Consider the following 49,143-nt stretch of genomic DNA (forward strand, 5'->3'; position numbering starts at 1 on the left):
CTTTTCGCGAGGAACCCAATCGAGGTGGCTGTAGTCAGCACTACGCGACTTCAGACCTTTGCCCTTGGCTTCTGTGACCAGCTGCGTACCCGCAGACTGACCGCTCGAAGAGGTACTCTCCGAGGAAACCGTGCCGTTGGAACTGACCGACGCCGTGTCATGCACGGGGCGCGGAGGCAGATCTACAGCTGCAGTGTTGGATTTCGGCGCACAGTTCCAGGCACCCGAAGCAGAGACTGAGCAGTCATACTGTTCCGCGGCGACCACGAACTGAGTGGCCAGAGGTTGCATCGCCAGCAGACTGCCGGTTACGAGCAACGGAAATTTTTTACGAAACGCGGGGGATTTCAATGCCATCTTATTAGTCCGGGCTTCCTGCGCGCCATCTGCCCGCGGGGGGGCCGCACGCCTCTCGATGGGCTGAAAAAGATTCCGGATAATAAAGCATGACCCGCTTGACGGCTAGCGCCGTCGGAGACCCTTGTAATGTCAGATCAAGATATACGCCTGCAATCCCTGAAAGTTTGGCTCGATGAGCAGTTGCCAGCGCTCTTTGCAGCGCACAATTGGGGCGCCGTTCCCCCGGCCACGTTGACTGCCGCCAGCAGTGACGCAAGTTTCCGCCGTTATTTTCGCTGGGAGGGTGCCGATCGAACTTTTATTGTCATGGATGCGCCTCCACCCCAGGAAAACTGCAAACCGTTTGTAGAAATCGCTCATTTATTGGCCAGGTCGGGCATTAATGTTCCAAAAATATATGCCGAAGACCTGACGCAAGGCTTTTTGCTGCTCAACGATCTGGGTCGCAAGACTTATCTTGATGTGATCAATGATGCCAATGCCGATGCATTCTTCGCCAAAGCCATTGAGGCACTGTTGGCGTTCCAGCAACTGCCGATGGACACGCTGCTGCCGAGTTATGACGAAGCCTTGCTCCGACGCGAGCTGGAGCTGTTTCCGGAGTGGTACGTGAAGCGCCATCTGGGGATCGAGATGGATGAGGAGCAACAGGCTGAGTGGCAGCAGATCAGCGCGCTCCTGATCAACAGTGCGCTGGCGCAGCCCAAGGTACTGGTGCATCGTGATTACATGCCCCGCAACCTGATGGTCAGCGAACCCGGTCCCGGTGTACTGGACTTCCAGGATGCTGTGTATGGCCCGGTGACCTATGACGTGACCTGCCTGTTCAAGGATGCCTTCCTGAGCTGGCCGCAGGAACGTGTCAGCCAATGGCTGAGCACGTACTGGGACAAGGCGCGTGCGCTCGGCATTCCGGTGCAGGAAGATTTTGCGTCATTCGAGCGCGCCAGTGATCTGATGGGCGTGCAGCGTCATTTGAAGGTCATCGGGATCTTCGCGCGAATCTGCCATCGCGACGGCAAGCCTCGTTATCTGGACGATGTCCCGCGCTTCTTCGCCTATATCGAAGCGGTTCTTTCGAAAAGGCCCGAACTGGCGCAATTGGGACAGTTGCTTACCAGCCTGCAACACCCTGTAACTACTTCAGTCTGATCGAACAGATGAACGCCAACTTGAAACAACAGACATTGATTGATTTGAAGAGGACTGCATGAAAGCGATGATTCTCGCTGCCGGAAAGGGCGAGCGTATGCGACCGTTGACCCTGCACACGCCTAAACCGCTGGTGCGTGCCGGGGGAGTGCCTCTGATCGAATACCATTTGAATGCCTTGCGCGAGGCAGGCTTTCACCAGTTGGTCATCAACCATGCCTGGCTGGGCCAGCAGATAGAGGATTATCTGGGGGACGGTCAGCGTTTTGACCTGAGCATCCGTTACTCCCCCGAAGGCATGCCGCTGGAAACAGGCGGGGGCATTCATCGTGCGCTGCCGTTGCTGGGCAGCGAGCCTTTTGTCGTGGTCAACGGTGATGTCTGGACCGACTACGATTTCAACGCTTTGCGCACGCCGATATCTGGCCTGGCCCATCTGGTGCTGATCGACAACCCGGCGCATCACCCGACCGGCGACTTTTCACTGGTCGACGGTCAGGTGCGTGATGACGACTCGGCCGGGCAGAGGCTGACGTACAGCGGCATCGCCATTCTGCATCCGCGTCTTTTTGCCGAGTGCGAACCCGGTGCGTTCAAGCTGGCACCGTTGCTGCGCGAAGCCATGCACCAGGGTCTGGTTACGGGTGAGCACTTCAGGGGCCGTTGGGTGGATGTCGGCACCCATGAGCGTCTGGCCGAAGTCGAGCAGTTGCTTGCGGAGACTCGCTGAATGCTCTGGCCCGGCACACTGGTCGGCGCTGGAGCCGGTTATGCAATTGCCAGCATTCCGGGCGCCATGCTCGGCGCGTTGTTGGGGCAGGCGCTGGACCGGCGGCTGAAGATTCAGAGCTGGGCGCACCTGCGCGAACGTCTGGGCGGGCGTGCGGCGATACCTGGCGACGATCTGTTGTTCGTGCTGCTGGGCCGGCTGGCCAAGAGTGAAGGGCGCGTGGTGGCCAGTCACATCCATCAGGCACGTACCGAGATGCGCCGTCTGAACCTGAACGAGGCCGAGCAATTACGCGCCATCAACGCCTTCAAGCGCGGCAGGGATGGTGCCGATGGTTTGCGCAGCTATTTGCGCGGTTTGCAGGGGCAGGCTGAGCTGACGGAGGCCTTGTTGCGTGCGTGCTGGCGTATGGCCTGGGCGGACGGCAAGGCTTCCCGGGTCGAGCGCGAACTGATCGGCATGTGGGGCATGTGGCTGGGTTGGTCGCAACAGCAGGTCGAGTCTCTGGCTGGCGAGCATGATCCCATGCGGCGTGCGCCGATCAGTACAGGTGATGACTACAAGGGGGCGATGGCCCTGCTCGGTATAAAGCCTGACACCGACCCTTTGAGCATCAAGCGCGCTTATCGGCGCTTGCTCAGTCGGCACCACCCGGACAAGATCGCCGGCTCGGGTGCCGATGCCCAACAGGTGCGTGTGGCCACCGAGAAAACCAGCGCATTGCACAACGCCTATCGGGTCGTGAAAAACCGGCGCGGCTTCACCTGAAGCTGCGCCTGTAACGCGCTGCGTTCGTGGCGTCTACTTTTCCTCTTTGGCCTCTATCCAGCCGCGAACGCGCCTGAACAGCTGATCTTGCTCGGTGCTTTCATTGCCGATGATGTTGATCAGGGCAATTTGGGTAAACCCCGGACCCTTGGCGCGTTTACTGGCCTGCAAGCGCGCCTTGGCGGCCAGGTCCACAGGGTTCTTGTAAACGAAGTCAGCGGTCTTGATTTTAAGCGAGGGCACCATTTCCAGCAGCGTAGGTGCGGGATTGACGGGCTCGCGAGCAGCGATCATCACCAGTTTCTGCACGACAGGCGAGGTCCGCTCATTGAGGAACCTGGCCGCCCAGTAAGCCCCACTGCTATGGCCGACCAGCACTATGCTGTGTGCCTTGTTCTGCTGCGCGAAGCTGATCGCGCTTTCTATGCGGGCAAAAATACGCTCGGCCTGAGCCTTGTTGCGTTCTTCATCGGCTGCGGCCTTGGCGGTTGCAGCGGCGGCCTGAGCTTCAGCCTCAGCCGCCGGGTCTGGCGTTTTCTCCGCTGTATCCTTGGGCGTTTCCTTCGGTTTTTCGGCGTTGGCATCTGCAGCCGCGGTGTCGGGCTCACGCGCTATCAAGGTCGTGTCCTGAGCGTCCGGCAGGGTGATGCTCAGGCTCGACCAGCCGACATCCGGGAACTTGCGTCGCAACGGCCCGACGGCGTCCGGCCAGTCGGGAGACTCGTCGTCGCCCGGGACGATGATGACGGCGCCCTGAGGTGCTTCGCTGTTTGCGGGCTTCCAGAGTGCTAGAAAGCTTTCGTCCCCGGCCTTCAGTTGCTGTTGGTCCTCGCGAGGCAACTGACGCTCCAGCGCCAGTTCGTCTTCCTGAGCGCGACTGGGCAGTGGTGCCCGCTCGACAGGTGCTTCGGCAGCGTCCTTCGCTGGCGTCGGGTCGGCCGCTGTCGCAGGCAGGGCGCAAGGAAGCATCAATGAGAGAAACACTGCGGGAAGCATTGCGCGAAAGGGGTAGGACATCGGATATTCCAAGCCGGTAACTGTCCCGGCAGCCTAATGGGTTGATCGGCTTTTGTCAGGCATGAGCCTGCGCGGCACATGACCGCCATGCGAACACACGAGAGCGACACATTGATCATTCGTCTTCTGCGCACCGGCTTTATCGGCTGCCTGGCTTTGCTCTTGATGGTTGAGATGGCGAGTACCCAGGCTGAAGAGCCTGAAACATCTGCCGCTGCTCAGTTGAGTCCTGCACAGCGTAGCTGGCTTGATCAGCATGGTCCTTTGCGGGTCGGTCTGGTGTTGCGTGCGCCCTATGCTCAGTTCGACCAGCGTTTACAGCAGTTGTCCGGTGCCAATGTCGACCTGATGAATGCACTGGCGGCCACCCTGCCGGCCGAGTTGCTGTGGCGAAACTTTGCCGATCAGGCGTCACTGGAAAAAGCCCTGAGCAATGGTGAAATCGACGTCGCCCCCGGTTTGATGCAAACCCCTGCGGGGCTGCGTCTGTGGGTGTTTTCCGATCCGTATCTGCGGGTGTCGCAGCTGTTGATCGGCGAACGTGATGGCGGTACCGCCGTGGAACTGGAAAAACTCGACAGTCTTTCCAGGGTGGCGGTGCGTATGCCGAGCGCTACTGCCGATTACCTGCGTAGCAATTTTCCGCATTTGAACCTGCAAGGCGTGCCATTGGAGCGTCAGGCGCTGCAATTGCTGCTCAGTCAGCAGGCACGTTACGCGGTGGTGGATGAGGCGCAATTGAGTCGCCTGCTGCGTGAGCCGGAGTTCGGCGGGCTGGCGGTAGTGGGAGATATCGGCCTCCCGCAACTGCTGCGTGTGGCTTCACGGCGCGACGCGCCTGAGCTGGCAGCTATCGTCAGCGAAGCCTTGCGGGCGATTCCTGCCAGGCAGCTGGAACAACTGCATGCTCGCTGGATGCTACTCACCCCGTCGCACCTCAGTGAATCGACAAAACTCTGGAAAAACCTGTGCATCCTGCTGCTGGTGATGCTGCTGGCCTGTTTTGCCATCGTGATCTGGCAACGTCGCCAGCAGCAGGCGCTGGAGCGGGAGGTGCTCGGCGGGCGTGAAGACCTTGCCCGCCATGTCGCCAGTGAAGAGGCGCTGCGCCTGGCGCAATTTTCCATTGATCAGAGCACCGTCGGTATTCTCTGGGTCAACTGGGACAGCCGCGTGCGCTATGCCAACCGGGCGGCGGAGTCCATGCTGGGCTATGCGCCGGGGCATGTGGTTGAGCGTCCGCTGATCGATTTCGATCCCGGTCTGCACATGGATCGCTGGCTTCATCTGTGGAAGAGCGCACGTTCCAGTGAGGGCAGTCCGCAGGTGTTTGAGACCCATTGCCTGCGCGCCGATGGCAGTTTTCTGCCGGTTGACGTCTCGCTGAGCTTCCTGCGTTTTTGTGAAGCCGAATACCTGGTGGTGTTCCTCAGTGATGTCAGCGAACGCCGCCGCGCTCACGATCAGCTACGCGAATTGTCCGCGCACCTGGAAAGCGTGCGCGAGGAGGAAAAAGGCCGTATTGCCAGGGAAGTTCATGACGAGTTGGGCCAGATGTTGACGGTCTTGAAGCTGGAGACGTCAATGTGCGAGCTGGCGTATGCCAGTCTCGACCCTGGCTTGAGTGAGCGGCTGGACAGCATGAAGCGCCTCATTGCCCAGTTGTTTCAGCTGGTGCGTGATGTCGCCACTGCGCTACGGCCGCCGATTCTCGACGCCGGCATTGCCTCGGCGATCGAATGGCAGGCACGCCGTTTCGAGGCGCGTACGCAGATTCCCTGTCTGGTGCAGGTGCCTGACAATCTTCCGTTGCTCAGTGATACCAAGGCTACCGGTATGTTCCGGATTCTTCAGGAGGCGTTGACCAACGTCATGCGTCATGCCGAGGCGCATACGGTGGACATCAGCCTGACGCTGCAAGACCAGATGCTATGCATGACCATCGCCGATGACGGAAAGGGCTTTGTCATCGAGTCGGGCAGGGCGGTTTCATTCGGTCTGGTCGGGATGCGCGAGCGTGTGCTGATGCTCGGCGGCAGACTGGAGCTGGACAGCGAGCCAGGAGAGGGCACAACCTTGCGCGCGTTCATCCCGCTGGACCCCACCGCTCAGGAGCGACAACCGTGATTCGTGTTTTGGTAGCTGAAGATCACACTATCGTGCGTGAAGGGATCAAGCAGCTGATTGGCCTGGCCAGGGATCTGCAAGTGGTGGGTGAGGCCAGCAATGGCGAGCAGTTGCTTGAGACCCTGCGCCATGTGGCCTGTGAAGTGGTATTGCTGGATATTTCCATGCCAGGCGTTAACGGCCTGGAGGCGATTCCGCGGATTCGTGCACTGGCCAATCCGCCAGCGATCCTGGTGTTGTCAATGCACAACGAGGCGCAAATGGCAGCGCGCGCCTTGAAAGTCGGCGCCGCAGGTTATGCAACCAAAGACAGCGACCCTGCACTGCTGCTGACGGCTATTCGCCGGGTCGCGGCAGGCGGACGCTATATCGACCCCGATCTTGCCGACCGCATGGTCTTCGAAGTAGGCCTTACCGATAACCGGCCTTTGCATTCGCTACTGTCGGAGCGCGAGTTTTCGGTGTTCGAGCGTCTGGCTCAGGGCGCCAATGTCAACGACATCGCCCAGCAACTGGCCCTGAGCAGCAAGACCATCAGCACCCACAAGGCGCGGTTGATGCAGAAAATGAAGCTCAACTCGCTGGCCGACCTCGTCAAATACGCGATGGAGCACAAACTGCTCTGAGTCTGAAAACGACACCTCAGCAGAGTGTCGGGCCGATGCTCTGATCATCGCTATGCATGCGCCCTGAAGAGCCTGGAATCTGAGCTTCTGCCCAGAGGGCGTGGGAGCTTCAGGAGGTTACGACGGCTGCGATGGGCTGAGAAGCGGCCCCAAAACCGGCCATCTTGATTAATCTGACCTAGTGAGGTCGCCGGTCTTGCTTCCGGTCCCCGGCAGTTCGCGGACAAGTCCGCTCCCACACTGCCCCCTTAGTGGATAACGATGGTCTCAACTAGCTCAATCGCGCCATCTCTGTAGGGCAATTCCTACGCCTAGCCTTCCAGCTTGCCTGGGTGATTCTCTCTCGGCCCCCGATTTGCGGGGGATGCAGGCTGCTCTAGTCTTGGGCCTACGCAGACAAAACAAAGGTGTGGGTGATGAGCGACGTCGATACAAGCGCTGGGGCAAATGATGTTCTGGTCAGCTTTCGTGGTGTGCAAAAGAGCTACGACGGCGAAGCACTGATCGTCAAAGACCTTAACCTGGACATTCGCAAAGGCGAATTCCTGACCCTGCTTGGCCCGTCCGGCTCTGGCAAGACCACCAGCCTGATGATGCTGGCCGGCTTCGAAACGCCGACGGCGGGCGAAATCCTCCTGGGTGGTCGTGCCATTAACAACGTGCCACCGCACAAGCGCGATATCGGCATGGTGTTTCAGAACTACGCCCTGTTCCCGCACATGACGGTTGCCGAGAACCTCGCGTTCCCGCTGACGGTGCGCGGCATGAGCAAAACGGATGTCGGCGAGAAGGTCAAAAAAGCCTTGGGCATGGTCCAGCTGGACACGTTCGCGCATCGCTACCCTGCGCAGTTGTCCGGTGGTCAGCAGCAGCGTGTGGCTTTGGCGCGTGCGCTGGTGTTCGAACCGCAACTGGTGCTGATGGACGAACCGCTCGGCGCGCTCGACAAGCAACTGCGTGAGCACATGCAGATGGAGATCAAACACCTGCATCAGCGCCTAGGCGTGACCGTGGTCTATGTGACCCACGACCAGGGTGAAGCCCTGACCATGTCAGACCGGGTTGCGGTGTTCCATCAGGGCGAGATCCAGCAGATCGCGCCGCCGCGCAGCCTGTACGAGGAACCGAAAAATACCTTTGTGGCCAACTTCATCGGCGAGAACAACCGGCTCAACGGGCGGCTGGTCAGCCAAGACGGCGACCGTTGCGTGGTCGAGCTGGAGCGCGGTGAGAAAATACACGCGCTGGCAATCAACGTCGGCCAGCCGGGTGGCCCGGTGACGCTGTCCATCAGGCCCGAGCGCATCCATCTCAACGGCCGGAGCGAAAGCTGCGCCAACCGTTTTTCGGGTCGTGTGGCCGAGTTCATTTACCTCGGTGATCACGTTCGTGTGCGTCTGGAAGTAGCAGGCAAGACCGACTTCTTCGTCAAACAGCCTATCGCCGAACTGGACTCGACACTGAACGTGGGCGACGTGGTGCCCATCGGCTGGCAAGTCGAGCATGTGCGTGCGCTCGATCCCTTGCAGCAAGTGCATTGATCTACCGACAAAAGCAATAACAGAGGCGACCTGATCGCCCATCCCAATCGCTTACCAACACTGCTCGTGGAGAAAAGAATCTATGTTGAAGTCTTTGAAGTTCACCGCCATCACGTTGGGCATGATGTGCGCTGCGCAAGCCATGGCCGCGACCGACCTGACCGTCATTTCCTTTGGCGGCGCCAACAAGGCCGCGCAGGAAAAAGCGTTCTACGCGCCTTGGGAGAAGGCCGGTAACGGCAAGATCATCGCCGGTGAGTACAACGGCGAAATGGCCAAGGTCAAAACCATGGTCGACACCAAGAGCGTTTCCTGGGACCTGGTAGAAGTCGAATCTCCAGAACTGGCTCGTGGCTGCGACGAAGACATGTTCGAGGAACTCGACCCGAAACTGCTCGGCAATGCCGCTGATTTCGTTCCCGGCGCCATCACCACCTGTGGCGCAGGCTTCTTCGTCTGGTCCACCGTGCTGGCCTACAACGCCGACAAGGTTGCCAGTGCTCCGAGCGGCTGGGTCGATTTCTGGGACACCAAGAAATTCCCCGGCAAGCGCGGCCTGCGCAAAGGCGCCAAGTACACATTGGAATTCGCACTGATGGCTGATGGCGTTGCACCAAAGGACGTCTACAAAGTACTGGCCAGCAAAGACGGTCAGGACCGCGCGTTCAAGAAACTCGATGAACTCAAGCCGAACATCCAGTGGTGGGAAGCGGGCGCGCAGCCACCGCAGTACCTTGCTTCCGGTGACGTGGTGATGAGTTCGGCCTACAACGGCCGCATCGCTGCCGTGCAAAAAGAAAGCAACCTGAAAGTGGTCTGGACCGGTGGGGTGTATGACTTCGACGCCTGGGCGATTCCAAAGGGTTCGAAAAACGCCGATGCAGCGAAGAAGTTCATCGCCTTCATGCTGAGCCCCGAGCAACAGAAGGTCTACTCGCAGAACATCGCCTACGGCCCGGCAAACACCCAGGCGGTCAAGCTGCTGGACAAAGAGACCCTGCAAAACATGCCGACCACACCTGAGAACATCAAGGATCAGGTGCAGATGGATGTGGCGTTCTGGACCGACAACGGCGAGTCCCTTGAGCAGCGTTTCACTGCCTGGGCTGCCAAGTAACCCTGCTGTGTGAGTCAGATCCGGGCGCTCCTGTTGCCGGGGGCGCCCCCTTGTTGAAAGATTCCGGAGTTCGCTATGGCCATCGCCGTGCCCTTGACTGAAGGCGCCAGCCCCACTTTGAAGCAACGCCTCGCTCGCGCCGAGCGGGTCAACCGCTGGAAGGCTCAGGCATTGATCGCGCCATTGGTGATTTTTCTGTTGTTGGTGTTTCTGGTGCCCATCGCCGCGCTGCTCTACAAGAGTGTCGGCAACCCTGAGGTCGTGACTGCATTGCCGACCACCGTGGTAGAAGTGCAGAAATGGGACGGCAAAGGGCTGCCGCCCGAGTCGGTCTACAAGGCGCTGAGCCTGGAGCTGGCTGAAACGCGCAAGAATTCCACGCTGGGTGACCTGTCCAAGCGTCTGAACATGGAGCTGGCCGGTTATCGCAGCCTGCTCAGCAAGACCGCCCGCGCGCTACCGTTCAAGACCGAACCGGCTTCCTATAAAGAAGCGCTGGAGGCACTGGATGAACGTTGGGGCGACCCCGCCTACTGGCAGGCGGTGCGCCGCAACACCAGCAGCGTCACGCCGTATTACCTGTTGGCGGCGTTGGACCATCGCATCGATGATCTGGGCGAAGTGGCCCCCGCAACCCCGGACCAGGCGATCTATCTGGATATATTCGCCCGCACCTTCTGGATGGGCCTGGTGATCACCGCGATCTGTCTGGTGCTGGCCTATCCGCTGGCGTACCTGCTGGCCAACCTGCCGGCACGGCAAAGCAACCTGCTGATGATCCTGGTGCTGCTGCCGTTCTGGACCTCGATTCTGGTGCGTGTGGCGGCCTGGATCGTGCTGCTGCAATCGAGCGGGCTGATCAACAGCGCGCTGCTGGCGATGGGCATTATCGACAAGCCGCTGGAACTGGTCTTCAACCGGGTCGGCGTTTACATCTCGATGGTGCACATCATGCTGCCGTTCATGATCCTGCCGATCTACAGCGTGATGAAAAACATCTCCCCGACCTACATGCGTGCTGCCATTTCGCTGGGCTGCCATCCGTTTGCCAGCTTCTGGCGCGTGTACTTCCCGCAGACCTACGCGGGGATAGGTGCCGGCTGCCTGCTGGTGTTCATTCTTTCGATCGGCTACTACATCACCCCGGCCTTGCTGGGCAGCCCGAATGACCAGATGGTCAGTTATTTCGTGGCTTTCTACACCAACACCAGCATCAATTGGGGCATGGCGACCGCGCTTGGCGGGTTGCTGTTGTTGGCAACCATCGTGCTTTACCTGATTTATAGCTGGCTGGTCGGCGCCAGCCGCCTGCGATTGAGCTGAGGAGCGCCACCATGTTGAATCCATACACATCGCCGATCGAGCGCATCTGGTATTACGCCTTGCGCATCCTCTGCGCGCTGATCCTGCTCTTTCTCGTGCTGCCGGTGCTGGTCATCGTGCCGCTGTCATTCAACTCAGGCAGCTTTCTGGTCTACCCGCTGCAAGGCTTCTCGTTGCAGTGGTATCAGGATTTCTTCCATTCTGCGGAATGGATGCGCGCCTTGAAAAACAGCATGATCGTCGCCCCGGCGGCGACATTGCTGGCGATGGGCTTCGGCACGCTGGCGGCGATTGGCCTGACACGCGGCAACTTTCCCGGCAAGGCGCTGGTCATGGCCCTAGTGATTTCGCCGATGGTGGTGCCGGTGGTGATCGTCGGTGTCGCCAGTTACCTGTTCTTCGCGCCTCTGGGCCTGGGCAACAGTTACACCTCGCTGATTCTGGTCCATGCCGTATTGGGCGTGCCGTTCGTCATCATTACCGTTTCAGCGACATTGCAGGGCTTCAATCACAACCTGGTGCGCGCCGCTGCGAGCCTTGGCGCATCGCCGCTGACAGCCTTCCGCCGCGTGACCCTGCCATTGATCGCGCCGGGTGTGATCTCCGGTGCGCTGTTTGCTTTCGCCACCTCGTTCGACGAAGTGGTCGTCACGCTGTTTCTGGCCGGGCCGGAGCAGGCAACCTTGCCCCGGCAGATGTTCAGCGGCATCCGCGAAAACCTCAGCCCGACCATCGCTGCCGCAGCGACTCTGCTGATCGGCTTTTCGGTGTTACTGCTGCTGGTGCTGGAGTGGTTGAGGGGGCGTAGCGAAAAGCTGAGAACGGCTCAGTAATCGGGAGGCCGCCAGGCGCGGCAGGTTTCGGGTCGCACGCTGAAGCAAATCCATAGGCATGCAGCTTGAGGCTTACCGCTCCAGGCCCCGGTTGGCATACAATGCGCACCACCGTGATTCTGCTCAAACAGGTGCGTCATGCAGCCCTTCGTTATTGCCCCATCGATCCTTTCCGCTGACTTCGCCCGTCTGGGTGAGGAAGTCGACAACGTGCTGTCCTGCGGCGCTGATTTCGTTCACTTCGATGTCATGGACAATCATTACGTCCCGAACCTCACTATCGGCCCGATGGTGTGCAGCGCGCTGCGCAAATATGGCGTCACTGCACCGATTGACGTGCACCTGATGGTCAGCCCGGTGGATCGCATCATCGGCGATTTCATCGAAGCCGGTGCCACCTACATCACCTTTCACCCGGAAGCGACCCAGCATATCGACCGTTCGCTGCAGTTGATCCACGAAGGCGGCTGCAAGGCCGGTCTGGTGTTTAACCCTGCAACGCCGTTGAACCTGCTGGAGTACGTGATGGACAAGGTCGACATGATCCTGCTCATGAGCGTCAACCCGGGTTTCGGCGGACAGAAGTTCATCCCCGGTACGCTCAACAAGCTGCGCGAAGCACGAGCGCTGATCGATGCGTCGGGCCGCGATATCCGTCTGGAAATCGACGGTGGCGTCAACGTCAATAACATCCGCGAAATCGCGGCGGCAGGTGCCGATACCTTCGTCGCAGGCTCGGCGATTTTCAACGCCCCGGACTATCGCGAAGTGATCGACAAGATGCGCGCAGAACTGGCGTCTGCCCGCGCATGAGCGGCTTTGAAAAGCTGTTTGCAGGCCAACTGCCCAAGCTGATCATGTTCGACCTGGACGGCACTCTGGTGGACTCGGTTCCCGACCTCGCTGTTGCAGTCGACAAAATGCTGGCTGAGCTGGGCCGGCCACCTGCAGGTCTGGAGTCGGTTCGTGGCTGGGTCGGCAACGGTGCGCCAGTGCTGGTGCGCCGTGCGCTTGCCGATAACCTTGAGCACAGCAGTGTCGACGAGGCGCTGGCCGAGCGGGGGCTGGATATCTTCATGCGCGCCTATGCCGAAAAGCACGAGTTCACTGTGGTGTATCCGGGCGTGCGCGAAACCTTGAAGTGGTTGCAGAAGATGGGCGTCGAGATGGCCCTGATCACCAACAAGCCGGAGCGCTTCGTTGCGCCACTGCTGGATGAAATGAAGCTAGGGCGCTTTTTTCGCTGGATCATCGGCGGCGATACCATGCCGCAGAAAAAACCCGACCCTGCCGCGTTGTTTTTCGTGATGAAGATGGCCGGTGTTCCTGCCTCGCAGTCACTGTTTGTAGGCGATTCGCGCAGTGATGTGCTGGCTGCGAAGGGTGCCGGTGTAGCCTGCGTTGCATTGAGCTATGGCTACAACCACGGCAGGCCGATTGCCGAGGAAAACCCGGCGATGGTCATTGATGATCTGCGCAGATTGATTCCCGGTTGCCTGGATCTGGACGCTGAGATACTGTTGCCCGACGTCAAACGTCCCTCCTCAAGAGAATCCATCGTGGTGGTCACTCGCAAACTCTGGATGAAAGTCATCAAGGCCCTGGCCCGCTGGCGTTGGCGCGCCTGACTTGATTCTGGCCGGCCCGCCGGCACGTTTGCCTACCTGACCGTTTTGTCCTCAAACCACGAGGTTGCTCATGAACCGTGAAGAATTCCTGCGTTTGGCTGCCCAAGGCTATAACCGCATCCCGCTTGCCCGCGAAACCCTGGCTGACTTCGACACACCTTTGTCGATCTATCTGAAGCTGGCCGATCAGCCCAACTCCTACTTGCTGGAGTCGGTGCAGGGCGGCGAGAAATGGGGCCGTTATTCGATTATCGGCCTGCCATGCCGTACCGTGATGCGTGTTCATGGCCATCACGTCAGCGTGACTCAGGAAGGTGTCGAGGTCGAAAGCCTCGATGTCGAAGACCCGCTGGACTTCGTCGAGACCTTTAAAGCGCGCTACAACGTGCCCACCATTGCAGGGCTGCCGCGTTTCAATGGCGGGCTGGTCGGCTACTTTGGTTATGACTGCGTACGTTACGTCGAGAAGCGCCTGGCCAATTGTCCAAACCCGGACCCGTTAGGCGTGCCGGATATCCTGTTGATGGTGTCCGATGCTGTAGTGGTGTTCGACAACCTCGCAGGCAAGATGCACGCCATCGTGCTGGCTGATCCTGCGCACCAGGACGCTTATGCCAGTGGCGTTGCGCAGCTTGACGAGCTGATGAACAAATTGCGTCAACCGATCACGCCGCGTCGTGGTCTGGATCTCGACAGGCCGCCAGCGGCCGATCCTGTGTTCCGCTCCAGCTTTACCCAGGATAACTACGAGACCTCGGTCGACACGATCAAGCAGTACATCCTCGCAGGCGACGTCATGCAGGTTGTGCCATCACAACGTATGTCCATCGACTTCACCGCGGCGCCTATCGATCTGTACCGGGCGCTGCGTTGCTTCAACCCGACGCCTTACATGTACTTCTTCAATTTCGGCGACTTCCATGTGGTTGGCAGTTCGCCGGAAGTGCTGGTGCGGGTCGAGGATAATCTGATCACAGTGCGTCCCATCGCCGGAACCCGCCCTCGCGGCGCGACCGAAGAGGAGGATATTGCGCTGGAAGAAGACCTGCTCTCCGACCATAAGGAAATCGCCGAGCACCTGATGCTCATCGATCTGGGGCGCAATGACGTCGGTCGGGTGTCCGAGACAGGCACGGTGAAACTGACCGAGAAGATGGTGATCGAGCGTTACTCCAACGTGATGCACATTGTGTCCAACGTCACCGGCCAGCTGAAAAGTGGACTGACGGCGATGGATGCGTTGCGGGCGATTCTGCCGGCCGGGACGTTGTCCGGCGCGCCGAAAATCCGCGCCATGGAAATCATCGACGAGCTGGAGCCGGTGAAACGTGGCGTCTACGGCGGCGCTGTAGGTTATATGGCGTGGAACGGCAACATGGACACTGCCATCGCGATCCGTACTGCAGTGATCAAGGACGGTGAACTGCATGTGCAAGCCGGCGGCGGCATCGTTGCCGACTCGGTGCCAGCATTGGAATGGGAAGAAACCCTGAACAAACGTCGCGCCATGTTCCGCGCTGTCGCCTTGGCCTCGCAGACTGCCAAGGACTGAGCCGGCTGGATGCACACGCTGGAGCATGGGCACGATAGTTCAAGGATTATCGTTCCTTCACGCTCCAGCGTCTTTTTTAGAAACTCAGACTCAACGCGACATTCACCCCTTGCTGCGTCACGTCGTCGTTCTTGCGCCAGTTGTAGTTGCCGCGCAGTGTCAGGTCCTGGGTGAGTTTCTGGCTCACGCCCAGCGTCGCCCGGTTCAGGTCACGTTGCGGTGTGTAGCCCTCCAGGGTGAAGTCGACTGACTGTACGCTGTTGAGTGACATGGTCACGTTCTGCTGATCGGTCTCGAACTCCCGCTCACGCGCTACTTCTCCCCACACTTGCGTCGTCGGGGTGACTTGGAACTTGCCTTGCAGACCCACGCCTGCGCGTTTGGATTTTCGGGTCTGATCGCTGAAGGTCAGTGCTGTAGAGCGGTCGCCTTTTTCGGAATACCCATCAACATCGATATGCGCGTAATCGGCGCTGACGAACGGCGACAGGTGCCAACGACTGGCAGCACCCGCTATGTCGAAACCGACTCGTCCGCTGACGGCCCACATTTCGCCATCGGTATCGCCTTTTTCCTGGCCTTCGCTGACGCCCAAGGCAAACTTGCGCTCGGCACTCTCGTAGTCAAGCTTGCCGCCCGAGGCTGCCAGATCGCCCCACCAATGGTTGGCCTGATACTGCAGAAACGCAGTGGCAATGTAGCTGTTGAGCTTGTAATCGGAGTCCTTTGGACCGGCTTCCAGACTCTGTCGATACGCCCCTACAACAACCCCCGTGCGCCAGTTTTCGGCAAAACGGTAGCTGCCGCCAATGGTCAGGTTGTAGCCTCGACCGTCAGCGTCGGCCGAGCTGTCCTGTGCATCGAAGTCCATCTTCTGGCCGCCTGCCGAAAGCATGCTCTGCCACTGCCCGACACCTTGCCAGTTACCCCAGTCGCTGAGCCATTGCGCACGAATTTCGTCCTGATGCATGCGCAGCGCCCCATTGGCCATTTCCGGCAGCAAGGTGATTTCCCAAGGGGCCGAGAGCAGCGAATAGGCGTAGTCGGCCAGCAACCGCTGACCTGCTTCGGTAGGGTGGACGCGGTCATTGAAAAACACCCGGTTTGGGTTCGGCGTCGCGCTGGACCTGCCGTTGGTCGCACTTTCTCTGCAACTGTCGCCGTTGAAGCATGTGGCAATCAGATTCTCATTGGGATCGAAACCAAATCTCGACGGTTCAGCCAGCGTCTCGGAGATCAGCAGCGGAACGTTGAGCGGGATGATCTGCGCATTGATCTGTGCCAGACGGCTGACCAGTTGTTGATTGAAGGCAGCGCTGAGAGCCGACGTGGCGGACGCCAATGGCGTGCTGCTAATGGCGGGCGTTTTGCCGATGTCCGGCAGCAACCAGACCATGATGTAGCGCGCTCCGGCTTGTTGCAGCGCTTGCGCACTGTCGGCGAGGCGGTTGGCGGCTTGCCCTGCGCTGTTGGCACTCAGCACTCGACCTTGCAGAAAATCGTTTCCGCCGCCGGTCAGGTAATACAGGGCATTGGGGTCAGCGCGAAAGTTGTTGGCCGGCAGGTAGCCAGTCCGGTTGCGTAGCAGCGTGCCAGAGTTGGGGTCGACGACCGTGGACTGCGAGTTTATCGAATCAAGGATCTGGTCCGTTCGATAGCCACCGACCGCCCAGTTATTGCCGTCCGGCTGACCCACTGCGGCGTTGACCGGCGATGTCGACGCTGCCAGATCGGCCGCCGAGACATTGAGCATTCTGCCGATCAGTGTCGATGAGTTCAGATTGAAAACTTCACCGCTGCCGTCCTGATACGTCGGGCCCACGCGATTGGTAAAGCGCAGCGTGGATCCTGCCGGGCCAGCAGTGTCCGGGAATTGACCGGCGTCTGCCAGGCTGTCGCCGAAGACCACCATGGTCGAATAGGGCGCCGCAGTGGCGGCGCCACAAGCCAGCGATAACAGGCACGCCGCGAAGGGCCAGCGCCTTGACGTCTTGGTCATGAGAGGATCCCGGTTGTTGTTATTTTGTAGCGCGAACGTACCAAGATTTTTCAAGACTGCAAAGGTCGGCAAGAGCGCTTTCATCTTTTGCGGCGTTTTTTGAATTCACGCGGCCCTGTTGGTCACGATGTCGCTCAAGTAATCAGCCAGATCGTGCAAATACACGAACGGATGGCCCTGACGCGTGCCTCCGGTGCGGCTGACTTTAAGGGCAATACGGCCTGCGTTGATCTTGCGCAGCAGATTGCGATCATTCGACAGGTGCGAAAAATAACGCTCTCTGACGGCGCTCAATGAAGGGCATGGTGTGGCGAATTCTTTGCGAAGTTGATCCAGTATCTCGTTCATTCCATGACTCCCTGTGGTTTGCATGGTTGAGTACTCCCGAAATGGGGTGCAAACAAACAATACGATATGTAGTGAACGATGACAATACAGTTTGTATTTTAAATACGATCTGTAGCATTTTTTTACAGCGAGTCGATGTACCAGCAGACGTGTGCTGTGCCGGTATCCGGGTTGCGAGTCACGGAAACCCCTTCTGCCTCGCCGATCTGTTCCAGAATCCGTTCCCAGTGTTCATGCGCTTCCCCAGGCTCTCTGACCAGCAGCACCTGATGCTCGATCTGAGCCTTGTCGCTGGCAATAGCGTCTTGAATACGTTGCGCCAAGGCCAGGTAAGCGTCGTGTTGTGATGTGTCGAGGGTCTGTTTCAACATGCGTGAACTCCTTTTTACTGTATGTGCATACAGTAATTGAGGGGTGTTTCCCACGCAAGCTACAAATTTTTCCTACATGAGTGTCGGCCAGAACTGGAAGATCGCGCATAAAAAAGCCCCAATGATCGGGGCCTGGATGCTCGGCAAAACGTTAAAGGCGCATCGTCATTTGCCTGATAACCCCGATCAGCTTGCACTCTTCGGTCACCGGAAGGGTCGGGTAGGCGGGGTTCAGTGGTTTGAGGAAATAGCGACCGGCGTCTTCGACCAGCTTTTTGAACGTGGCTTCGTTGCTCTCCGGAAGCTTGGCGATGACCAGCTTGCCAGCAGTGGGCTCGATTCCGGTATCCACCAGAATCAGCATGCCTTCGGGAATACTCTGGCCGGCGGGAGCTGTCATCGAGTCGCCACGGACGACCAGCCAGAAGGCGCGGCCCTTGGCTTTATAGTCACTGATCTCGAAGGTGTCGGTGTATCCGGCAGGGTAAGGCTCGACCGCCTCGCTCCAGCCACCGGCCTCGACCCAGCTGATCACTGGGTATCGATAGAAACGCGAAGGCTGCACCGTTTGCGCCACGTTGTTCATGCCAGGTTCGTCGGATGGAAGGGAGGTCGCGAGGATCGGCAAGCCCAGCTCGGCCAGAAATCGATTGATGACCTCGATCTTCGGTTCGCGCTTGCCATTGAGCCAATGCCCCACGGCGCCGGGCGTTACGCCCATCCGCTCAGCCATTTCTTCCTGGCTGATGTCCTGGGTTTCCATGACGTGTCTTGCGACTTCATACCATTTTCTGTTCATGGGTCGAATCATACAGGCTGTAGGGTGATCGGCAATATACATATTGTAAATGCTGGTTGTCTCTAAAAAATACAGATTGTATTGTCTGTCGCTCAAGCTTCGTGACGGGTTCGTTCGCGAGGCAGTTCAGCAAGCTCAGACAGGAAACAGACAATGATCGAGAAAGTGGAAGCGGTGATGCAGCATTGGGGCGAGCAACGCATGCGTGTCGGACTGGGCGGCGGGCTCAGCAGCCCGATGGCCGGAATAATGGAATGGGGTGCCTATATACCCCGCCGTACACCCGGTTCGCGTGCGCTGATCGGTAACGGCAGCGGCATGGACTATATAAGCAGTGAAGTCGAGGCGGCGATTGCGCAACTGGCGCGCAGCCCTGCGAAGGGGCGCGGGCCTGAATTGGCCCAGCTCGCGACGTTGCGTTACGTTGAGGCGTTGCCGGTGCGCGAACAGATGCGCCTGGTCGGTATCAATGAAGGTGCGGACCGCACCTATCGCAACTGGATCAACAAGCTTCATCAGCAAGTGCTGGCCATTCTTGCCGAGCGCAGCGCTTCCAGAAGCAATGGGACGGCCACAAGCAAGGCAGGATAAAGGCGGATGAAAACGGTATCCGATACCGTTTATCCGGGCCGATTGCACAGCTGTGGTCGAACTCGTGTTGAACTCAGGTCAAACTCGACCAACCCCGAAATTGGCCCTTCCCAGCCTTTCCGGAGGGGGGTAAAAAGGCACCACGATATGCGATTTGCGCCTCAGGGCTGCAGCTGGAAACAGGATTTCAGGCAGCGAAAACCGGTCAATCGCGACCCACCTCAGACCCCGCCCATGCGGGGTTTTTTATTCCCGGAGTACCCATGGACCCAACCGACCTAGGCCCAGGCACAGCTACCTGGCTGGGCGGCACGGGCACGATTTTGCTTGGCGGCTTTTTGTGGCTGCGCAAGTTTCTTTCAAGAGATGCAACAGACCGGGCGATGGACAACGCTGATATCGGCACAGTTCGCCGCCTCAATGAGCTGCTCGACTCTGAGCGACAGGCTCGTAAAGACGCCGAAGCGCGGGCTGATCAGTTCGCCAGGGAGCGTAACGAACTCGCGGCGGCGGTTGGCCGGATGGAGGGCAAGATCGAAGCCCTCACCAGCCACATCGTTCAGCTCACCGACAAGGTCACCACGCAGAGTGCCGAAATTGCCCGGCTGCGATCCCAGCTTGGAGGTGTCAACGATGCACAGATGCGCAATTGATTTTATCGCTCGCCACTGGTGGCGGCGGCTGGAGATCTGGTTGATCGCCGTGCTGCTGCTCGCCGGGTGCCTGATGCTTGGCTTTCAGGCCGGGCAGTGGTCGGCCAGTGCCGAGCACACCCGGCAACTGGCCGAGGTTCGGATTGCTTACGACGCAGCACTGGGCAAGCGCGATCGCCGTCTGGTCAGGCTTGCCGAAACGACGATTCAGGTGGCAGACAAGGTCGAAACCGCTGCATCTATCGCCAGCCAGGCTGCGCATGCGGCCACTCGCGCTGCGGACAAGGCGGATGAAGCGCTGGACAAGGCAAGCCAATAGGCCTTCGTCATACCTGACCAACCTTCAACACACGCGGAACCCTTATGAAAATCACCCCGATAGTTGCCCATTTGCAGGCGACCTGCCCGAGCTTTGCCGCTCGGGTCAGCGCTGGTATCGACTGGGCTGCGGTTGCTCTTGGCGACCAGCTTGCGCACCCCTCGGCTTATGTCATCGCCAGCGGCGATTCGGCCACGGCCAATGATCTGCAAAACGTCATCCGGCAGAGCATCACCGACCAGATCGACATCGTTGTGGTGCTTGAAGGCGATGACAAGCGCGGGCAGCAAGCCTGCGATCAGCTGCATGCAATTCGCGCCGAATTGTGGCGCTCGCTGGTGGGCTGGAACGCTGATCGCGATTACGACGCGATGCAATACACAGGCGGTGCGCTGGTGCAGATAAGCGGTGCGCGCGTGACCTATCGCTTCGGGTTTGCCGCGCAGTTTCAGCTTGGCCGCAGCGCTGCAGATCAGCCCGCCGAAACCTGGCATGAAGCCTGGCTGGACGGTTTACCCGGTTTCACCGGCGCCACTATCGAGATGGACTGCATCGACCCTGCAGATCCGAATCTGAAATCCCCCGGCCCTGATGGCCGTATCGAAGCGAAGTTCACAGGAGAGGTAACACCATGACTCAACGCATCACTGTAATACCGGCCGAGGGCCGCGCTGTGCCGGATCCGGAAGCGGGCGATCTGCTGCCCGTGGAAGGTCGGCAGGTTACCTTCAACGCCTGGTGGCAGCGTCGTCAGAACGACGGAGATATCACCGTTCAAACCGAGCAATCCCCCATCACTCATCAAGCCTTCACGGCCTAACCAAGAGGAAGCCAAACAATGGCTATCAGCTTTAACAACATTCCATCCGATGTCCGCGTGCCGCTGTTTTATGCGGAAATGGACAACTCTGCCGCCAACAGCGCGTCGGCCAGCATGCGCCGTCTGATTGTTGCCCAGGTCAATGACGATGTCTCCGGGCCTGAGCTCGGCTCGCTGGTGCTGGTGCCCAGCGTTGCACTGGCGAAAAACATCGGCGGTCAAGGCTCCATGCTGGCCGCCATGTACGAAACCTGGCGCAAGGCCGACCCCACCGGGGAAGTCTGGTGCCTGCCGCTGCTCAATACCGAAGGCGTCAAAGCTTCTGCAACCGTTACGCTCACGGGCGCAGCGACCGAACCTGGCCTGTTGAATCTGTATGTCGGCGGTGTGCGGGTGCAGGCGACTGTCGTCAATGGCGCGACCGCTGCGCAAGCCGCGACGGCGCTGTCGGTTAAGATCAATGCCACCCCTGACCTGCCGGTAATGGCCGCAGTCGATGCGGGTGTACTGACCCTTTCCTGCAAATGGAGCGGGGCAAGCGGCAACGACATTCATCTGGAACTCAACCGCCTGGGTAAAACCAATGGCGAAGTCATTCCAGCAGGCTTGACTGCCGCAGTGATTGCCATGACCGGTGGCGTGGGTACGCCCGATCAACTCAAGGCGCTGGCTGCGCTGGGCGACGAGCCCTTCGAGTTTTTGTGCATGCCGTGGACCGACACCAGCACGCTGGATGCCTGGAAAGCAGCAATGGACGACAGCACCGGTCGCTGGAGCTGGTCGCGTCAACTGTATGGCCATGTGTACAGCGCCAAGCGCGGTACGGTCGGCACGCTGGTCGCGGCAGGCCAACTGCGCAACGATCAGCACATCACCATTCAAGGCGTGGAAACCGGCGTTCCGCAACCGGTCTGGCTGCAGGCTGCTGCTTTGGCTGCGCGCACGGCAGTGTTCATTTCTGCCGATGCCAGCCGTCCCACCCAGAGCGGCACCATGCCCGGCCTGGACCCGGCGCCCGCCAGTCAGCGCTTCACCCTGACCGAGCGTGAATCGCTGCTGCGTTATGGCATCGCCACGGCTTACTACGAAGGTGGTTACGTACGTATTCAGCGCTCGATCACTACCTATCAGAAGAACGCTTACGGCCAGGCAGATAATTCGTACCTGGACAGCGAAACCATGCACCAGTCGGCGTTCATCATTCGTCGTCTGCAAGGCATCATCACCAGCAAGTACGGTCGCCACAAGCTGGCCAGCGATGGCACGCGCTTCGGCGCCGGTCAGCCGATCATCACGCCGAGCACCATTCGTGGCGAGTTGATTGCGCAGTACGCGCGTCTTGAAGAAGAAGGCCATGTGGAGAACGCCGAAGTGTTCGCCCAGCACCTGATCGTCGAGCGTGACGGCAATGATCCAAGCCGCGTGAACGTGATGTTCCCGCCGGATTACATCAACGGCCTGCGCGTGTTCGCGCTGCTCAACCAGTTCCGCTTGCAGTACGACGAAGCGGCATAAACCTTACCAACCCTTTTCAAGCCCGCCTCGTGCGGGTTTTTCATTCTGGAGATAAACAACATGGGTCAGAAAGTTGCGGGTACCTGCTACATCAAAGTGGATGGCACCCAATTGACCATCATTGGCGGCGGCGAAGCCCCTCTGATGAACATCAAGCGCGAAACCGTATTGCCGGGTTACTACAAGGAAGTCGACAAGACTGCCTGGTTGAAATTTCAGGCGCTACACACCGCAGATCTGCCGCTCAAGCTGCTTACCACCGGTGTGGACATGACCATCACCTGTGAATTCAGCAACGGCAAGACCTACGTTCTGTCCGGCGCCTACTTGGTTGAAGAACCGTCCAGCAAGGCGGATGACGGTGCCATCGATCTTAAATTCGAAGGCAGTCAGGGGAGCTGGCAATGAGTGAAGTCATCGACCTGGTCAGCCCGATCGAAGCACACGGGGAAACCCTTTCGCAGGTGACGTTCCGGCGTCCTACCGCGCAGGAAGCGCGAGCCATCAAGGCCCTGCCGTACAAGATCGACAAGAACGAAGACGTGTCGCTGGACCTGGACGTGGCGGCGAAGTACATCGCCGTCTGCGCCGGTATTCCGCCCTCGTCGGTCAATCAGATGGACCTGTGCGATATCAACACGTTGAGCTGGAAAGTCGCGAGTTTTTTCATGGCAGCGGCATCAGCGACCTCGAAAGACTGATCGCCGTCGTTTACGACCTCGCGTATTTCTGGAAGACCGATCCGGAGCTGATGATGTCCAGGGAGCTGGACGTCATCACTGAATCGATCTTGCAGGCACAGCGCATCAACCAGATCCTGCAGGGGGAGTGATGGCAGACACTATCAGAACGCTGATTACCGGCGTCGACCAGCTGTCTCCAACGCTGGCAACTATCCGCACCAACGTCAAAGGCTTCCAGGAAAGGCTCGGCAACTCGGGTCTTGGGAAAATAAACGTTGGCGAGATGATCAAGGGCAATGCTTTTACCGAGCCCTTGATTGCCGGGGTAAAGGCAGCGATCGGTTTCGAGACCAGCATGGCAGGCGTGAAACGGTCAGTCAGCTTTGATACACCGCAACAGTTTCAGCAGATGGGGTCCGACATTCTGGACCTCAGTGAACGGCTGCCGGAAAGTGCCAACGGTATCGCGGCGATTGTTGCCGCCGGTGCCAAGGCCAATGTACCGCGTCAAGAACTGACCGGGTTTGCCAGCGATGCTGTGAAAATGGGTATCGCATTCGATCAGACGGCCGCTGAATCTGGCGACATGATGGCCTCATGGCGATCTTCGTTCCAGATGACTCAACCGCAAGTCGCGGCGCTGTCCGAGAAGATCAACGTGCTCGGCGGCAACAACCTGGAAAAGAAAATCGCCACCATGGTCACCGCAATGGGCCCGCTCGGGCCGGTTGCGGGGCTTGCCTCCGGGCAACTGGCGGCGATGGGCGCCACCCTGGCCAGTGTCGATGTGCCGGCCGATGTTGCGGCCAGCGGCATGACGCGATTCATGCAGTCGTTGACCGAAGGCGGCGCGGCTAAGGCCGGCGCGTTCGAAGCGCTGCAACTCGACGTCAATCAACTGACCAAAGGCATGCAGAGTGACCCGTCCGGGACCATTGAAAAGGTCCTGACGGCGGTTTCCAGTGTTGATCCCGGCAAACAGTCGGATGTCATCACGCAGCTGTTCGGCGCGCAATCACTGGGCGCGATCACGCCGCTGCTGGCCAACCTCGACGTGCTCAGGTCCAACCTGGCCAAGGTCGGCGAGGGCGTGCAGAGCAGTGGGACCATCGAGAAGGAATTCGCCGACAACTCCCAGACCACGGCCACGGCCATCAAAGAGATGACCAACCGTGTCGATCATCTGGGCATCAACATTGGCAGCATGTTCCTGCCTGCGATGAACGAAGCAATGGCCGTGATCGGGCCGATGATTTCTCAGGTCGCTGCACTGGCGGCCGAGCACCCTGGCGTGATCAAGGGTGTGGTGGGCGCCGCAATTGCGTTCGGCATTCTGCAAGTCGCGGTTCTTGCTGCAACAACGGCTGCCCGGTTGCTGAACGCGGTAATGGGCATGTCACCGTTGGGCTTGATCGTACTCGGCCTTGCACTGGCGGCAGGTCTGCTGATCGCTAACTGGTCGACCGTTGCCCCTTATTTTGAAGCGGTCTGGGAAGCGATTCGCGGGCCGGCCATGGCGCTGTGGGACGTACTGAAGTCGGTATTTGCCTGGACGCCGCTCGGCATGATCGCTGACAACTGGCAGCCGTTATCCGAATTCTTTGCCGCGCTGTGGGGCGTGATCACGGCCTTGGCCACGCCGTTTTTCGACTTCCTGCAGACGCTTTTCGCCTTGTCGCCGCTGGGCATGGTCGTGACCAATTGGCAGCCACTCTCGGAGTACTTTGCCGGGTTGTGGGAAACCATCAAGTCCGTGGCGCAGCCCTTTACCGAGGTGCTGGCGACGCTGTTCAGTTTCTCGCCGCTGGGCATGGTCATCGAGAAGTGGCAGCCGATCAAAACCTGGTTTGCGGGTTTATGGGCGGACATCAAGCCCTTCATCGAACCGATCACGAGCTGGTTTGGCGGCGACGGTAATAAATCCTTACTGCAAAGGGCGACGGAAAAGGTCAATCAGTTCGCTGAAGAGCAACGGCTGAGCAACGCTGGACCGGGCGGCGGAACCGGAGCGTTTCTAGCGGCGAATGCGGTCGAGACCAGTCGCCTGAATCAGCAGCAGCTCAATCAGGCCACTGGCGTGCCGCCGACCAGTCAATTGCTCAGTGTGCCGAACGTTCCAGCCCCCGGCAGCCTGTTGCTGCAACAGGGCGCTGCGGGGAGCGGCTCGCGACTTGAAGGCGAGCTCAACATTCGTTTTGAAAACGCGCCGCCGGGCATGCGTCCTGGGCTGGTACAGACCAATCAGCCGGGTTTGACGATTTCGCCAAACGTCGGTTATCGAACCCTCGGCGCAGGAGCCGGATCATGAGTACATGGCGTGACAGCCTGCTGCCAGCGTCTTTCCGTGGCGTCGGTTTTTTCATTGAAAAAGCCGTCGTCCCGGTGGGTCGCAAGGGGCAGTTGCATGAATTTCCACAGCGCGACGAACCGTACTTCGAGTCGTTGGGCAAGCAGTCGCAGATTCACACGCTGACGGCTTTCATTGTCGGTCGCGACTGTTTCGAACAACGCGACAGATTGCTTCAGGCGCTGGAGCAGGAGGAGGCTGGCGAGCTGGTGCATCCGTGGCTGGGGCGCCTACAGGTGCAGGTCGGGGAGTGCAGCGTCATGCACAATCTGAACGAAGGCGGGCTTGTCCGCCTGGATCTGAAGTTCTATCCCGCCAACCCGCTCAAGTTTCCTGTGTCGACGCTCAACACTCGGCGCCAGTTGCTGGGCGCGTCCGAGAGCCTGCTGGACTCGGCACTCAGGCGCTACCGCATGGTGATGGCCACAGTGGATGCCGTGCGCATCAATGTTCAGGCGCTGCGCAGTGCGCTGTCTGGGGTATTCGCAACCATTCAGCGGCAGTTTGCGCCGTTCATGACGATCTATTCGGATGTTACCGCGCTGGTGCATTCACTGGTCAATGCGCCGCTGACCATCAGCACGCTGTTCTCCACGTTCTTCGCCAGTTTCGACGGCGACAGTCGTCGTTCCCGAAGGGCGAACGGAACCAGCAGTATCGGTGGCGCCAGCACCGGCACAGGTTCTGGTAGTTCAATTGGCAGCTCCGTTGGCAGTTCAGCCGGAGGTGCCTCTGGCGGTTCGGCGGGAAGCAGCTCCGGCGGCGGCTCCATGAACGGCAGCAGCGGCACGGCTATCGGTCAGACCGCCAGGTCCGCCATGAATGGCGGGGCATCCTCGGTTGAAACGGTGCAGTACCGGTCGGTGATTTCCGAGGCCACACAACAGGCGGAGGCGGTGTCCGCTATCAATCTGGTCAACCAGGGCAGCGGTCTCGACACTGGGGCGACTGCTCAAGCTACCGCCAACCTGGTTCAGGATGCGCTGTTGGTCAAGGTCGCCAGAATCGTCGCCAGCATGCCGGTTGCGACAGCGGTTGCGCCACTCACGGTGGTGCCTTCGCTGGATCAGCAGGTCACGCAACCGCTGCAACGCGTGGATGTGCCGGTTGCCGATGATGTGATCGAGCTGCGCGACACGCTCAGTTCGGCGATCTGGGACGCGTCGCTGAAGGCCGACCCCGAACATTACCTGGCACTGAACACATTACGTCAGGCACTGGTCAGGCACCTCAATGCGGTGGCGGCGTCTGGCGTGCGTCTGGTGGACATGAAGGTGTCCGAACCGCTGCGTGCGCTGGTGCTGGTCTATCGGCGATTCGGTGATGCCAGCCGGGCGCTGGAGTTAGTGCAGCGCAATCGGCTGGCCCACCCGGGTTTCGTGCCTCCCGGCACGCTGAAGATCGCTCAGGAGTAACCCATGATCGACCCTAACGTTGTCACCCTGACGGTTGACCAGCACGACTACGCCGGTTGGAAATCGGTGGAAATTTCTGCCGGGATCGAGCGTCAGGCACGCAGCTTTGACGTAAGCATTACCTGGCAGTGGCCGGGCACTGAAATATCGCATCCGATCACGCCCGGCGCAGCCTGCGAAGTGCGTATCGGCGGCGAGCTGATTCTGACCGGCTGGGTGTTTGCCGCGCCGATTACCTATGACGGCAAGCAAGTCACGCTAACGATTTCCGGACGCTCGAAAACGGCTGACCTGATTGACTGCTCTGCCATCAACAAGCCCAGCCAGTGGATGGGCGTGGGTGTGCTGACCATCGTTCAGGCGCTGGCTGCGCCTTACGAATTGAAGGTGATCAGCGAAATACCGGAAACCTCGAAGCTGGCCAAACACAACATCGAGCCGGGTGAAAGCGTGTTCAAGTCCATCGACCGGCTGTTGACCCTGTTCCGGATTTTCTCCACCGATGACGAATACGGCAATGTGGTATTGGCCAGGCCGGGGAGTCGGGGGCAGAGCGCAGACGCGCTTGAGCTAGGCAAGAATGTGCTGAGCGCGAAGATCTCGCGTGATTTTTCCGGGATTTTTTCCGAGTACCGGGTTATTGGCCAACAAACGGGTAACGACAAGACGTTCGGCAAAGAGGCTTCAGAGGTTTCGGCCGAAGTCACCGATACGCGGCATGACGATCCTGGCCGCAAAAAGCGTCTTCGCGTGTTGATCGTTCATGAGGACGCGCCGATCACCCCCACGCTCGCCCTGAGTCGCGCCAGTTGGGAGCGGGGTCAACGGGCAGGCAAAGCGCTGCTCACCACCTATAAGGTCCAGGGCTGGCGACAGTCAAACGGCGCACTGTGGCGACACAACACCATGGTGCGCGTGGTGGATCCGGTTATCGGCTTTGCGGGCAGAAACATGCTGATTTCAGCCGTGACCTACTCGCTGACTGATCAAGGCACGATCACCACGCTAGTGGTCGGTCCGCCTGAAGGTTTCCAGAGCGAGCCCGGCGACCCCAACAAGCGCAGCAAGGTACAAGTCAATCAGGACGCGTACTCCTGGCTGCTGCCCATCGACGAGGAAACAACTGCATGAGCTTACTCAATCGCATGCTGGTGCGCGGCACGGTCGTGCTCGCCAGGGCCAGCAGCAAGATGCAGGCGCTGCAAATGCGCCTCACCGCCGGAGAGGTCAAGGACGACATGGAACATTTCGAACCCTACGGCTTCACCAGTCACCCGCTGGCCGGCGCTGAAGGTATCGCCGCGTTTATTGGCGGCGATCGTTCTCACGGTCTGCTGCTGGTGGTGGCCGACCGGCGCTATCGCCTCAAGGGCCTGGAGTCCGGCGAAGTGGCGATCTATACCGACGAGGGCGACAAGATCCACCTCAAGCGCGGCAAGGTCATCGACATCGAAACCGGCACCCTGAACATCAAGGCGTCAAAGGCAGTAAACGTCGACACACCGCAGATCAACCAGACCGGAAAGATCGTGTCCCAGGGCGACCAGATTGCCGGCGGCATCAGCCAGATCAGCCATCTGCATGGCAACGTGCAGGCCGGTAACGGTCAGAGCGGGCCGCCTGTTGGAGGTGCCGGATGATCATTGAAGGCTCCCTGCAGGCTTCCTTGCTGCGTTCAGTGGTGATCAGCCTGTTCACCTGGCGGCGCGCCGAAGCGGACGACCCGTATGACGATGCCGAACGCTTCGGCTGGTGGGGCGATACCTACCCGGCGCAGGCCAATGACCGTATCGGCTCCAGGCTGTGGTTGCTACGCCGGGTTCGACTTACCGCGCAGACCCGGCGTGATGCCGAGTTCTATGCGCGCGAAGCGCTTACCTGGCTGATCGACGATGGCCAGGTCAGCAACATCAACATCATTACCGAACAGGTTCAGAGCAATCGCTTGAACCTGGGCGTCGAGCTGGTCGTTTCGGACGGTCAGGTCGTGCGCTTCAACCCTTCTGAACAGTGGCAGGTGATTTATGCCGTTTGAAACGCCTACGTTACCGGCGCTGATCAACCGAACCCAGGTCGACCTCGCCGACGACGCGCTGCGTCAGTCCGATGCTCGGGTGCTGTCGCGCGCACACAGCGGTGCGGCCTATGGGCTGTATGGCTATCAGGACTGGATCGCCGACCAGATTCTGCCGGACACCGCCGATGAGGAAACACTCGAACGGCAAGCCATCCTGCGCTTGCGCCAGCCGCGCAAGGTCGCGCAGTCCGCACGCGGTTCGGTGCGCTTCACCGCGGCGGCCGGTGCGGTGCTGGATGCCGACACCGTGCTGCAATTCAGCGATGGACGCTTTTACCGGGTGACCAAAGGTGTCACCACGGTCGCGGGCAACAACACCACGACGGTCGAGGCCGTGGATGCGGGCAGTCTCGGCAACGCCGATGCCGGGATGGTGATGACCGTCGTGCAACCTGTCGAAGGGATCGACAGTACGTTTACCGTGATCGAGGACGGTCTGTCTGGCGGTATTGCTCAGGAAAGCATCGAGTCGCTGCGGGCCAGGGTCGTGCGCTCTTACCGGATCATTCCGCATGGCGGCAATCAGGATGATTATGTGACCTGGGCGCTTGAAGTGCCGGGCGTGACACGGGCCTGGTGCGTGCGTCGCTATTTGGGGCCGGGCACTGTCGCGGTTTTCTTCATGCGTGACGATGAGCTTGACCCGATTCCCGATGCCGAGCAACTGGCTGAAATGGCGGCGTACATCGAGCCGTTGCGCCCGGTCACTGCCGACGTCTATGTGCTGGCGCCGGTGCAGAAGCCGGTGGTCTACACCATCAAACTGACGCCTGACACTTCTGTGGTTCGCGCAGCAGTGGAGACGCAACTGCTGGACTTGCACAACCGCGAGGGCGGACTGGGTGAAACCTTGTTGCTGACGCACATCGCCGAAGCGATCAGCCGCGCGACCGGCGAAACCGATCATGTGCTGGTTGCACCGGTCGCCAACGTCACGGCGGCCGCCAATCAGTTGCTGACCTTCGGAAGAATATTATGGTCGTCATAAGAACTGCCGAGCACTACGCCGAGCAACTCCAGGCACTGCTGCCACCCGGCCCCGCCTGGGATCCTGAGCGAGTGCCGGAAGTGCAGCACGTCATTACCGGGCTGTCCCGCGAATTCGCCCGTATCGATGGCCGCGCTTTCGATCTGCTCAACGAGATGGACCCGGCCAACGTCAGCGAGCTGGTGCCGGACTGGGAGCGGGTCATGAACCTGCCCGACCCGTGCCTCGGGCTCAAGCCCTTTTTCGCAGACCGGCGCCTGTCAGTGCGACAGCGGCTTGTTGCGACAGGAGGGCAGAACGCAGGGTTCTACATCGACATTGCCATCAGCCAGGGCTACCCCGACGCCACCGTGACCGAACACCGAACGCCCCGTATGGGGCGTTCGCGTTTTGGTCAGGCGCACTTCGGCACCTGGAACGCGCAATTCATGTGGACCCTGAACACCGGCGGGCGCCAGCGTCTGGGGCGCCGCTTCGGGGCCAGCTATTGGGGCGAGCGGTTCGGGGTCAACCCCGGCGTCGCCATCGAGTGTCTGATCCGCCGAGCTGCACCGGCGCACAGCGTCGAATTCGTTAATTTCAACTGAGGAACACAACATGGATTATCCCAAGAGTGTGCCAAGCGTAGGCTTGGTCAGCGGCAAGTTTGTAGATGAAAACCCGGCCACCGGAACACCCGGCTCGCTGATCCCGGCGGCGTGGGGGAACTCGGTGACGCAGGAGATTTTGAATGCGATGGCTGCTGGTGGCGAGCTGCCCGACGAAACCAAAACAGATCAACTGGCAACGGCAATTACCCAGATTGGCTCGCAGGTCAGGCAGGCTTATAAAGGTGCCGGGTTTGGTTACACAGCTTCTGAAACTCTTTTATCTGGAGCAGCGGGGCATTGGCACAGAGTCAATGTCGCGGGGATCACGCTGACATTACCTCCCAAGGCGAGTGTAAGTGTGGGTAAATCCATTACCTTTCATAACGCATCGCCAGGAGCGGCAACTATCAAGGCCAACGGTGCTGAGGTTATATCGCTATACGGTGCCGGCAGTAATACGTTGAAGCTCAGTGCTGAAGAGTGGGTAGAGCTGGTTTTTAATACTGATGCGATCTACATCACCAAGCGCGGAAAAATTACCGAGGTCGTGGGGGTCGACTCGCAAAAGGTATTCTCGTTCAGCGCTGATACGGCGTTTACGAAGGACCAGATGGGGTTTCTTCTACTGGATGCCACTGGGGCCAATCGGTCGTTCTCTTTGCCATCTTCAAATGCTGCGCTTGGCGTCAGGGATGTCGTCGTTCGCCGAGTCGACAATAGTGGAAACCGACTGGTGATCAATGCCGCAGCAGGAGAGAAAATAAGGTTTCACACTCATCTAAACGCCGCTGGTTATTCCTTTCTGGTTTTGATGGGGGCCGGCGACTGGTGGCAACTACGTAGCGATGGTGCTGGAAGCTGGTGGCCGATAGGGCGATATGACAACACGCCTTTGGGGAGGCCGGTTTTCGAAACAACGACGCTGTTCAGCCCAGGCGGATATGGCGCGCTCAACGGCGCGCTGCTTAGCCGCGCCGAATGGCCTTGGCTTTGGGATCATGCGCAAAAATCCGGGATGGTCTACACGGAAGCAGCTCGTACCGGCAAGGAAGGTGGATGGACCAGTGGCGACGGTGCTCAGACCTTTCGTGGGCCTGAGGGACGAGGCGAGTTTTTGCGGGTACTGGACGAGTCCCGTGGCGTCGATACATCGCGTGTCGCTGGCTCTTGGCAGGACGGTACTTGGCTGAGGACAGTGGCTCAGGAGTGGAGCGGCTCAGACGTAGAGACTGGCAGCTATCTGCTGGGCAACGGCCATGCGCAGGCAGACGGGCGTCTGAGTTCCACAGGTCCCGGGGGGCTGTTGCCGCCAGGCGCATTAGTCCCTGCCGGCGGTTCCGCATACCTCCCAGAGACGACAGACAATGGCGTTATGGCAACTGTTATGAGAGACCAGCAACCGATGAATAACTGGATTCGTTTTCGTAGTCGCAACATGGCCTATCCGGGCCGTATCAAACTGATCTGAGGACACTATGCCTACTTACTTGATAGACGACTCTGGGGCCCTGATGGGGCCCGTTGAATTACCGGTGGTTCCTGGGCTAGGCGAGCAAACTCCCAGCAACGCTGTAAGCATCAACGAAGTACTCAACGAGCCAAATACAGGGTTTGCCTGGACGTTGGTCGATGGTGAGCTGCGGCAGGTTATAGATCTGCGCTGCTCTATGTATCGAATAACCGATGGCTCGGTAGAGGAGTGGAACGGCCTCGGATTGCCGCCTGAACGGCTTACCGCCAAACAATGGCCTGGCAAATATTACGTTTGGCGAGAGGGTGATTGGGCTCTTGATACAGAAGCGCAGAAGATCGCATTGGCTTCGGCTGCTTTGATCCTTCGTGACCAGCATTTACGGGAAGCTGCCACACGTATCGCTCCGTTGCAGTATGCCAAGGATCTGGGAGATGCCACCGAGGCGGAGAATGCAAGTTTGCTGGAGTGGAAACGCTATAGCGTGGAACTGAACAGGATCGAGCAACACCCGGATTACCCTTTCCAGATCAAGTGGCCTTCACCGCCTTCGGATGCAGCTCCCCTCTAAACACCACCGCGAAAGCGGTTTTTTTATGCCCGGCTTTCGAGGTCTTCACGTGCGGGTTGAGCATGTGCGAACTCCTCAAAGACCCTGCCCACGAAAGGAGGGATACCTTATGAAAGCTTGATTCATAACGCTACACAGCACCGGTCGCATTAAGGATAGCTCAGGATTTTCTGTAGAGAATCTGGGGCGCACCTAAACGGCCATCCAGTAATAACAGCACTCTCTCAATACTCAACACAAAGGAATTAACTATGAACATCGTCCCCATGTAGTGGTCAACTGATCCCGGACACGACGTTAAGTTTTTTCTCGTACTGAGCGGGTGCCAGTCCATTATTGAACTGGTGTGGCCGAACCCAGTTGTAGCGATGCATCAGATAATGACTGATATCCCGCTGTGCCTCTTGGGCCGTCATGTAGCCCACGGCGGGTATCCACTCGGTTTTCAAGCTGCGGAATACACGCTCCATCGGCGAGTTGTCGTAGCAATTACCTCGGCGACTCATGCTCTGGCGCATGCGGTATCGCCAAAGCCGCTGGCGAAACTGTCGGCTCCCATATTGGGAGCCCTGATCTGAGTGAAACAGCAGGCCCTGAGGCTTGCCGCGTTGCTCATAAGCCATGTCCAGCGCCTTGATGACCAAGTCCGTGTCCGGTTTGTTTGAAAACGCCCAGCCCACCACCCGACGCGCATAAAGATCCATAACCACCGCCAGGTAATGCCATTTTCCTTGCGCCCAGATGTAGGTGATGTCGCCACACCAAACCTGATTGGGCGCGGGTACATCGAACTGCCGATTCAAAATGTTCGGAATGTCAGGCCTCTCCACTGTTGCTTTTTTATAAGCATGAGAGCCAGGTTGCTTGCTGATTAATCCCAGTTCCCGCATCAGGCCACGTACCTTGAACCGGCCAATTTGCTCGCCATCTTCCTGCAATACCGAAACGATACTGCGGCTGCCAGCAGCGCTTCGACTTTGCCCGAACAGCTCATTGACTCGACTGAGTAAACGAACCCGCTCGGTGTCTGGAGCCCGACGCCGCTGGCAATGGTCGTAGTAGCACGAGCGAGGTGTCTCGAACATCTCGCACAGCAATTCGATCGGCTCATGGGCACCTAGCTGATCGATCAGCGCAAGCGCTCGTGTTCTTCCGACATCAAGAGCGCGGTAGCCTTTTTTAAAATGGATTTCTCCCGCTCAAGACGAGCGATGCGCGCTTCCAGCTCCTGAATTTTCTGCTGCTCGGGCGTCAGGGCTTTGCTCTGAGGCGTCACGCCATTGCGCTCCTGCTGGAGCTGGCTAACCCAGCGACGCAGCGCAGACTCGACCACTCCAAGCGAGCGAGAAGCTTCGACATGGCTATAACCTTGATCGAGCACGAGGCCTGCGGCCTCACGTTTGAATTCAGCGGAGAAGGTACGGCGTTGCTTGGTCATCAGACACCTCTATATCTGGCGATATTCTCGCCTAAATGAGTGTCCGGAATCATTAGACCACTACACCATCACTCGTAACCCTCAATGGGCCGATCAGGCTCACACCTCCATGACGCTCTGGGTGATCGTCAGTGAACCCGGCTATATGGATCGGCAGGACGCCATATCGGTCTCTGCCAATCATCCGGATCCGCAATATGTAGCGTTTTACAACCGGGCAATCGCTGGAGAGTTTGGTGAGATTCTTGAGCCAAGCGAACAGACGATTCTTATGAACATCAATGCGCAGCGTGGCGTCTACCTGGACAACGCTACCAAGCGAATCAACGAGCTGGATTTTCAACTGACTATTGTGCAAAACGCCATTGCATCGGGTTCGGCTACCGTCGCGCAAATCGAGTCCCGGCCTGCGCTGCAAGCCGAGCTTGATGCGTATTCGCTTTACCGGGCACAGCTCTCCAATCTGAGTTCGCTGCCAGGGTTCCCCCTGTCCTTTGTCTGGCCTGTTCCACCTGCAACTCCCTTCGTTTACGTAAAGCCGTCGGATGTGCCTACGCCTTCTACAGGCGTGAGCGAAGATGAACTGCCTTGGATCATGAGCAGCATTCGTAACCCTCGCTGGGTCGATCAGGCTCATACCGCTATCGTGCTTCTGGTCGTTTTTGAGAAAACCAAATATACGAAAGGCGAGGAGGCCGTCACTGTTTCTGCCAACGCACTCAAGCCGCAAGCCAGAGAACTCTTCAATCGTGCCTTTAACGGCGAGTTTGGTGTGATTCTCGAGCCGATCACGGAAGCGGGAACGGGCGATGTCATGACTCAGCGCGACGGATACTCGGCCCTGGCCACTGCGAAAGTCGATTCGTTGATCAGCAGGTTGAGCACCGTGCAAAGTGCCATTGAAGCCCAGTTGAAAACCCTGCCTGCACTACAAGCCGAACTCAATGCTTACTGGCTATACCGGGTGCAGCTCGCCCAACTCGATGCGCAACCGGGCTTTCCAGGGTCGTTTGTATGGCCTGTAGCGCCCGCATCGCCATTCGTGTACGTAAAGCCGGTTGAACAGCCAGCACCTTTTATAGGCGTAAGTGCAGACGAGCTACCCAAGTAATCACGCCCCGCACTGACGGGGCGTTGTTTTATCCGCAGTGCGCGTCGTTCTGGAAAAAGTAGTACTTCATCGACGCGTGATGCCAGCAAGCTATTTAGGAGGAATCCATGCTTATCAACCAGCAACAACTACTGCAAATCCTCCCCGACGCCGGCCCTAAAGCCGGCGTTTTTGTGTCTGCTCTCAACGTCGCCATGACTCGTTACAACATCAATACCCGGCTGCGCATTGCTGGATTCATTGCCCAGATCGGGCATGAATCCGGGCAGTTTCGCTATGTGCGGGAGCTGGGCAGCGACAGCTACCTGGCGAAGTACGACACCGGGCAGTTGGCACTGCGTCTGGGCAACACGCCAGAGGCGGACGGCGATGGCCAGCTTTATCGCGGTCGGGGGCTGATTCAGGTGACAGGGCGGGCGAACTACGAAGCGTGCGGGGAAGCGCTGGGGCTGGACCTGTTGAGTCAGCCGCAGTTGCTCGAACAACCAGAGCACGCCGCGATGTCGGCGGCGTGGTTCTGGGACCGGGCAAACCTCAACGCACTGGCAGACATGGGTGATTTTCTGATGATCACCCGCCGCATCAACGGCGGCACCAATGGCCTGGCGGATCGACAGGCGCTTTACCAGCGGGCCTTGGAGGTACTGCCGTGAAAATGCTGGATGTGCGATTCCTGATCCTCGCATTCGTGCTGGGGTCGGGGCTGGGTACATGGGCCGCCTGGAAATGGCAGGCGGCCCGCTATGGTCTGCAACTGTCGGCGCAACAACTGGCCTGGCAGCACGAACGCGAGCAGGCGGCATCCGCTGTCATCGAGTGGCAGGCTGCCGAACAGTCACGACGGCGGGCATTGGAAGTCCGTCTGCAAAACAACGATACAAACCTTCACAAGGAGTTGAGCGATGCACAGACCTCTCAAGCTCGTTTGCGCGACCGTCTGGCCACTGCTGATCTGCGGCTGTCAGTCCTCCTCGCCAGCCCTGCCGCTGGTGACGGAATGTCAGCCACCACCGATGCCGGCAGCCTGGTTCATGGAGGCCCGCGAGGCGAACTTGACCCAGCGGCTGCTGGACGAATTGTCGCCATTACCGACGACGGCGATCAGGGATTGATCGCCTTGAAGGCCTGCCAAGCCTATGTGCGCGAGATTGCGCACTGATGTTCCTTTCGGCTCCCCACCCTCGGCCATCGTGCCCCTGCCTGAATCCCGCCTCCGTCAGGAGGCGCGGCCTTTTTTCCCTCCTTAATAGTCCGTTCAGTCTGCCTTGCCTGGTACATTCATATTGCACCGGCCCATTCGGTACGCTAATGTCCCGAAACGTACCGATGAGACCCCTTCCGTGACGACAGTCAGCAAGCTTTTGATGCGCGTAATCAAGGCTCACGCCCGTTGGCGTTGGCGCGCCTGACTATTTCCTTGCCGGCCCTGCCGGACCCGTACCTGCATGCCTTCGATTTTTAATGCTTTCTGCCCCGGTTCCCCCACGCTTTGCGGCTGAGAGGGGAGGCTTGAGCGAAGCAGAATCCGGAAGGCTCGAATCAAGTCAGTAAATCAAAAGGTTGATAGCAAAATGTTGCTGATGATCGATAACTACGACTCCTTTACCTACAACGTTGTGCAGTACCTCGGTGAGCTGGGAGCAGACGTCAAAGTCATTCGCAATGACGAACTGACCATTGCCCAGATCGAAGCCCTGAACCCCGAGCGCATCGTGGTATCGCCCGGCCCGTGTACGCCCAACGAAGCAGGCGTATCGCTTGAGGTGATCAACCACTTCGCTGGCAAATTGCCGATTCTGGGTGTCTGCCTTGGGCATCAGTCCATTGGCCAGGCATTCGGGGGCGAGGTGGTGCGTGCGCGTCAGGTAATGCATGGCAAGACTAGCCCGGTGGTACACGAAGACGGTGGCGTGTTCGAAGGCCTTAATCATCCGTTGGTGGTAACCCGCTACCACTCGCTGGTGGTCAAGCGCGATACGTTGCCCGAGTGCCTGGAAGTGACGGCATGGACGTCGCTTGAAGATGGCTCTGTTGACGAGATCATGGGCCTGCGCCACAAGACATTGAACATCGAGGGCGTACAGTTTCATCCCGAGTCGATCCTGACCGAGCAAGGTCACGAGTTGTTCGCCAATTTCCTCAAACAGAGCGGCGGCCATCGTCAGGTCTAAGGACTTCTTATGAGTACCCCCATGAATATCAAAGGTGCGCTGAATCGCGTGGTCAATCAGCTGGACCTGACCACTGAAGAGATGAGCGACGTCATGCGCGAAATCATGACCGGGCAATGCACCGAAGCGCAGATCGGCTCTTTTCTGATGGGCATGCGCATGAAGAGCGAAACCATCGACGAGATTGTCGGTGCGGTTTCGGTCATGCGCGAGCTGGCCGACAAGGTCGAACTGAAAACCCTTGATGGCGTTGTCGACATCGTCGGCACTGGTGGCGACGGCGCGAATATTTTCAACGTGTCTACCGCGTCGGCATTTGTTATTGCCGCCGCTGGCTGCACGGTGGCCAAGCACGGCAATCGTGCCGTTTCCGGCAAAAGTGGCAGTGCCGATTTGCTGGAAGCGGCGGGTGTATACCTCGATCTGACGCCTGTTCAGGTGGCTCGATGCATTGACAGCGTCGGTATCGGCTTCATGTTCGCGCAGTCTCATCACCGCGCCATGAAACACACTGCCGGCCCTCGCCGGGAGTTGGGGCTGCGTACATTGTTCAATATGCTTGGCCCGCTGACGAACCCGGCCGGCGTGCGTCATCAAATCGTCGGCGTGTTCAATCAGGCGCTATGCCGCCCGCTGGCCGAGGTGCTGTTGCGTCTGGGCAGCAAGCACGTACTGGTGGTGCATTCGCAGGATGGGCTGGACGAGTTCAGTCTGGCCGCGCCCACCTTCGTAGCCGAATTGAAGAATGGCGAAGTGACAGAGTACTGGGTTCAGCCTGAAGATCTGGGCATCAAGAGTCAGAGTCTTTATGGCCTTGCGGTGGAAAGCCCCGCCGCTTCCCTGGAACTGATTCGTGATGCGCTGGGCCGTCGCAAGACCGAGAACGGGCAGAAAGCTGCGGAGATGATCGTGCTCAATGCCGGTGCCGCGCTTTATGCCGCTGACCACGCCACAAGTCTGAAAGAGGGTGTGGCACTGGCGCACGACGCATTGCACACCGGTCTGGCTCGGGAAAAACTGGAAGAGTTGGGTGCTTTCACGGCTGTATTCAAACAGGAGAACGAAGGATGAGCTTGCCCACTGTACTGGAAAAAATTCTTGATCGAAAAGCTGATGAAATCTCTGCCCGTCGTGCGATCGTCAGCCAGGCTGAACTCGAGCAACAAGCCGCCAAGGCCGATGCACCCCGTGGTTTTGCCAATGCGCTGATCACCCAGGCCAGGCTGAAGCAGCCCGCCGTCATTGCGGAAATCAAGAAGGCGTCGCCGAGCAAGGGCGTTATCCGGGAAAACTTTCTGCCCGCCGATATTGCCAGAAGCTATCAAGCGGGGGGCGCGACCTGTTTGTCCGTATTGACCGATGTTGATTTCTTTCAGGGCTCCGATGCCTACCTGCAACAGGCGCGCGCAGCCTGCAATTTGCCGGTTATCCGCAAGGATTTCATGATTGACCCGTATCAGGTGTACGAGGCGCGAGCCATTGGTGCGGACTGCATTCTGCTGATCGTATCGGCACTGGACGACGGGCGTATGGCTGAGCTGGCTGCCGTCGCCAAGAGTGTCGGGCTGGACGTGCTGGTTGAAGTGCATGACGGCGCCGAACTGGATCGCGCGCTCAAGGTGCTCGATACGCCGCTGGTGGGGGTCAACAATCGCAACCTCCACACTTTCGAGGTCAGCCTCGAAACCACGCTGGATCTGCTGCGCCGTATCCCGCAGGATCGTCTGCTTGTCACTGAAAGCGGCATTCTCAACCGCGCGGATGTCGAGTTGATGGAAATCAACAGTATTTATTCATTCCTGGTGGGCGAAGCCTTCATGCGTGCCGTCCATCCGGGCGATGAACTGCAGCGGCTGTTCTTTCCTGAGCGCAAATCAGTCGTGAGTGGTTCTTCCACCCATTAACCGCATCTACTGCGCGCGCTGAGGGCTGGCATGCAAGACTCGATCATCGACATCTGTGTCGAACAAGGCTTGCAAGCCGAGCAGGAGCTATTGGCTAGCGTGTGTGCAGGCGAGGCAGACCACGGTTTGCTGCTCTGGCGACCCACCGATCAAGCGCTGGTGATGCCGCGACGCATGAGCCGCCTCCCAGGTTTTGTCGAAGCCAGCGAGACACTGGCGGATAACGGCTGGCCTGTTCTGTTGCGCGAAACCGGTGGTGAGCCGGTTCCGCAGTCTTGCGCCACCGTTAATATCGCACTGGTCTATGCCCAGCCTGCGGCGGACTCTGATCGGGATCGCATCGAAACTGCTTATCTGCGCCTGTGCCAGCCGATTCTCGACCTGCTGCTCGCATTGGGCGGTCAGGCTTCGCTGGGTGAAGTGGCTGGCGCTTTCTGCGACGGTCGTTTCAACGTCAATCTAGATGGTCGAAAAATGGTCGGCACGGCACGGCTCAGCGCTGGCGCCAGAGTCAGGGCGGAACACGTCCCGTTGTGTTGGCTCACTGTGCGTTGCTGCTGGATGACCAGCGCGCGCAGATGGTGGCAGCGGTCAATCGTTTCAATGAACTATGTGAGCTTGATCAGCGTGTACGTGCCGAGAGTCACATTGCCCTGCACGAAGCGTTTCCCGATGCGCAGGTTCTCGAACATCTGGCACAGCGTTACCGGCGCATGCTGGCCAAGCTCTGATCGCCAGCGCATCAGCGTGTGCCGTAGACCACCATGGTTTTGCCTTTGACGTTGACCAGGCTTTGTTCTTCCAGAGCCTTCAGCACGCGGCCGACCATCTCCCTCGAACAGCCCACGATGCGGCCGATCTCCTGGCGGGTGATCTTGATCTGCATGCCGTCCGGATGGGTCATGGCGTCTGGCTGTTTGCACAAGTCCAGCAACGTGCGCGCCACGCGTCCGGTTACGTCGAGAAACGCCAGGTCACCCACCTTGCGCGTGGTGTTGCGCAGGCGTTCGGCCATCTGGCTGCCGAGTGCGTAGAGAATTTCCGGATCCTGCCTGACTAGCTCGCGGAAGGTGTCGTAGGAGATTTCGGCGACCTCGCACTCAGTCTTGGCTCGTACCCATGCACTGCGCACGGATTCACGCCCCGGTTGCTCGAACAGACCCAACTCGCCGAAGAAATCGCCGTTGTTCAGATAGGCAACTATCATTTCCCTGCGCTCGTCATCCTCAATCAGCACAGTGACCGAGCCTTTGAGAATCAGAAACAACGACTCGGAATGATCGCCTGCGTTGATGATGTTGCTTTTCGCTGCATAGCGACGACGTTCCGCATGAGCGAGTAGCTTGTCCAGCCTGCTGGCTTGAGGTGTAAAGGTTATTGCGACCATGCGGTACTTCCGAAATAGAGACTATGGCCAAATGGCATACCTATAGGTATCGGCTGCACCTGGGTTCTCAACAGCTTTTCAAGGCGTAACGGGTGCTATTTGCGAATGTTCCTACACGTTTCCTGCAAAAAGCATTTTTTCTGAGTGTTCGGTCAGGGTTTGGCGCTGTGCTAAGCTTGCGTCCCCCTTTTTTACAATGCAGTTTTAGAATGGAGTCCTGGCGATGAAGGCACGCATCCAATGGGCCGGCGAGTCCATGTTTCTCGGAGAGTCCGGCAGCGGTCATGTAGTGGTAATGGACGGTCCGCCTGAAAGCGGTGGGCGCAATCTGGGTGTTCGGCCAATGGAAATGGTGCTGTTGGGCCTGGGCGGCTGCAGCAGCTTTGACGTGGTCAGCATCCTCAAGAAGTCGCGTCAGCCTGTCGAAAGCTGCGAAGCCTTTCTTGAAGCCGAGCGCGCAGATGAAGAGCCGAAAATATTCACAAAAATTCATCTGCACTTCGTTGTGAAGGGCCGCGGGCTCAAGGAGACTCAGGTCAAGCGTGCCATTGAGCTGTCTGCAGAGAAGTATTGCTCGGCCTCGATCATGCTCGTAAACGGGGGTGTAAAGATCACTCACGATTATGAAATTGTCGAACTGGGCTGAACGTCAGACATCCAACGATCATAAAAACGGCGCACACTCTGGCAGACGGCTTCGGACGTCTGCATAATGCGCCACTTTTTCAGGGCGCAGCGTGCACTGGTTTTCTGCTGGCAGCCCGAACAGATAACCAAAATCGCCAACGCGAAGAGGTGTTAACCGTCCTACGCAGATGAGCCGGGCTCACCTGACGGGCATGCTTGATCACGCGGCTGGCGCCGCACCCATATAGAGAGTTTTTAACGGTGAAAAGCAAACTCAAGCTCCACGGGTTCAATAACCTGACAAAGACCTTGAGCTTCAACATTTATGACATCTGCTATGCGGAAACCCCGCAAGACCAGCAGGCGTATGTCGAGTACATCAACAGTGTGTACGACGCAGAACGCCTCACGCGGATTCTGACTGATGTTGTCGATATCATTGGTGCCAACATCCTGAACATTGCGCGTCAGGATTACGATCCACAAGGTGCCAGTGTGACCATTCTGATCTCCGAGCAGCCGGTGACGCCTACCGAAAGCCAGATCGAAGAGTCGCCAGGTCCATTGCCGGAAACTATCCTGGCGCACCTGGACAAGAGCCACATCACGGTTCACACCTACCCTGAAATTCACCCGGTAGATGGCATTGCCACGTTCCGGGTGGATATCGACGTGTCGACCTGTGGCGTCATTTCACCGCTAAAGGCGCTGAATTATCTGATTCACAAGTTCGAGTCGGACATCGTGACCGTCGATTATCGCGTGCGCGGCTTTACCCGCGACGTGGAAGGCAAGAAGCACTTCATCGATCACGAAATCAACTCGATCCAGAACTACCTGTCCGAAGACACGCGCAACGGTTACCAGATGACCGACGTGAACGTGTATCAGGAAAACCTGTTCCACACCAAGATGCTGCTCAAGCAGTTCGAACTGGATAACTACCTGTTCGGCGACGCTACCAGCAACCTGTCTGTCGAGCAGCGCGAGCAAGTGACAGCGAAGGTCAAACACGAAATGCTGGAAATCTTCTACGGCCGTAACGTAGCCGTATAAGCCGGATTTCGGACATGAAAAAGGCGCCTCTTGCAGGCGCCTTTTTTCGTGGGGCTTTGTTCAGATGCGATAAGTCGACTTGGTCATGACCTTGGCCAGCACACTCATGCCGAACTTCACCGGGGCCGGGAAGCGGAAGCCGCCTGCCTCCAAGGCAGATTCGGCGTGGTGTTCTTCATCGCTGAGCATCTGTTCAAGAATCGCCCGGGACTTGCCGTCTTCGGTCGGCAGTTGGACCAAGTGCTCGCTCAAGTGCTTGCAAACCTGATCCTCTGTCGCCGCCACAAAGCCCAGGCTGACCCGGTCACTGATAATGCCGGCTACTGCGCCCATGCCGAATGACAGGCTGTAGAACAGCGGGTTCAGCACGCTGGTATGGCTGCCAAGTTGACGAATGCGCTGCTCGCACCAGACCAGGTGATCGATCTCTTCTTCGGCGGCGTGCTCCATCGCCTTGCGTACCTTGGGCAACTTTGCGGTCAGCGCCTGACCCTGATACAGCGCCTGGGCACAGACTTCTCCGGTGTGGTTGATACGCATGAGGCCCGCCACGTGACGCGTGTCGACGTCACTCATCTTGTGGTCTGGCTGGACGACTGCGGGAGAAGGGCGTCGGGCGTGAGCGCTGGACGGCAGCAATGTGCGCATTGCGCTATCGGCTTGAAGTAACAGACGGTCGAGTGGGGAGTATTGACGTTCGGTAGCCATGGGCACCTCCGTAAGATCATGCGGGCAGTTTACCCCAATCAGCCGGAGGTGGCAGGGCCTGTCTCGTGTGGTCAGCGATCATCTGCTTCGCTGGTCGCGATCATGCCTGCAAACGCTGGATCAACCCGGAGGCCAATTCATCTGACGCTGACCCAGCACGTGCATATGAATGTGATAAACGGTCTGTCCGCCCAGCTCATTGCAGTTCATTACCACCCGAAAGCCTTCTTCGCAGCCCAGCTCGATGGCCAGACGCTGCGCAGTGAACAGGATATGTCCTGCCAGGCTTTTGTCCTCTTCGGTCAGATCGCTCAGGGTGCGAATGGGTTTTTTCGGGATCACCAGAAAATGCACAGGTGCCTGAGGGGCAATGTCGTGAAAGGCAAGAACCTGATCATCTTCGTAGATGATCTTTGCCGGAATTTCCCGGTTGATGATCTTGGTAAACAAAGTTTCCACAGCCGTTGCTCCTTGTCGGTTGATGGGCGTCGCAGGGTATTGCCATGCAGCAACGAGCCCGAGTGTACTGAGCGAGGTACGAGTAGCCCAGTCGTTTGTCGTCAGCGCGGGCAGAATTTCTTGTTGATGTAGCCGCTGATCTGCCGCGCCAGCCAGCGCGAAACCAGGCGCGGGCTGAGCGTCCAGAACCTGTTGCTGAAACCTGGAATGATGACTGCGCGGTTTTTTTCCAGCGCACGCACGGTGTACAGCGCAACTTCTTCAGGGCTCATCAGGTTGTCGACGTTCACCTGTAGCTGCGCGGTGCGGAAAAAAGCCGTTCTGGTTGGCCCCGGGCACAATACCGAGACCTTGACCCCGGCCTTCTTCACCTCTTCGCGCAGCCCTTCGGAGAAGTGCAGCACGTAGGCCTTGCTCGCGTAGTAGGTGCTCATCCACGGCCCAGGCTGGAAAGCCGCCACCGAAGCGACATTGAGTATTTGCCCACCGCCCTGAATAGCCATGAGGTTGCCAACGGTATGGCACAGGCGCGTGAGGGCCAGAATATTAAGGTCGATCAGGTCTTGTTCGGCGCCCCAGTCCTGCGCCAGAAAGGGGCCGCAAGTACCAATGCCGGCGGCATTGACCAGCAAGTCGATCTGATGCGCGCCGTCTTCCAGCTCCAGCAGAAAACCTGACAGTCTTAGCGGCTCGCCCAGGTCGCATGCGCGAAACAGTACTTCGACGCCAAAGCGTTGGGTCAGCTCCAGAGCAATCGTTTCCAGAAGATCGCGTTGGCGTGCGACCAGGATCAAGCTGCGACCACGGCGTGCCAGCGCCTCGGCCATCGCCAGGCCTATACCGCTGGAAGCACCGGTGATCAGGGCGTAACGGGTCATGCATTTCTCCATTGAGCGTGTTGCGCCCGGCGTTGCGCCGAACCGTGGGCCGTCTGTTACTGGCTGCTGTTGTCTTTGGGCTCTTGGTAGACATCCTCCGGCGCCGTCAAGGCACTGTCCTTGTCCTCTTCATCGTCGTAGGGCAGGGATTGCTCATACTCATCGGTCTGCAGCGCCAGTTCCGCCTGAGCGAGTTTGCCGATGCTGTAATAGATACTGGCCACCGAAATAATCGGGATCATGACAATCCAGATAATGCCCAGCACCTTGACGCCCCGCGTGTTGGGCGGCGGCGGTGGACCAAACTGATTTGGGCCTCGTGTGCCGGGCAGCAGCATCATCAGGAAGGGGAACAACGTGCCTACAAAGGGCACCAGATTCAACAGCAAGAGCCAGCCTGACCAGCCAAGATCGTGCAGCCTCTGTACGCCTATCATCACGCCGATTGTCATGAACACCACCACCATGACCGCGATCAGCAAGCCTCCGCCGACCAGCGACCAGTTCAGGACCATCAGGGCAAGCGCCATCAACGCTACCAGGGTGACGCACTGAACCATGCTCCATGCCAGAAACCGCAGGCGGCCGATGCGCCCGTGAGTGGTGAAGATCCTGAGCGTCGAATGCCCATACTGCTCATTGACGACCTGCGCCTTGGGTGGCGCATACGGAGAGGCGTCCGCGGGCGCCTGTCTGGCGGGCGACCAGGGCGTGGCCTGAGTGGAGACTTCATCGAGATTGAGGCTGATAGCCTCATCGGGCTCGAGATAGGCTTCAACACCCGCGTTTTTCAGAGCGTCGATGTAACGTTCGGCCTCCGCCCGGACCAAGCCGCGTTTGAGCGCTACAGGTTCACCGTTAAACAGCTTTTGAACAGCCGCCGTTTCGCTCTTGAACAGTCCGGCCAGGTTGGCCTGTGCGGTTTCTGGCTCTACGCCGTCACGCACCTTCCCTGCAAACATGATCTTGAAAAGGGTTTCGGTCATACAGGGCTTCCTTGTCTTGAGTTAGGAGCATTCGAGGATTGCTCTGCCCATGCAGAGCGTCCTTTCATGGTCCGAATACGCACGGTGCGATAACCGATCAGAACGGTCGGACGATAACCAGAATGACCACGGCGATCAGGACCAGTACCGGAATTTCATTGAACCAGCGATAAAACACATGGCTGCGGCCATTCTCGCCACGGGCGAAACGCTTGATCTGCGCGCCGCACACATGGTGGTAACCGATCAACAGCACCACCAGCGCCAGCTTCGCGTGCATCCAGCCCTGGCTGAAGTAGCCGCTGGGGTTGAAGCTGATCAACCAGCCGCCGAAAATCAGCGTGGCAATCATTGCTGGCCCCATGATGCCGCGGTACAGCTTGCGTTCCATTACCTCGAAACGCTCACGGCTGACAGCGTCTTCACTCATCGAGTGATAAACGAACAGCCTTGGCAGGTAGAAAAGGCCTGCAAACCAGCAGACCATTGAAATGATGTGCAGCGCTTTGATCCATAGATAGAGCATTTTTAGTTATTCCCAGGTTCACGGTGGCCGAATAGTAGTGTCTTGTGCATCCATACGTCACGTTGTCGGTTGTCGCAGACGCCATAGGCTCCTATTATCGACCGCTTTCCAGTTGTTTCGTTGAGGGCAGGTTATGGTCAAGGTCGGTATCGTCGGCGGCACGGGTTACACCGGTGTCGAGCTGCTGCGTCTGTTGGCACAGCATCCGCAGGCAGAAGTGGTGGTTATTACCTCTCGCTCGGAGGCCGGTCTTCCAGTCGCCGACATGTACCCGAACCTGCGAGGCCATTACGACGGCCTGGCGTTCAGCGTGCCTGACGTTAAAACCCTGGGCGCTTGTGACGTCGTGTTCTTTGCCACGCCTCATGGCGTAGCCCATGCCCTGGCAGGTGAGCTGCTTGCCGCTGGCACCAGGGTCATTGACCTGTCTGCCGACTTCCGTCTGCAGGACTCGGAGGAATGGGCCAAGTGGTACGGCCAGCCCCATGGTGCGCCAGAGCTGCTGAAGGACGCGGTTTACGGGCTGCCTGAAGTCAATCGCGAGCAGATAAAAAGCGCGCGCCTGATCGCCGTGCCGGGTTGCTATCCGACGGCTACCCAACTGGGCTTCCTGCCGTTGCTTGAAGCAGGCATTGCCGATAACACTCGCCTGATTGCCGACTGCAAATCAGGTGTGAGTGGCGCTGGTCGCGGGTTGAGCATTGGCTCTCTGTACTCCGAGGCCAACGAGAGCTTCAAGGCTTATGCTGTAAAAGGCCACCGTCACTTGCCTGAAATCACTCAGGGCTTGCGCCGCGCCGCAGGTGGGGATGTCGGCCTGACCTTCGTTCCGCACCTGGTGCCGATGATTCGGGGCATTCACTCCACGCTGTATGCGACGGTCACTGATCGCTCCGTAGACCTGCAGGCGCTTTTCGAAAAGCGCTACGCCGACGAGCCTTTCGTGGATGTCATGCCGGCGGGCAGTCATCCAGAGACTCGCAGCGTACGCGGCGCCAACGTTTGCCGTATCGCCGTGCACCGTCCGCAGGGCGGCGATCTGGTTGTGGTGCTTTCGGTCATCGACAATCTGGTCAAGGGTGCGTCGGGTCAGGCGGTTCAGAACATGAACGTCATGTTTGGCCTGGATGAGCGTGCAGGGCTGTCCCATGCTGGAATGATGCCTTGAAGGGGTCGCTGAGGCGTTGCCGCGCAAATAGTTGACCGATTTTCTAGGAGAAGCGGATAATGCCGTCATTACGCATTACGACGGCTGATGCCGGGAGATATCTGACATGAGTGTTGAATCCTTCACGCCTACGGCTTTGGAATTCACCCCAAATGCAGCGCACAAGGTGAAAACCCTGGTCGACGAAGAGGGTAATGACCGCCTTAAACTGCGTGTATTCGTTACAGGTGGCGGTTGCTCAGGCTTTCAGTACGGCTTCACGTTTGATGAAGACGTGGCAGACGACGACACAATCGTCGAGCGAGAAGGCGTCAGCCTGGTGGTCGATCCGATGAGTTTCCAGTATCTGGCTGGCGCGGAAGTCGATTATCAGGAAGGGCTTGAGGGTTCGCGATTCGTTATCAAGAACCCGAATGCATCGACTACCTGTGGTTGCGGCTCTTCGTTCTCGATCTGACGGGGCCAGCTGTAACAAAAACGCCGCTCATACGAGCGGCGTTTTACGTTTTGCTTTCAGGATTCAGGCCGGATAGATTGCGCCGAGAACCCTGCGGCCCTTGGCGCCGGTGACCGTGGGCCGGTTGGCAGGTACGCCTTCAAGGCAGCAATGAGCGAGCCAGGCAAACGCCATCGCCTCTACCCAGTCAGGGTCGACGCCAAACTTCTGAGTGCTGTTGACCTCGGTATCAGGCAACAGCTCGGCGATACGTTGCATCAAGGCCGCGTTGTGCGCGCCGCCACCGCAGACCAGCAGTTGCGTGGTGGTCGCTTGTGCGGATTGCAGGGATTCAGTAATTGTCAGCGCCGTCAGTTCCAGTAGTGTGGCTTGTACATCTTCCGGTGCCAGCGTAGGTAGCTGGAACAGATGATGATGCACCCAGCCCAGATTGAATACTTCCCGGCCTGTGCTTTTAGGGCCCTTGGTCAGGAAGAATTGATCGCTGAGCAGTTTTTTGAGCAGGTCCGGGTTGACCTTGCCGCTCGCGGCCCACGCGCCGTCCTTGTCATAGCTTTCGTGGCGCTGCGACTGTATCCACGCATCGAGCAACACGTTGCCCGGACCGCTGTCGAAACCCTCGACCGGTCGATCAGACTCAATCAGGCTCAGGTTGCTGAAGCCGCCGATATTCAGCACAGCGCGGTGATTTTTGTTGTCATCGAACAGCGCTTCGTGAAAGGCAGGCACCAGCGGTGCGCCCTGACCTCCAGCAGCAATGTCGCGACGACGGAAGTCGCTTACCACTGTTATTTCGGTCAGTTCGGCCAAGAGGGCGGGGTTGCCGATCTGGATGCTGTAGCCGCGAGCAGGCTCGTGCCGAATCGTCTGGCCGTGGCTGCCAATGGCGCGTATCTGACCAGCGACCATGTTCTGCTCTTTAAGCAAAGCCAGAACACCCTCTGCGACCAGGCGGCACCACTTCTGTTCCGCAATGGCTGCGCGAGCGAGCTCATCCGCGCCGCTTGAGCAAAGCGCGAGTAATTCCGCATGCAGGTCTTCCGGCATTGGAATGTAGTGAGTTGCCAGCAGTTTTGATCGGTCATCCTGCTCCAGCAGGGCGATATCAATCCCATCAAGGCTGCTGCCGGACATCACACCTATATAGAAGTAGGCCATGGATTACCTTTTATTCGAGGCCAGCGTGGTGGCCTTTTCCTGATCCATGCGCGCCATCAACGGTTGGCTTTGCTGCATGAACCGCTGTTTTTCGGATTTGGCGATCGGATCCGCCATCGGAAGCTTCTGACCCAATGGGTCTACGTGTACGCCATTGACCTGAAATTCATAGTGCAAGTGCGGGCCAGTCGACAGACCGGTCGTTCCAATATAGCCGATCACTTGGCCTTGCTTGACGGAACTGCCCGTTTGCACGCCTTTGGCGAAGCCCTGCATGTGACCATACAGCGTGCGATAGGTGTCGCCGTGCTGGATAATTACGGTATTGCCGTAGCCGCCGCGACGGCCTGCCAGCAGTACCTTGCCATCGCCTGTGGCCTTGATTGGTGTGCCGCGTGGCGCTGCATAATCGACACCTTTGTGTGCACGGATCTTGTTCAGGATCGGGTGTTTGCGGCCCATCGAGAACATCGAGCTGATGCGGGCGAAATCAACCGGGGTGCGGATGAAAGCCTTGCGCATGCTGTTGCCGTCGGCGGTGTAGTAATTGGTAGTACCTTGCTTGCTGGTGTAGCGAACCGCAGTGTAAGTCTTGCCCCGATTCGTGAAGCGCGCGGCCAGAATGTTGCCGGTGCCGACGCTCTTGCCGTTCACCACTTTCTGCTCGTACACCACGTCAAACTGGTCGCCCTTGCGGATGTCCTGAGCGAAATCGACGTCGTAGCCAAAGATATTGGCCATGTCCATCGTCATGCTATGGGTCAGGCCTGCGCGCTGT

54 protein-coding genes and 1 pseudogene (2 of these 55 cut by a window edge) are annotated in these 49,143 nt (G+C 58.6%); 40 read left to right on the forward strand and 15 right to left on the reverse strand.

The genetic code is table 11. The annotated features are described in order from the left end of the window. A protein-coding gene (locus tag I9H09_RS02115) for an LPS-assembly protein LptD (RefSeq protein WP_122312008.1) crosses the window boundary here: on the reverse strand, positions 1–357 show its 5' end (the start). 2,424 nt of this gene lie to the left of the window's left edge; only the first 357 of its 2,781 coding nucleotides appear in the window; its start codon is at positions 355–357; its stop codon lies beyond the left edge, outside the window. 129 nt (positions 358–486) lie between these two features. On the opposite strand from I9H09_RS02115, the gene I9H09_RS02120 reads away from it, so the two are divergent. The 3 genes from I9H09_RS02120 to I9H09_RS02130 are packed head-to-tail and all read left to right on the forward strand — an operon-like array spanning position 487 to position 3,010. Then, positions 487–1,512: an aminoglycoside phosphotransferase family protein gene (locus I9H09_RS02120; protein WP_122312007.1), complete on the forward strand. Its 1,026-nt coding sequence runs from the start codon at positions 487–489 to the stop codon at positions 1,510–1,512. Positions 1,513–1,570: 58 nt separating this feature from the next. After that, complete coding sequence (gene murU / locus I9H09_RS02125; protein WP_024669235.1) at positions 1,571–2,242, forward strand: N-acetylmuramate alpha-1-phosphate uridylyltransferase MurU; 672 nt, start codon at positions 1,571–1,573, stop codon at positions 2,240–2,242. Next, the gene (locus I9H09_RS02130; RefSeq protein ID WP_005896636.1) at positions 2,243–3,010 is read left to right on the forward strand and encodes a TerB family tellurite resistance protein; all 768 of its coding nucleotides are present in this window, start codon (positions 2,243–2,245) and stop codon (positions 3,008–3,010) included. 33 nt (positions 3,011–3,043) lie between these two features. Here the strand turns inward: I9H09_RS02130 and I9H09_RS02135 are convergent, their stop codons facing one another. Continuing rightward, positions 3,044–4,027, reverse strand: a complete 984-nt coding sequence (locus tag I9H09_RS02135) for an alpha/beta hydrolase family protein (RefSeq protein ID WP_236502403.1) — start codon at positions 4,025–4,027, stop codon at positions 3,044–3,046. Between the two features lie 78 nt (positions 4,028–4,105). Here I9H09_RS02135 and I9H09_RS02140 point away from each other — a divergent pair, with 78 nt between their 5' ends. The 9 genes from I9H09_RS02140 (at position 4,106) to trpE (ending at position 14,774) form a co-directional block, all read left to right on the forward strand. Next, the gene (locus tag I9H09_RS02140) at positions 4,106–6,154 is read left to right on the forward strand and encodes a sensor histidine kinase (RefSeq protein ID WP_122346686.1); all 2,049 of its coding nucleotides are present in this window, start codon (positions 4,106–4,108) and stop codon (positions 6,152–6,154) included. After that, positions 6,151–6,780: a response regulator gene (locus I9H09_RS02145; RefSeq protein WP_053480340.1), complete on the forward strand. Its 630-nt coding sequence runs from the start codon at positions 6,151–6,153 to the stop codon at positions 6,778–6,780. Before I9H09_RS02140 ends, I9H09_RS02145 begins: the two co-directional genes overlap by 4 nt. 416 nt (positions 6,781–7,196) lie before the next feature. Further along, positions 7,197–8,321: an ABC transporter ATP-binding protein gene (locus I9H09_RS02150; protein ID WP_005896646.1), complete on the forward strand. Its 1,125-nt coding sequence runs from the start codon at positions 7,197–7,199 to the stop codon at positions 8,319–8,321. Between the two features lie 82 nt (positions 8,322–8,403). Continuing rightward, positions 8,404–9,438 (forward strand): polyamine ABC transporter substrate-binding protein, encoded by a 1,035-nt coding sequence (locus I9H09_RS02155; RefSeq protein WP_054991423.1) that lies wholly within the window; start codon positions 8,404–8,406, stop codon positions 9,436–9,438. A 75-nt stretch (positions 9,439–9,513) separates the two neighbouring features. Further along, a complete protein-coding gene (locus I9H09_RS02160; RefSeq protein WP_005896650.1) occupies positions 9,514–10,761 on the forward strand; it encodes an ABC transporter permease in 1,248 nt (415 codons plus the stop codon). 11 nt (positions 10,762–10,772) lie between these two features. After that, on the forward strand, positions 10,773–11,594 hold the full coding sequence (locus I9H09_RS02165) for an ABC transporter permease (protein WP_005896652.1): 822 nt from the start codon (positions 10,773–10,775) through the stop codon (positions 11,592–11,594). A gap of 138 nt (positions 11,595–11,732) precedes the next feature. Next, complete coding sequence (rpe, locus tag I9H09_RS02170) at positions 11,733–12,407, forward strand: ribulose-phosphate 3-epimerase (RefSeq protein WP_024670570.1); 675 nt, start codon at positions 11,733–11,735, stop codon at positions 12,405–12,407. Next, entirely contained in the window at positions 12,404–13,222 is an 819-nt protein-coding gene (locus I9H09_RS02175) for a phosphoglycolate phosphatase (RefSeq protein ID WP_122312005.1), read from the forward strand. Before rpe ends, I9H09_RS02175 begins: the two co-directional genes overlap by 4 nt. A gap of 70 nt (positions 13,223–13,292) precedes the next feature. Continuing rightward, positions 13,293–14,774: an anthranilate synthase component I gene (gene trpE, locus I9H09_RS02180; RefSeq protein ID WP_055002692.1), complete on the forward strand. Its 1,482-nt coding sequence runs from the start codon at positions 13,293–13,295 to the stop codon at positions 14,772–14,774. Between the two features lie 76 nt (positions 14,775–14,850). Here the strand turns inward: trpE and estP are convergent, their stop codons facing one another. From estP to I9H09_RS02200, 4 genes are all read right to left on the reverse strand, one after another. After that, positions 14,851–16,773, reverse strand: a complete 1,923-nt coding sequence (estP, locus tag I9H09_RS02185) for an esterase EstP (protein ID WP_122346685.1) — start codon at positions 16,771–16,773, stop codon at positions 14,851–14,853. A gap of 105 nt (positions 16,774–16,878) precedes the next feature. Further along, positions 16,879–17,121 carry a pyocin activator PrtN family protein gene (locus I9H09_RS02190; protein ID WP_005896663.1) on the reverse strand — a complete coding sequence of 81 codons (243 nt, stop codon included), beginning with the start codon at positions 17,119–17,121 and terminating at the stop codon, positions 16,879–16,881. A gap of 122 nt (positions 17,122–17,243) precedes the next feature. Further along, positions 17,244–17,492 (reverse strand): DUF1654 domain-containing protein, encoded by a 249-nt coding sequence (locus I9H09_RS02195; RefSeq protein WP_005896665.1) that lies wholly within the window; start codon positions 17,490–17,492, stop codon positions 17,244–17,246. A gap of 151 nt (positions 17,493–17,643) precedes the next feature. After that, complete coding sequence (locus I9H09_RS02200; protein ID WP_024670566.1) at positions 17,644–18,255, reverse strand: LexA family protein; 612 nt, start codon at positions 18,253–18,255, stop codon at positions 17,644–17,646. A 189-nt stretch (positions 18,256–18,444) separates the two neighbouring features. On the opposite strand from I9H09_RS02200, the gene I9H09_RS02205 reads away from it, so the two are divergent. The 17 genes from I9H09_RS02205 to I9H09_RS02285 all read left to right on the forward strand — a co-directional run bounded on the left by I9H09_RS02205 (position 18,445) and on the right by I9H09_RS02285 (position 32,331). Beyond that, a complete protein-coding gene (locus I9H09_RS02205; protein ID WP_005896669.1) occupies positions 18,445–18,882 on the forward strand; it encodes a hypothetical protein in 438 nt (145 codons plus the stop codon). 263 nt (positions 18,883–19,145) lie between these two features. Further along, positions 19,146–19,535: a DUF3450 domain-containing protein gene (locus I9H09_RS02210; RefSeq protein ID WP_054991418.1), complete on the forward strand. Its 390-nt coding sequence runs from the start codon at positions 19,146–19,148 to the stop codon at positions 19,533–19,535. After that, on the forward strand, positions 19,516–19,854 hold the full coding sequence (locus I9H09_RS02215; protein WP_024670563.1) for a hypothetical protein: 339 nt from the start codon (positions 19,516–19,518) through the stop codon (positions 19,852–19,854). Before I9H09_RS02210 ends, I9H09_RS02215 begins: the two co-directional genes overlap by 20 nt. A gap of 44 nt (positions 19,855–19,898) precedes the next feature. After that, positions 19,899–20,489, forward strand: a complete 591-nt coding sequence (locus tag I9H09_RS02220) for a phage tail terminator protein (protein ID WP_122325379.1) — start codon at positions 19,899–19,901, stop codon at positions 20,487–20,489. Then, on the forward strand, positions 20,486–20,674 hold the full coding sequence (locus I9H09_RS02225) for a DUF2635 domain-containing protein (RefSeq protein WP_005896672.1): 189 nt from the start codon (positions 20,486–20,488) through the stop codon (positions 20,672–20,674). Before I9H09_RS02220 ends, I9H09_RS02225 begins: the two co-directional genes overlap by 4 nt. An 18-nt stretch (positions 20,675–20,692) precedes the next feature. Next, the gene (locus tag I9H09_RS02230; protein WP_054998382.1) at positions 20,693–22,189 is read left to right on the forward strand and encodes a phage tail sheath subtilisin-like domain-containing protein; all 1,497 of its coding nucleotides are present in this window, start codon (positions 20,693–20,695) and stop codon (positions 22,187–22,189) included. A 60-nt stretch (positions 22,190–22,249) separates the two neighbouring features. Continuing rightward, positions 22,250–22,597 (forward strand): phage tail tube protein, encoded by a 348-nt coding sequence (locus I9H09_RS02235; protein WP_005896677.1) that lies wholly within the window; start codon positions 22,250–22,252, stop codon positions 22,595–22,597. Next, a complete protein-coding gene (locus I9H09_RS02240) occupies positions 22,594–22,890 on the forward strand; it encodes a phage tail assembly protein (RefSeq protein WP_005896678.1) in 297 nt (98 codons plus the stop codon). Before I9H09_RS02235 ends, I9H09_RS02240 begins: the two co-directional genes overlap by 4 nt. Before the next feature lie 130 nt (positions 22,891–23,020). Then, a complete protein-coding gene (locus I9H09_RS02245; RefSeq protein ID WP_122346683.1) occupies positions 23,021–25,180 on the forward strand; it encodes a phage tail tape measure protein in 2,160 nt (719 codons plus the stop codon). Beyond that, complete coding sequence (locus I9H09_RS02250; protein WP_236502404.1) at positions 25,177–26,634, forward strand: DNA circularization protein; 1,458 nt, start codon at positions 25,177–25,179, stop codon at positions 26,632–26,634. The genes I9H09_RS02245 and I9H09_RS02250 overlap by 4 nt, the downstream gene beginning before the upstream one ends. Before the next feature lie 3 nt (positions 26,635–26,637). Beyond that, a complete protein-coding gene (locus I9H09_RS02255; protein ID WP_122346944.1) occupies positions 26,638–27,765 on the forward strand; it encodes a phage baseplate assembly protein in 1,128 nt (375 codons plus the stop codon). Then, positions 27,762–28,274, forward strand: a complete 513-nt coding sequence (locus I9H09_RS02260) for a phage baseplate assembly protein V (protein WP_005896692.1) — start codon at positions 27,762–27,764, stop codon at positions 28,272–28,274. Before I9H09_RS02255 ends, I9H09_RS02260 begins: the two co-directional genes overlap by 4 nt. Next, on the forward strand, positions 28,271–28,669 hold the full coding sequence (locus tag I9H09_RS02265; protein WP_005896695.1) for a phage GP46 family protein: 399 nt from the start codon (positions 28,271–28,273) through the stop codon (positions 28,667–28,669). The genes I9H09_RS02260 and I9H09_RS02265 overlap by 4 nt, the downstream gene beginning before the upstream one ends. Continuing rightward, entirely contained in the window at positions 28,659–29,699 is a 1,041-nt protein-coding gene (locus I9H09_RS02270) for a baseplate J/gp47 family protein (protein WP_236502405.1), read from the forward strand. The genes I9H09_RS02265 and I9H09_RS02270 overlap by 11 nt, the downstream gene beginning before the upstream one ends. Next, complete coding sequence (locus tag I9H09_RS02275; RefSeq protein WP_005896702.1) at positions 29,687–30,286, forward strand: YmfQ family protein; 600 nt, start codon at positions 29,687–29,689, stop codon at positions 30,284–30,286. Before I9H09_RS02270 ends, I9H09_RS02275 begins: the two co-directional genes overlap by 13 nt. 10 nt (positions 30,287–30,296) lie before the next feature. Then, entirely contained in the window at positions 30,297–31,757 is a 1,461-nt protein-coding gene (locus I9H09_RS02280) for a hypothetical protein (RefSeq protein ID WP_005896706.1), read from the forward strand. A 7-nt stretch (positions 31,758–31,764) separates the two neighbouring features. Continuing rightward, on the forward strand, positions 31,765–32,331 hold the full coding sequence (locus tag I9H09_RS02285) for a tail fiber assembly protein (RefSeq protein ID WP_122311997.1): 567 nt from the start codon (positions 31,765–31,767) through the stop codon (positions 32,329–32,331). A gap of 275 nt (positions 32,332–32,606) precedes the next feature. Here I9H09_RS02285 and I9H09_RS02290 read toward each other — a convergent pair. Beyond that, positions 32,607–33,769 (reverse strand): IS3 family transposase gene (locus I9H09_RS02290; RefSeq protein ID WP_122346372.1). Its coding sequence is split into 2 segments (ribosomal slippage): positions 32,607–33,514 and positions 33,514–33,769, totalling 1,164 coding nucleotides; the frame shifts between segments, so codons are not numbered across the junction. A gap of 109 nt (positions 33,770–33,878) precedes the next feature. Here I9H09_RS02290 and I9H09_RS02295 point away from each other — a divergent pair. From I9H09_RS02295 to I9H09_RS02325, 7 genes and pseudogenes are all read left to right on the forward strand, one after another. After that, positions 33,879–34,880, forward strand: coding sequence for a tail fiber assembly protein (locus I9H09_RS02295; protein ID WP_080267967.1), 1,002 nt, complete (start codon positions 33,879–33,881; stop codon positions 34,878–34,880). Positions 34,881–34,987: 107 nt separating this feature from the next. Beyond that, on the forward strand, positions 34,988–35,533 hold the full coding sequence (locus I9H09_RS02300) for a glycoside hydrolase family 19 protein (RefSeq protein WP_122346942.1): 546 nt from the start codon (positions 34,988–34,990) through the stop codon (positions 35,531–35,533). Continuing rightward, the gene (locus tag I9H09_RS02305) at positions 35,530–36,039 is read left to right on the forward strand and encodes a lysis system spanin subunit (protein ID WP_024690869.1); all 510 of its coding nucleotides are present in this window, start codon (positions 35,530–35,532) and stop codon (positions 36,037–36,039) included. The genes I9H09_RS02300 and I9H09_RS02305 overlap by 4 nt, the downstream gene beginning before the upstream one ends. A gap of 412 nt (positions 36,040–36,451) precedes the next feature. Next, the gene (locus tag I9H09_RS02310; RefSeq protein WP_005896841.1) at positions 36,452–37,051 is read left to right on the forward strand and encodes an aminodeoxychorismate/anthranilate synthase component II; all 600 of its coding nucleotides are present in this window, start codon (positions 36,452–36,454) and stop codon (positions 37,049–37,051) included. A 21-nt stretch (positions 37,052–37,072) separates the two neighbouring features. Continuing rightward, on the forward strand, positions 37,073–38,122 hold the full coding sequence (gene trpD / locus I9H09_RS02315) for an anthranilate phosphoribosyltransferase (RefSeq protein ID WP_024690868.1): 1,050 nt from the start codon (positions 37,073–37,075) through the stop codon (positions 38,120–38,122). Continuing rightward, complete coding sequence (gene trpC / locus I9H09_RS02320; protein WP_122346941.1) at positions 38,119–38,955, forward strand: indole-3-glycerol phosphate synthase TrpC; 837 nt, start codon at positions 38,119–38,121, stop codon at positions 38,953–38,955. The genes trpD and trpC overlap by 4 nt, the downstream gene beginning before the upstream one ends. Before the next feature lie 30 nt (positions 38,956–38,985). Next, positions 38,986–39,686, forward strand: a pseudogene (locus I9H09_RS02325) (lipoyl protein ligase domain-containing protein). Between the two features lie 11 nt (positions 39,687–39,697). On the opposite strand, the gene crp reads toward I9H09_RS02325, so the two are convergent. After that, the gene (gene crp / locus I9H09_RS02330) at positions 39,698–40,342 is read right to left on the reverse strand and encodes a cAMP-activated global transcriptional regulator CRP (RefSeq protein ID WP_024670550.1); all 645 of its coding nucleotides are present in this window, start codon (positions 40,340–40,342) and stop codon (positions 39,698–39,700) included. A 223-nt stretch (positions 40,343–40,565) separates the two neighbouring features. Here crp and I9H09_RS02335 point away from each other — a divergent pair, with 223 nt between their 5' ends. Further along, positions 40,566–40,988 carry an OsmC family protein gene (locus I9H09_RS02335; RefSeq protein ID WP_005896851.1) on the forward strand — a complete coding sequence of 141 codons (423 nt, stop codon included), beginning with the start codon at positions 40,566–40,568 and terminating at the stop codon, positions 40,986–40,988. Between the two features lie 242 nt (positions 40,989–41,230). Continuing rightward, a complete protein-coding gene (gene speD, locus I9H09_RS02340) occupies positions 41,231–42,025 on the forward strand; it encodes an adenosylmethionine decarboxylase (RefSeq protein ID WP_005896853.1) in 795 nt (264 codons plus the stop codon). A 60-nt stretch (positions 42,026–42,085) separates the two neighbouring features. Here the strand turns inward: speD and coq7 are convergent, their stop codons facing one another. From coq7 to hemJ, 5 genes are all read right to left on the reverse strand, one after another. Further along, positions 42,086–42,733, reverse strand: a complete 648-nt coding sequence (gene coq7 / locus I9H09_RS02345; RefSeq protein WP_122346940.1) for a 2-polyprenyl-3-methyl-6-methoxy-1,4-benzoquinone monooxygenase — start codon at positions 42,731–42,733, stop codon at positions 42,086–42,088. A gap of 120 nt (positions 42,734–42,853) precedes the next feature. Then, the gene (locus tag I9H09_RS02350) at positions 42,854–43,192 is read right to left on the reverse strand and encodes a histidine triad nucleotide-binding protein (RefSeq protein ID WP_005896857.1); all 339 of its coding nucleotides are present in this window, start codon (positions 43,190–43,192) and stop codon (positions 42,854–42,856) included. 101 nt (positions 43,193–43,293) lie between these two features. After that, a complete protein-coding gene (locus tag I9H09_RS02355; RefSeq protein ID WP_024690864.1) occupies positions 43,294–44,070 on the reverse strand; it encodes an SDR family NAD(P)-dependent oxidoreductase in 777 nt (258 codons plus the stop codon). 56 nt (positions 44,071–44,126) lie between these two features. Beyond that, entirely contained in the window at positions 44,127–45,056 is a 930-nt protein-coding gene (locus tag I9H09_RS02360) for a DUF805 domain-containing protein (RefSeq protein ID WP_122346939.1), read from the reverse strand. Between the two features lie 97 nt (positions 45,057–45,153). Further along, positions 45,154–45,582 (reverse strand): protoporphyrinogen oxidase HemJ, encoded by a 429-nt coding sequence (hemJ, locus tag I9H09_RS02365; RefSeq protein ID WP_005896864.1) that lies wholly within the window; start codon positions 45,580–45,582, stop codon positions 45,154–45,156. A 133-nt stretch (positions 45,583–45,715) separates the two neighbouring features. Here hemJ and argC point away from each other — a divergent pair, with 133 nt between their 5' ends. Then, positions 45,716–46,750, forward strand: coding sequence for an N-acetyl-gamma-glutamyl-phosphate reductase (gene argC / locus I9H09_RS02370; protein WP_122346938.1), 1,035 nt, complete (start codon positions 45,716–45,718; stop codon positions 46,748–46,750). Positions 46,751–46,856: 106 nt separating this feature from the next. Further along, on the forward strand, positions 46,857–47,207 hold the full coding sequence (gene erpA / locus I9H09_RS02375) for an iron-sulfur cluster insertion protein ErpA (protein ID WP_002551953.1): 351 nt from the start codon (positions 46,857–46,859) through the stop codon (positions 47,205–47,207). A 63-nt stretch (positions 47,208–47,270) separates the two neighbouring features. On the opposite strand, the gene I9H09_RS02380 is transcribed toward erpA, so the two are convergent. Further along, positions 47,271–48,365 carry an anhydro-N-acetylmuramic acid kinase gene (locus tag I9H09_RS02380; RefSeq protein WP_005896872.1) on the reverse strand — a complete coding sequence of 365 codons (1,095 nt, stop codon included), beginning with the start codon at positions 48,363–48,365 and terminating at the stop codon, positions 47,271–47,273. Positions 48,366–48,368: 3 nt separating this feature from the next. Next, positions 48,369–49,143 carry the 3' portion of a peptidoglycan DD-metalloendopeptidase family protein gene (locus tag I9H09_RS02385; RefSeq protein ID WP_005896875.1) on the reverse strand. It continues 647 nt past the right edge of the window, so 775 of the gene's 1,422 nt are visible here — the last part of the coding sequence; the start codon falls outside the window, past its right edge — the gene reads right to left on this strand; it ends in the stop codon at positions 48,369–48,371.

Origin of the sequence: Pseudomonas tremae (assembly GCF_023278125.1) — a bacterium.
Lineage (GTDB): Bacteria > Pseudomonadota > Gammaproteobacteria > Pseudomonadales > Pseudomonadaceae > Aquipseudomonas > Aquipseudomonas tremae.

Bases quoted from the DNA above. Each gene is read 5' to 3' on its own strand.
- I9H09_RS02260 (WP_005896692.1), top strand. From the start codon at position 27,762: ATGAGCTTACTCAATCGCATGCTGGTGCGCGGCACGGTCGTGCTCGCC.
- argC (WP_122346938.1), top strand. From the start codon at position 45,716: ATGGTCAAGGTCGGTATCGTCGGCGGCACGGGTTACACCGGTGTCGAG.
- I9H09_RS02220 (WP_122325379.1), top strand. From the start codon at position 19,899: ATGAAAATCACCCCGATAGTTGCCCATTTGCAGGCGACCTGCCCGAGC.
- I9H09_RS02225 (WP_005896672.1), top strand. From the start codon at position 20,486: ATGACTCAACGCATCACTGTAATACCGGCCGAGGGCCGCGCTGTGCCG.
- trpE (WP_055002692.1), top strand. From the start codon at position 13,293: ATGAACCGTGAAGAATTCCTGCGTTTGGCTGCCCAAGGCTATAACCGC.
- I9H09_RS02285 (WP_122311997.1), top strand. From the start codon at position 31,765: ATGCCTACTTACTTGATAGACGACTCTGGGGCCCTGATGGGGCCCGTT.
- I9H09_RS02265 (WP_005896695.1), top strand. From the start codon at position 28,271: ATGATCATTGAAGGCTCCCTGCAGGCTTCCTTGCTGCGTTCAGTGGTG.
- I9H09_RS02235 (WP_005896677.1), top strand. From the start codon at position 22,250: ATGGGTCAGAAAGTTGCGGGTACCTGCTACATCAAAGTGGATGGCACC.
- I9H09_RS02230 (WP_054998382.1), top strand. From the start codon at position 20,693: ATGGCTATCAGCTTTAACAACATTCCATCCGATGTCCGCGTGCCGCTG.
- I9H09_RS02380 (WP_005896872.1), bottom strand. From the start codon at position 48,365: ATGGCCTACTTCTATATAGGTGTGATGTCCGGCAGCAGCCTTGATGGG.
- I9H09_RS02215 (WP_024670563.1), top strand. From the start codon at position 19,516: ATGCACAGATGCGCAATTGATTTTATCGCTCGCCACTGGTGGCGGCGG.
- crp (WP_024670550.1), bottom strand. From the start codon at position 40,342: ATGGTCGCAATAACCTTTACACCTCAAGCCAGCAGGCTGGACAAGCTA.
- I9H09_RS02200 (WP_024670566.1), bottom strand. From the start codon at position 18,255: ATGGAAACCCAGGACATCAGCCAGGAAGAAATGGCTGAGCGGATGGGC.
- I9H09_RS02310 (WP_005896841.1), top strand. From the start codon at position 36,452: ATGTTGCTGATGATCGATAACTACGACTCCTTTACCTACAACGTTGTG.
- I9H09_RS02240 (WP_005896678.1), top strand. From the start codon at position 22,594: ATGAGTGAAGTCATCGACCTGGTCAGCCCGATCGAAGCACACGGGGAA.
- rpe (WP_024670570.1), top strand. From the start codon at position 11,733: ATGCAGCCCTTCGTTATTGCCCCATCGATCCTTTCCGCTGACTTCGCC.
- murU (WP_024669235.1), top strand. From the start codon at position 1,571: ATGAAAGCGATGATTCTCGCTGCCGGAAAGGGCGAGCGTATGCGACCG.
- I9H09_RS02270 (WP_236502405.1), top strand. From the start codon at position 28,659: ATGCCGTTTGAAACGCCTACGTTACCGGCGCTGATCAACCGAACCCAG.
- I9H09_RS02160 (WP_005896650.1), top strand. From the start codon at position 9,514: ATGGCCATCGCCGTGCCCTTGACTGAAGGCGCCAGCCCCACTTTGAAG.
- I9H09_RS02300 (WP_122346942.1), top strand. From the start codon at position 34,988: ATGCTTATCAACCAGCAACAACTACTGCAAATCCTCCCCGACGCCGGC.
- coq7 (WP_122346940.1), bottom strand. From the start codon at position 42,733: ATGGCTACCGAACGTCAATACTCCCCACTCGACCGTCTGTTACTTCAA.
- I9H09_RS02355 (WP_024690864.1), bottom strand. From the start codon at position 44,070: ATGACCCGTTACGCCCTGATCACCGGTGCTTCCAGCGGTATAGGCCTG.
- I9H09_RS02360 (WP_122346939.1), bottom strand. From the start codon at position 45,056: ATGACCGAAACCCTTTTCAAGATCATGTTTGCAGGGAAGGTGCGTGAC.
- I9H09_RS02165 (WP_005896652.1), top strand. From the start codon at position 10,773: ATGTTGAATCCATACACATCGCCGATCGAGCGCATCTGGTATTACGCC.
- I9H09_RS02280 (WP_005896706.1), top strand. From the start codon at position 30,297: ATGGATTATCCCAAGAGTGTGCCAAGCGTAGGCTTGGTCAGCGGCAAG.
- I9H09_RS02205 (WP_005896669.1), top strand. From the start codon at position 18,445: ATGATCGAGAAAGTGGAAGCGGTGATGCAGCATTGGGGCGAGCAACGC.
- I9H09_RS02135 (WP_236502403.1), bottom strand. From the start codon at position 4,027: ATGTCCTACCCCTTTCGCGCAATGCTTCCCGCAGTGTTTCTCTCATTG.
- I9H09_RS02150 (WP_005896646.1), top strand. From the start codon at position 7,197: ATGAGCGACGTCGATACAAGCGCTGGGGCAAATGATGTTCTGGTCAGC.
- hemJ (WP_005896864.1), bottom strand. From the start codon at position 45,582: ATGCTCTATCTATGGATCAAAGCGCTGCACATCATTTCAATGGTCTGC.
- I9H09_RS02130 (WP_005896636.1), top strand. From the start codon at position 2,243: ATGCTCTGGCCCGGCACACTGGTCGGCGCTGGAGCCGGTTATGCAATT.
- I9H09_RS02195 (WP_005896665.1), bottom strand. From the start codon at position 17,492: ATGTTGAAACAGACCCTCGACACATCACAACACGACGCTTACCTGGCC.
- I9H09_RS02120 (WP_122312007.1), top strand. From the start codon at position 487: ATGTCAGATCAAGATATACGCCTGCAATCCCTGAAAGTTTGGCTCGAT.
- I9H09_RS02155 (WP_054991423.1), top strand. From the start codon at position 8,404: ATGTTGAAGTCTTTGAAGTTCACCGCCATCACGTTGGGCATGATGTGC.
- I9H09_RS02275 (WP_005896702.1), top strand. From the start codon at position 29,687: ATGGTCGTCATAAGAACTGCCGAGCACTACGCCGAGCAACTCCAGGCA.
- I9H09_RS02250 (WP_236502404.1), top strand. From the start codon at position 25,177: ATGAGTACATGGCGTGACAGCCTGCTGCCAGCGTCTTTCCGTGGCGTC.
- I9H09_RS02175 (WP_122312005.1), top strand. From the start codon at position 12,404: ATGAGCGGCTTTGAAAAGCTGTTTGCAGGCCAACTGCCCAAGCTGATC.
- estP (WP_122346685.1), bottom strand. From the start codon at position 16,773: ATGACCAAGACGTCAAGGCGCTGGCCCTTCGCGGCGTGCCTGTTATCG.
- trpD (WP_024690868.1), top strand. From the start codon at position 37,073: ATGAATATCAAAGGTGCGCTGAATCGCGTGGTCAATCAGCTGGACCTG.
- I9H09_RS02140 (WP_122346686.1), top strand. From the start codon at position 4,106: ATGACCGCCATGCGAACACACGAGAGCGACACATTGATCATTCGTCTT.
- I9H09_RS02255 (WP_122346944.1), top strand. From the start codon at position 26,638: ATGATCGACCCTAACGTTGTCACCCTGACGGTTGACCAGCACGACTAC.
- I9H09_RS02295 (WP_080267967.1), top strand. From the start codon at position 33,879: ATGACGCTCTGGGTGATCGTCAGTGAACCCGGCTATATGGATCGGCAG.
- I9H09_RS02335 (WP_005896851.1), top strand. From the start codon at position 40,566: ATGAAGGCACGCATCCAATGGGCCGGCGAGTCCATGTTTCTCGGAGAG.
- I9H09_RS02245 (WP_122346683.1), top strand. From the start codon at position 23,021: ATGGCAGACACTATCAGAACGCTGATTACCGGCGTCGACCAGCTGTCT.
- I9H09_RS02210 (WP_054991418.1), top strand. From the start codon at position 19,146: ATGGACCCAACCGACCTAGGCCCAGGCACAGCTACCTGGCTGGGCGGC.
- erpA (WP_002551953.1), top strand. From the start codon at position 46,857: ATGAGTGTTGAATCCTTCACGCCTACGGCTTTGGAATTCACCCCAAAT.
- trpC (WP_122346941.1), top strand. From the start codon at position 38,119: ATGAGCTTGCCCACTGTACTGGAAAAAATTCTTGATCGAAAAGCTGAT.
- I9H09_RS02190 (WP_005896663.1), bottom strand. From the start codon at position 17,121: ATGAACGAGATACTGGATCAACTTCGCAAAGAATTCGCCACACCATGC.